The 44,599-nt window shown below is 72.0% G+C and carries 44 protein-coding genes and 5 pseudogenes; 35 read left to right on the top strand and 14 right to left on the bottom strand.

Annotated features, from left to right (window positions below; genetic code table 11):
* From acnA to fdhF, 13 genes and pseudogenes are all read left to right on the top strand, one after another.
* The coding region (gene acnA, locus ACWC9T_RS29175; RefSeq protein ID WP_449824030.1) for an aconitate hydratase AcnA at window positions 1–1,873 on the top strand (1,873 nt) is incomplete at its 5' end.
* Window positions 1,874–1,946: 73 nt separating this feature from the next.
* Window positions 1,947–2,276: a cupin domain-containing protein gene (locus ACWC9T_RS29170; RefSeq protein ID WP_449824029.1), complete on the top strand. Its 330-nt coding sequence runs from the start codon at window positions 1,947–1,949 to the stop codon at window positions 2,274–2,276.
* Window positions 2,277–2,317: 41 nt separating this feature from the next.
* The gene (locus tag ACWC9T_RS29165) at window positions 2,318–2,854 is read left to right on the top strand and encodes a DUF488 domain-containing protein (protein WP_449824028.1); all 537 of its coding nucleotides are present in this window, start codon (window positions 2,318–2,320) and stop codon (window positions 2,852–2,854) included.
* Between the two features lie 167 nt (window positions 2,855–3,021).
* Window positions 3,022–3,747, top strand: a complete 726-nt coding sequence (locus tag ACWC9T_RS29160; RefSeq protein WP_449824027.1) for a succinate dehydrogenase cytochrome b subunit — start codon at window positions 3,022–3,024, stop codon at window positions 3,745–3,747.
* Entirely contained in the window at window positions 3,744–5,702 is a 1,959-nt protein-coding gene (locus ACWC9T_RS29155; RefSeq protein ID WP_449824026.1) for a fumarate reductase/succinate dehydrogenase flavoprotein subunit, read from the top strand. Before ACWC9T_RS29160 ends, ACWC9T_RS29155 begins: the two co-directional genes overlap by 4 nt.
* A complete protein-coding gene (locus tag ACWC9T_RS29150; RefSeq protein ID WP_449824025.1) occupies window positions 5,699–6,481 on the top strand; it encodes a succinate dehydrogenase/fumarate reductase iron-sulfur subunit in 783 nt (260 codons plus the stop codon). The genes ACWC9T_RS29155 and ACWC9T_RS29150 overlap by 4 nt, the downstream gene beginning before the upstream one ends.
* 130 nt (window positions 6,482–6,611) lie before the next feature.
* Window positions 6,612–6,773 (top strand): hypothetical protein, encoded by a 162-nt coding sequence (locus ACWC9T_RS29145; protein WP_449824024.1) that lies wholly within the window; start codon window positions 6,612–6,614, stop codon window positions 6,771–6,773.
* 233 nt (window positions 6,774–7,006) lie between these two features.
* Window positions 7,007–7,627: a thiamine pyrophosphate-dependent enzyme gene (locus ACWC9T_RS29140; RefSeq protein WP_449824023.1), complete on the top strand. Its 621-nt coding sequence runs from the start codon at window positions 7,007–7,009 to the stop codon at window positions 7,625–7,627.
* Window positions 7,624–8,097: pseudogene (locus tag ACWC9T_RS29135) on the top strand (alpha-ketoacid dehydrogenase subunit beta); the annotation flags it as partial. The gene ACWC9T_RS29140 and the pseudogene ACWC9T_RS29135, both read left to right, overlap by 4 nt.
* A gap of 193 nt (window positions 8,098–8,290) precedes the next feature.
* The gene (locus ACWC9T_RS29130; RefSeq protein ID WP_449824022.1) at window positions 8,291–8,389 is read left to right on the top strand and encodes a 2-oxo acid dehydrogenase subunit E2; all 99 of its coding nucleotides are present in this window, start codon (window positions 8,291–8,293) and stop codon (window positions 8,387–8,389) included.
* Window positions 8,390–8,401: 12 nt separating this feature from the next.
* The gene (locus ACWC9T_RS29125) at window positions 8,402–8,743 is read left to right on the top strand and encodes a carboxymuconolactone decarboxylase family protein (protein ID WP_449824021.1); all 342 of its coding nucleotides are present in this window, start codon (window positions 8,402–8,404) and stop codon (window positions 8,741–8,743) included.
* Window positions 8,744–8,802: 59 nt separating this feature from the next.
* Complete coding sequence (locus tag ACWC9T_RS29120) at window positions 8,803–10,479, top strand: NAD(P)H-dependent oxidoreductase subunit E (RefSeq protein WP_449824034.1); 1,677 nt, start codon at window positions 8,803–8,805, stop codon at window positions 10,477–10,479.
* Window positions 10,476–13,199, top strand: a complete 2,724-nt coding sequence (fdhF, locus tag ACWC9T_RS29115; RefSeq protein WP_449824020.1) for a formate dehydrogenase subunit alpha — start codon at window positions 10,476–10,478, stop codon at window positions 13,197–13,199. The genes ACWC9T_RS29120 and fdhF overlap by 4 nt, the downstream gene beginning before the upstream one ends.
* 346 nt (window positions 13,200–13,545) lie before the next feature.
* On the opposite strand, the pseudogene ACWC9T_RS29110 reads toward fdhF, so the two are convergent.
* A pseudogene (locus ACWC9T_RS29110) lies at window positions 13,546–13,907 on the bottom strand (DUF488 domain-containing protein).
* 179 nt (window positions 13,908–14,086) lie between these two features.
* Here ACWC9T_RS29110 and ACWC9T_RS29105 point away from each other — a divergent pair.
* Window positions 14,087–14,860 carry a uracil-DNA glycosylase gene (locus ACWC9T_RS29105; RefSeq protein WP_449824019.1) on the top strand — a complete coding sequence of 258 codons (774 nt, stop codon included), beginning with the start codon at window positions 14,087–14,089 and terminating at the stop codon, window positions 14,858–14,860.
* A 33-nt stretch (window positions 14,861–14,893) separates the two neighbouring features.
* Here ACWC9T_RS29105 and ACWC9T_RS29100 read toward each other — a convergent pair whose 3' ends face one another.
* Window positions 14,894–15,088, bottom strand: a complete 195-nt coding sequence (locus tag ACWC9T_RS29100) for a hypothetical protein (RefSeq protein WP_449824018.1) — start codon at window positions 15,086–15,088, stop codon at window positions 14,894–14,896.
* A 36-nt stretch (window positions 15,089–15,124) separates the two neighbouring features.
* Here ACWC9T_RS29100 and folE point away from each other — a divergent pair, with 36 nt between their 5' ends.
* The 5 genes and pseudogenes from folE to ACWC9T_RS29075 form a co-directional block, all read left to right on the top strand.
* A complete protein-coding gene (gene folE / locus ACWC9T_RS29095) occupies window positions 15,125–15,691 on the top strand; it encodes a GTP cyclohydrolase I (protein ID WP_449824017.1) in 567 nt (188 codons plus the stop codon).
* A gap of 419 nt (window positions 15,692–16,110) precedes the next feature.
* Complete coding sequence (locus ACWC9T_RS29090; RefSeq protein WP_449824016.1) at window positions 16,111–16,620, top strand: beta-class carbonic anhydrase; 510 nt, start codon at window positions 16,111–16,113, stop codon at window positions 16,618–16,620.
* A gap of 29 nt (window positions 16,621–16,649) precedes the next feature.
* Window positions 16,650–16,937, top strand: coding sequence for a hypothetical protein (locus ACWC9T_RS29085; RefSeq protein ID WP_449824015.1), 288 nt, complete (start codon window positions 16,650–16,652; stop codon window positions 16,935–16,937).
* A 204-nt stretch (window positions 16,938–17,141) separates the two neighbouring features.
* Window positions 17,142–17,660, top strand: a complete 519-nt coding sequence (locus ACWC9T_RS29080) for a hypothetical protein (protein ID WP_449824014.1) — start codon at window positions 17,142–17,144, stop codon at window positions 17,658–17,660.
* Window positions 17,661–17,954: 294 nt separating this feature from the next.
* Window positions 17,955–18,077, top strand: a pseudogene (locus ACWC9T_RS29075) (Tn3 family transposase); the annotation flags it as partial.
* Between the two features lie 101 nt (window positions 18,078–18,178).
* On the opposite strand, the pseudogene ACWC9T_RS29070 reads toward ACWC9T_RS29075, so the two are convergent.
* From ACWC9T_RS29070 to ACWC9T_RS29050, 5 genes and pseudogenes are all read right to left on the bottom strand, one after another.
* Window positions 18,179–18,621, bottom strand: a pseudogene (locus ACWC9T_RS29070) (cupin domain-containing protein); the annotation flags it as partial.
* A pseudogene (locus tag ACWC9T_RS29065) lies at window positions 18,616–19,492 on the bottom strand (tyrosine-type recombinase/integrase); the annotation flags it as partial. The pseudogenes ACWC9T_RS29070 and ACWC9T_RS29065, both read right to left, overlap by 6 nt.
* Complete coding sequence (locus ACWC9T_RS29060; RefSeq protein WP_449824013.1) at window positions 19,395–19,664, bottom strand: hypothetical protein; 270 nt, start codon at window positions 19,662–19,664, stop codon at window positions 19,395–19,397. The pseudogene ACWC9T_RS29065 and the gene ACWC9T_RS29060, both read right to left, overlap by 98 nt.
* Before the next feature lie 152 nt (window positions 19,665–19,816).
* Complete coding sequence (locus tag ACWC9T_RS29055; protein ID WP_449824012.1) at window positions 19,817–20,020, bottom strand: helix-turn-helix domain-containing protein; 204 nt, start codon at window positions 20,018–20,020, stop codon at window positions 19,817–19,819.
* Between the two features lie 140 nt (window positions 20,021–20,160).
* Window positions 20,161–20,562 carry a hypothetical protein gene (locus ACWC9T_RS29050; RefSeq protein ID WP_449824011.1) on the bottom strand — a complete coding sequence of 134 codons (402 nt, stop codon included), beginning with the start codon at window positions 20,560–20,562 and terminating at the stop codon, window positions 20,161–20,163.
* 212 nt (window positions 20,563–20,774) lie between these two features.
* On the opposite strand from ACWC9T_RS29050, the gene ACWC9T_RS29045 reads away from it, so the two are divergent.
* From ACWC9T_RS29045 to ACWC9T_RS29015, 7 genes are read left to right on the top strand one after another with little or no spacing between them, the layout of a single operon-like run.
* Entirely contained in the window at window positions 20,775–20,966 is a 192-nt protein-coding gene (locus ACWC9T_RS29045; RefSeq protein WP_449824010.1) for a hypothetical protein, read from the top strand.
* Window positions 20,967–20,968: 2 nt separating this feature from the next.
* Window positions 20,969–21,325 (top strand): ArsR/SmtB family transcription factor, encoded by a 357-nt coding sequence (locus tag ACWC9T_RS29040; protein WP_449824009.1) that lies wholly within the window; start codon window positions 20,969–20,971, stop codon window positions 21,323–21,325.
* Between the two features lie 20 nt (window positions 21,326–21,345).
* Window positions 21,346–23,031 carry a SulP family inorganic anion transporter gene (locus ACWC9T_RS29035; protein WP_449824033.1) on the top strand — a complete coding sequence of 562 codons (1,686 nt, stop codon included), beginning with the start codon at window positions 21,346–21,348 and terminating at the stop codon, window positions 23,029–23,031.
* A 34-nt stretch (window positions 23,032–23,065) separates the two neighbouring features.
* Entirely contained in the window at window positions 23,066–23,554 is a 489-nt protein-coding gene (locus ACWC9T_RS29030) for an ATP-binding protein (protein ID WP_449824008.1), read from the top strand.
* A gap of 20 nt (window positions 23,555–23,574) precedes the next feature.
* Entirely contained in the window at window positions 23,575–23,754 is a 180-nt protein-coding gene (locus tag ACWC9T_RS29025) for a hypothetical protein (protein WP_449824007.1), read from the top strand.
* Window positions 23,751–23,882: a DUF6126 family protein gene (locus ACWC9T_RS29020; RefSeq protein WP_220450012.1), complete on the top strand. Its 132-nt coding sequence runs from the start codon at window positions 23,751–23,753 to the stop codon at window positions 23,880–23,882. Before ACWC9T_RS29025 ends, ACWC9T_RS29020 begins: the two co-directional genes overlap by 4 nt.
* A gap of 35 nt (window positions 23,883–23,917) precedes the next feature.
* Window positions 23,918–24,682 carry an IclR family transcriptional regulator gene (locus ACWC9T_RS29015; RefSeq protein WP_449824006.1) on the top strand — a complete coding sequence of 255 codons (765 nt, stop codon included), beginning with the start codon at window positions 23,918–23,920 and terminating at the stop codon, window positions 24,680–24,682.
* Window positions 24,683–25,252: 570 nt separating this feature from the next.
* On the opposite strand, the gene ACWC9T_RS29010 is transcribed toward ACWC9T_RS29015, so the two are convergent.
* From ACWC9T_RS29010 to ACWC9T_RS29000, 3 genes are all read right to left on the bottom strand, one after another.
* Window positions 25,253–25,951: a response regulator gene (locus ACWC9T_RS29010; RefSeq protein ID WP_449824005.1), complete on the bottom strand. Its 699-nt coding sequence runs from the start codon at window positions 25,949–25,951 to the stop codon at window positions 25,253–25,255.
* A 205-nt stretch (window positions 25,952–26,156) separates the two neighbouring features.
* On the bottom strand, window positions 26,157–26,807 hold the full coding sequence (locus tag ACWC9T_RS29005; protein WP_449824004.1) for an Rv1733c family protein: 651 nt from the start codon (window positions 26,805–26,807) through the stop codon (window positions 26,157–26,159).
* A 39-nt stretch (window positions 26,808–26,846) separates the two neighbouring features.
* Window positions 26,847–27,725 carry a universal stress protein gene (locus tag ACWC9T_RS29000; protein WP_449824003.1) on the bottom strand — a complete coding sequence of 293 codons (879 nt, stop codon included), beginning with the start codon at window positions 27,723–27,725 and terminating at the stop codon, window positions 26,847–26,849.
* A 470-nt stretch (window positions 27,726–28,195) separates the two neighbouring features.
* Here ACWC9T_RS29000 and ACWC9T_RS28995 point away from each other — a divergent pair, with 470 nt between their 5' ends.
* From ACWC9T_RS28995 to ACWC9T_RS28975, 5 genes are all read left to right on the top strand, one after another.
* Complete coding sequence (locus ACWC9T_RS28995) at window positions 28,196–29,611, top strand: amino acid permease (RefSeq protein ID WP_449824032.1); 1,416 nt, start codon at window positions 28,196–28,198, stop codon at window positions 29,609–29,611.
* A 20-nt stretch (window positions 29,612–29,631) separates the two neighbouring features.
* Complete coding sequence (locus tag ACWC9T_RS28990; protein WP_449824002.1) at window positions 29,632–30,855, top strand: arginine deiminase; 1,224 nt, start codon at window positions 29,632–29,634, stop codon at window positions 30,853–30,855.
* Window positions 30,856–30,971: 116 nt separating this feature from the next.
* Entirely contained in the window at window positions 30,972–31,955 is a 984-nt protein-coding gene (locus ACWC9T_RS28985) for a carbamate kinase (RefSeq protein WP_449824031.1), read from the top strand.
* 570 nt (window positions 31,956–32,525) lie between these two features.
* On the top strand, window positions 32,526–34,910 hold the full coding sequence (locus tag ACWC9T_RS28980) for a phosphoketolase family protein (protein ID WP_449824001.1): 2,385 nt from the start codon (window positions 32,526–32,528) through the stop codon (window positions 34,908–34,910).
* Between the two features lie 38 nt (window positions 34,911–34,948).
* A complete protein-coding gene (locus ACWC9T_RS28975; RefSeq protein WP_449824000.1) occupies window positions 34,949–35,749 on the top strand; it encodes a universal stress protein in 801 nt (266 codons plus the stop codon).
* 386 nt (window positions 35,750–36,135) lie between these two features.
* Here the strand turns inward: ACWC9T_RS28975 and ACWC9T_RS28970 are convergent, their stop codons facing one another.
* The gene (locus ACWC9T_RS28970) at window positions 36,136–36,759 is read right to left on the bottom strand and encodes a hypothetical protein (protein ID WP_449823999.1); all 624 of its coding nucleotides are present in this window, start codon (window positions 36,757–36,759) and stop codon (window positions 36,136–36,138) included.
* 129 nt (window positions 36,760–36,888) lie between these two features.
* Complete coding sequence (locus ACWC9T_RS28965; protein ID WP_449823998.1) at window positions 36,889–38,457, bottom strand: oleate hydratase; 1,569 nt, start codon at window positions 38,455–38,457, stop codon at window positions 36,889–36,891.
* A gap of 475 nt (window positions 38,458–38,932) precedes the next feature.
* Between ACWC9T_RS28965 and ACWC9T_RS28960 the strand changes: the two genes are divergently transcribed.
* On the top strand, window positions 38,933–39,379 hold the full coding sequence (locus ACWC9T_RS28960; RefSeq protein WP_449823997.1) for a universal stress protein: 447 nt from the start codon (window positions 38,933–38,935) through the stop codon (window positions 39,377–39,379).
* 65 nt (window positions 39,380–39,444) lie between these two features.
* On the top strand, window positions 39,445–40,119 hold the full coding sequence (locus tag ACWC9T_RS28955; protein WP_449823996.1) for a CBS domain-containing protein: 675 nt from the start codon (window positions 39,445–39,447) through the stop codon (window positions 40,117–40,119).
* A 165-nt stretch (window positions 40,120–40,284) separates the two neighbouring features.
* Here the strand turns inward: ACWC9T_RS28955 and ACWC9T_RS28950 are convergent, their stop codons facing one another.
* Window positions 40,285–41,436 (bottom strand): hypothetical protein, encoded by a 1,152-nt coding sequence (locus ACWC9T_RS28950; RefSeq protein WP_449823994.1) that lies wholly within the window; start codon window positions 41,434–41,436, stop codon window positions 40,285–40,287.
* A gap of 139 nt (window positions 41,437–41,575) precedes the next feature.
* On the opposite strand from ACWC9T_RS28950, the gene ACWC9T_RS28945 reads away from it, so the two are divergent.
* Window positions 41,576–41,842 carry a hypothetical protein gene (locus tag ACWC9T_RS28945; RefSeq protein ID WP_449823993.1) on the top strand — a complete coding sequence of 89 codons (267 nt, stop codon included), beginning with the start codon at window positions 41,576–41,578 and terminating at the stop codon, window positions 41,840–41,842.
* Here the strand turns inward: ACWC9T_RS28945 and ACWC9T_RS28940 are convergent.
* Window positions 41,814–43,322: an aminotransferase class I/II-fold pyridoxal phosphate-dependent enzyme gene (locus ACWC9T_RS28940; RefSeq protein WP_449823992.1), complete on the bottom strand. Its 1,509-nt coding sequence runs from the start codon at window positions 43,320–43,322 to the stop codon at window positions 41,814–41,816. The genes ACWC9T_RS28945 and ACWC9T_RS28940 overlap by 29 nt on opposite strands.
* A 114-nt stretch (window positions 43,323–43,436) precedes the next feature.
* Between ACWC9T_RS28940 and ACWC9T_RS28935 the strand changes: the two genes are divergently transcribed.
* Complete coding sequence (locus ACWC9T_RS28935) at window positions 43,437–44,357, top strand: LysR family transcriptional regulator (protein ID WP_449823991.1); 921 nt, start codon at window positions 43,437–43,439, stop codon at window positions 44,355–44,357.
* Window positions 44,358–44,599: the final 242 nt, after the last annotated feature.

Raw genomic sequence — 44,599 nt, 5'->3', positions numbered from 1 at the left:
CCCGGAGTACGGCGCCACCTGCGCGATCTTCCCGATCGACGCCGAGACGTTGTCCTACCTGCGGCTCACCGGCCGCAGCGCCGAGCGGATCGCGCTGGTCGAGGCGTACGCCAAGGAGCAGGGCCTGTGGCACGACCCCGACCACGAGCCCGCCTACTCCGAGACCCTGGAACTGGACCTGTCGACGGTCCTGCCCTCGATCGCCGGCCCCAAGCGTCCCCAGGACCGGATCGCGCTCGCGGACGCGCCCGACGCCTTCCGCTCGGTCCTGGGCGGGTACGTGACCTGCGAACCGGCCCCGGTCGGGCTCGACGAGAGCGGCGAGGAGTCGTTCCCGGCCTCCGACCCCGTCGCGGTGACCACCGGTCACCCCGGCGACCGCCCGGCGCACTTCGACATCAAAGCGGGTGCCTGCCCGGCCAGGCCGACCGCCGTGACGCTGGAGGACGGCAGCGCCGTCGAACTCGACCACGGCGCCGTGGTGATCGCCGCGATCACCTCCTGCACCAACACCTCCAACCCGGAGGTCATGGTCGGCGCCGCTCTGCTGGCCAAGAAGGCTGTGGAGCGGGGCCTTGCGGCCAAGCCCTGGGTGAAGACCTCGCTCGCGCCGGGGTCGAAGGTGGTCATGGACTACCTCCAGCGCGCCGGCCTGATCCCCTACCTCGACCGGCTCGGCTTCGACCTCGTCGGTTACGGCTGCACCACCTGCATCGGGAACTCCGGCCCCCTGATCGAACCGGTCGCCCGTGCGGTCGCCGACAACGACCTCGCGGTGGCCGCGGTCCTGTCCGGCAACCGCAACTTCGAGGGCCGCATCCACCCGCAGACCAAGCTCAACTACCTCGCCTCCCCGCCCCTGGTGGTCGCCTACGCCCTGGCCGGCTCGATGACGGTCGACCTCACCCGCGACGCGCTCGGCACCGGCAGCGACGGCCGACCCGTCCACCTGCATGACATCTGGCCCAGCCGCGAGGAGATCCAACAGACCATCACCGCCTGTGTCCTCCCGCAGATGTTCACCCACGACTACGCGGACGTCTTCACCGGCGGCCAGGAGTGGAACGCCCTGCCCGCACCCGCCGGAGACCTGTACACCTGGGACCCCGCCTCCACCTATGTGCGACGGCCCCCGTTCTTCGAGCACATCCGCCGGGAACCCGAGCCGGTGCGCGACATCGACGGCGCCCGGGTGCTGGCCGTCCTCGGCGACTCCGTCACCACCGACCACATCTCCCCGGCCGGCGCCATCAAGGCCGACTCCCCGGCGGGTGCGTACCTGCGCGCCCGCGGCGTTGAGGCGAAGGACTTCAACTCCTACGGTTCCCGGCGCGGCAACCACGAGGTCATGATCCGCGGCACCTTCGCCAACATCCGCCTGCGCAACCTGCTCGCCCCCGGCACCGAAGGCGGCTTCACCCAACACCTGCCGACCGGCGAACAGAGCACCATCTTCGACGCCGCCACGCGCTACGCCACCGAGGGCACCCCGCTGCTGGTCATCGCCGGCAAGGAGTACGGCTCCGGCTCCTCGCGCGACTGGGCGGCCAAGGGCACCGCCCTGCTCGGGGTCAAGGCCGTCCTCGCCGAGTCCTTCGAGCGCATCCACCGCTCCAACCTCATCGGTATGGGTGTCGTGCCCCTCCAGTTCACCCCCGGCGAGAACCGCGAAACGCTCGGTCTGACCGGGGAGGAGACCTACACCGTCCACGGACTGGCCGACCTGCCCCGCGAAGTCGCCGTGACCGCCGAAGGTCCCACCGGAACCGTCCGGTTCACCGCCCGCGTCCGCATCGACACCCCCACCGAGGCCGACTACTACCGACACGGCGGCATCCTGCCCTACGCGCTGCGCGCCCTCCTCCCGGCATGACCCACGGTCCGCCGTCACGACGCGCCACCGTGAGTGCCAGGACAACGCGCGGGCGCGGTGCCAGACTCACCGCATGCAGAAGTTCTCCCTGGAAGCATCCGCCCGCGAGCACCTCGACAAGGCCAGAACCGTCCCGACCGGGCGCAGCGCCGAGACCGTCTACGGCGGCCACGAGCACCACCTGCGCCAGACCCTCCTCGCGCTGACGGCCGGCACAGAGCTGGCCGAGCACGACAGCCCTGGCGAGGCAACCTTGCTGGTGCTGCACGGCAGGGTACGGCTGCGCAGCGGCGATGCCTCGTGGGACGGCATGGCCGGGGACCTGCTGGTCGTGCCGCCCGCCCGGCACGGCCTACAGGCCTTGGAGGACGCCGCCGTCCTGCTCACCGTCGCCAAGGCGTGACGCCGTCGTCGGGCAGACCGGTCGTGCCAGCTGTCCGCGCGGTGAGACTGTTGACCTTCGGTCATGGGACAGCCGAACGCGCCGAGTTGGCCGTTCTGCTGCACGGCGCGGGTGTGCGCGCGGTCGTGGACGTCAGAACCGCTCCCGGAAGCCGCCACAACCCCGACGCGAGCCGGCAGGCGCTCACCGTCTGGCTTCCCGAGGAGGGCGTGGACTACCGGTGGGAGCGGCGGCTCGGCGGCTTCCGCAAGAAGGCTCCGGACTCGCCCGACACCTTCTGGGAGAACGACTCCTTCCGCGGCTACGCGGGCCACACCCGCAGCCCGGAGTTCCTGGCGGCCATGGACGACCTGCTGCACCAGGCTGCTGCCACGCCGACCGCAGTGATGTGCGCCAAGACCCTGTGGTGGCGCTGCCACCGCCGGATCATCGCCGACTTCGCGGTCCTCATCCGGCACGCTCGCGTCGAACACCTCGGCCACGAAGGCCGGCTGACCGAACACCATCCGACCCCGGGCGCCCGGATCCGTGCGGACGGCCTACTCGTCTACGACCGCTCCGCCAGGCCCGTCATCTGAGTGGCAAATTGCACGCATTCCGCGACGGATCCTCCGTCCTGACGCGTAGGGTGGGGCGTTGGCAGACGCGGGGCGGGAGTGCTCCGGACGGGCGATTCCGGGGCGCTCGGGCCGGTACTCCGGTGTGTCCCTGCAGCTGCCGTCCGCCTGCGGCGAATCATGGCCCGGTGACCACCGACCATTCCGTGAGGACGAGGCAGCCAGCGCCCGCGCTTTCGACGGTGGCGCTCAAGGCGGCCATGGCCGTGACCGGCCTGATCATGGTGCTGTTCCTGCTGGTCCACATGTACGGCAACCTCAAGCTCTTCTACGGCCAAGCGGAGTTCGACGACTACGCGCACCACCTGCGCACGATCGGCGAGCCGTTCCTGCCGTACACCGGGGCGCTGTGGATCATCCGGGTGGTACTGCTGATCAGCGTGCTGACCCACATCGGCTCGGCCGTGCTGCTGTGGGCGCGCTCCCGCCGGGCCACCGGTGGCCGGGGCGGCTGGCGGTACGAGAGCACCCGGGCCCGGCGCGGCGTCCAGCGCAGCTACTCCTCCTTCACGATGCGCTGGGGAGGGGTGACCATCGCCCTGTTCGTCGTCTACCACCTGCTGCACCTGACCACCGACACCATCCACCCCGGCGGCGTCTCGTCCAGCCCGTACGTGCGGACGGTGAACGGCTTCGAGATCTGGTGGGTCGTGCTCAGCTACACCGCGGCGCTGATCGCGATCGGGTTCCACCTACGGCACGGGTTCTGGGCCGCCTTCGCGACGCTCGGGGCGAACACCTCGCTCCGACGCCGCCGCCGGCTGAACGCCTGGGCGGTGGCCGTGGCGCTGGTGATCACGATCGGGTTCCTGGTCCCGCCGTACGCCGTGCTGTTCGGAGGGATCGAGGAATGAGCGAGGCAGCGGCGACCCCGGATTCGGGCCTGTACACCGTGGGCGAGCCGATCGCCGACACCAAGGCCCCCGCCGGCCCGATCGCCGAACGCTGGGACGCCCGGAAGTTCGCCGCCCGGCTGGTCAACCCCGCCAACCGCCGCAGGCTCTCGATGATCGTCATCGGCAGCGGCCTGGCCGGCGGTTCCGCCGCCGCCACCCTCGGCGAGGCCGGCTACCGGGTCGAGGTGTTCTGCTACCAGGACAGCCCCCGCCGGGCGCACAGCATCGCCGCCCAGGGCGGCATCAACGCGGCGAAGAACTACCGCAACGACGGCGACAGCGTGTTCCGGCTGTTCTACGACACCGTCAAGGGCGGGGACTTCCGCGCCCGCGAGTCCAACGTGCACCGCCTCGCCCAGGTCAGCGTCGACATCATCGACCAGTGCGTGGCCCAGGGCGTGCCGTTCGCTCGCGAGTACGGCGGGCTGCTGGACAACCGCTCCTTCGGCGGTGTGCAGGTAACGCGGACCTTCTACGCCCGCGGCCAGACCGGCCAGCAGCTGCTGCTCGGCGCCTACCAGGCCCTGGAGCGGCAGGTCGCGGCTGGCACCGTGCGGGTGCACGCGCGCCACGAGATGCTCGACCTGATCGTCATCGACGGCCGCGCCCGCGGCGTGGTGGTGCGCGACCTGGTCACCGGCACCACCACCGCGCACTTCGCCGACGCCGTCGTGCTCGCCTCCGGCGGCTACGGCAACGCCTTCTACCTGTCCACCAACGCGGTCGGCTGCAACGCCACCGCGATCTGGCGCGCGCACCGCCGGGGCGCGCTGTTCGCCAACCCGTGCTTCACCCAGATCCACCCGACCTGCATCCCGGTCAGCGGCGAGCACCAGTCCAAGCTGACGCTGATGAGCGAGTCGCTGCGCAACGACGGCCGGATCTGGGTACCCAAAGCGGCGGGCGACGGCCGCAGACCGGGCGACATCCCCGAAAAGGACCGCGACTACTACCTCGAACGCCGCTACCCCGCCTTCGGCAACCTCGTCCCGCGCGACGTCGCCTCCCGCGCGGCCAAGAACGTCTGCGACGAGGGCCGCGGGGTCGGCCCCGGCGGGCTCGGCGTCTACCTGGACTTCGCCGACGCCATCGCTCGCCTGGGGCGGCCGGTCATCGAGGAACGCTACGGCAACCTGTTCGACATGTACCGCCAGATCACCAGCGAGGACCCGTACACGGTCCCGATGCGGATCTACCCGGCGGTGCACTACACGATGGGCGGCCTATGGGTCGACTACGACCTGCAGAGCACGATCCCGGGCCTGTTCGTCATCGGTGAGGCCAACTTCTCCGACCACGGCGCCAACCGCCTCGGCGCGAGCGCCCTCATGCAGGGCCTCGCGGACGGCTACTTCGTCCTGCCCAACACTCTCGCTCACTACCTCGCCGCCGGCCCCTACGAGCCCGCGGACGAGACCCACCCCGCCGCCCGCGAAGCGCTCGCGGCCGTCCACGACCGGATCAGCCAGCTGCTGGCGGTTGACGGACGCCGCACCGTCGACTCCTTCCACCGGGAACTCGGCGCCATCCTCTGGGACCACTGCGGCATGGAACGCAACCGAGAGGGTCTGGTGCACGCCATCGGGGCCGTGCGCACGCTGCGGGAGGAGTTCTGGCGCGACGTCACCGTCCCCGGCAGCGGCGAGGAGCTCAACCAGTCGCTGGAACGGGCCGGCCGGGTCGCCGACTTCCTCGAACTCGGCGAGCTGATGTGCATCGACGCACTCCACCGCGACGAGTCCTGTGGCTGCCACTTTCGCGCCGAGCACCAGAGTGCCGATGGCGAGGCGCTGCGCGACGACGACAACTACGCCTACGTCGCCGCCTGGGAGCACACCGGCGGCCCCCCGGTCCTGCACAAGGAGCAACTCGCCTTCGAACACGTCGAACTGAAAGCGCGGAGCTACAAGTGAACATCACCCTGCGCATCTGGCGGCAGCAGGGCCCCGACCGGCCCGGACGCATGGTCGCCTACGGCGTCGATGACGCCTCGCCCGACATGTCGTTCCTCGAGGTGCTGGACGTCCTCAACGAGCGGCTGACCCTGGCGGGCGAGGAACCGATCGCCTTCGACAGCGACTGCCGAGAGGGCATCTGCGGCATGTGCGGCCTGGTGATCAACGGCATCCCGCACGGGCCCCAGGCCGGCGTCACCACCTGCCAGCTCCACATGCGCACCTTCGCCGACGGCGACGTGATCGACGTCGAGCCCTGGCGCGCCGGTCCGTTCCCGGTGATCAAGGACCTCGTCGTCGACCGCGGCGCCTTCGACCGGATCATCCAGGCCGGCGGCTACATCAGCACCCCGACCGGGTCCGCCCCCGACGCCCACAGCGTCCCGGTACCGAAGGAGGACGCCGAAGCCGCGTTCGACTCCGCCACCTGCATCGGCTGCGGCGCCTGCGTAGCAGCCTGCCCCAACAGCTCCGCCGCGCTCTTTCTCGGCGCCAAGATCACCCACCTCGGACTGCTCCCGCAGGGCCAGCCCGAGCGGCACTCACGCGCGCTGAGCATGATCAGCCAGCACGACAAAGAGGGCTTCGGCGGCTGCACCCAGATCGGCGAATGCACCGCGGTCTGCCCCAAGGACATCCAACTGGACGTCATCTCCCGCTGTCACCACGACGTACTCGCCGCCCTGTACCACCGCGGCGAGCGGCACAAGGACCACCAGGAAGGGCCCACCGCCTGACGCCTCCCACCACACGGAGCCCCGGCATCAAGCCCGGTAGCACTCCGTGCCCCTGGTGCTTCGCGGACGGCGTAGACCGACCTGCCGGCGCCCCGGTTCGCTGATAGGACGGGGTAGGGGCCGGCGGAGCATGGAAGGGACGTCTGGGATGCCGAAGGTCGCCGTCAACGGGCTCGCGCACATCGGGCGCGCCGCGCTGAAGATCCCCTGGGAGCTGGAGGGCGTCGCGGACCCCACCCATCAAATGGTCCGCGAAGCCCTCTCCGTGCTGGGCGTCAGTCATGCGCTGTGATCGCGGCGCGCGCACGCGACACCACCGGCATGTGGAAACCGCCCGACAGGCGGGGCACGCCGCCGGCGGTGAGGACGACCTCGGGTTGGCGCGTGCCAGGCACGCGCGGCGAAGGGCGCGGGGGACGGGATGAAGGTCAAGGAGATCATGACCTCGCCGGTCGTCACGGTCACCGGGCCCACACCCTGGCCATCTCCTACCGCACCGCGCCGGGACCGGACAGCGAGGCGGTGATGTGCCTGCTCGGGGGCGCCACGACCAACATCGGCGCCTTCCACGAGGCGCTCAACCTCGCCGCCGTGTGGCACCTGCCCATCGTCTACGTCATCGTCAACAACCGGCTGGGCATGGGCACCCCGGTCGCGGCAGCGGCCGGGGAGCCCGAGCTGTCCCGGCGCGGCTGCTCCTACCGCATCGTCGGCACGCGCGTGGACGGAGGCGACGTGCTCGCGGTCCGCGACGCCGCGCGAGCCGCCCTGGAGCGGGCCCGCACCCAGCACCGGCCGATGCTGCTGGAGACCGTCAGCCACCGACTGCGCGGCCACTCCGTGGTCGACCCGGCCCGCTACCGGTCCGCCGAGGAGACCCAGCGACTGCGCGAGGAGGACCCGCTGCCCGCCGTCCGGGCCCACCTGATCGACGACGGCGTCCTCAGTGAGGAGCAGGCGGCCCGGATCGAGGAGGAGGCCGAGCAGCAGGTCACCGCCGCTGTGGACTTCGCCGATGCCAGCCCGCTCCCGGCCGTCGAGGCCCTCTTCGACCACGTGTACGCCACCGAGGTGGCCAACACCCCCTACGGCCTGCCCGGCGACCCGCTGGCGAGGCCACCGCAGCCGGTGGGCGGTGAGCCGTGACCGAGAACGTCACCTACCGGCAGGCGCTGCACGACACGCTCCGCGCCGAACTGCCGCGGGACGAGAACGTCCTGCTCATCGGCGAGGAGATCGGGATCTTCGAGGGCTCCTACAAGATCACCGCCGGTCTGCTGGCAGAGTTCGGCCCACGCCGGGTGCGCGACACACCGATCTGCGAGGAGGGCTTCACCGGCGCCGCGATCGGCGCCGCCATGCTCGGACTGCGCCCGGTCGTGGAGATCATGACCATCAACTTCAGCCTGCTTGCCATCGACCAGATCATCAACCACGCGGCGAAGATGCACGCCATGTTCGGCGGCCAGGTCTCGGTACCCCTGGTGATCCGCACCCCAGGAGGCGGCGGACAGCAACTGGCCGCCACCCACTCGCAGAACCTGGAGGTCTTCTACGCCCACATCCCCGGCCTGAAGGTCGTCGCCCCCTCCACCCCCGCCGACGCCAAGGGCCTGCTCGCCGCGGCCGTGCGCGACGACGACCCGGTGATCCTCCTGGAGAACCTGGCGCTGTACAACACCCGGGGCGAAGTGCCCGACGGCGACCACACGGTGCCGATCGGTACCGCCGCCGTCACCAAACCGGGCCGCGACCTGACGTGGTCGCGGGCGACGCGAAGTCGTCGCGGGCACGGTGATGGCGCTCACCTTGTCCATCGACCACCGCGTCCTCGACGGCGCCAGCGGCGCCGCCTTCCTCGCCGACCTCAAGGTCCTGCTCGAACAACCCCTGCGCATCGTCGTGTAACCGGAGGCACCCATGACCGAGAACGTCTACCACCCCGCCACGCCCGGGATCGGCGCCCGTCGCGCCCAGCTCGCCCCGGCCGTCAACGAGGCGTTCGAGAACTTCAGCCGCGCCGTGTTCGCCGAGGGCGCGCTGCAGGAGAAGACCAAGCAACTGATCGCGGTGGCCGTCGCCCATGTCACCCAGTGCCCGTACTGCATCCAGGGCCACACCCGCCTCGCGCAGCGCAAGGGCAACAGCCCGCAGGAGATCATGGAGGCGATCTGGGTCGCCGCCGAAATGCGCGCAGGCGGCGCCTACGCCCACTCCACCCTCGCCCTGCATGCCATGGGCGAGACCGAACCCCACCAGTGACCCGCGACATCGGGCGGCCCGGGGACGCGGCGGTCCACGAGCGTTTGGAGGACGGTGGCATGAATGCGGCAGCCCGCTACGACGCCTTCCGGGAACTCGCCCGGCGACGTGGACGACCCGGCGAACGGCTCCTGGAGTCCCTGGCCCAGGCCCGCAGCACCACCGGGGACAACCCGGCGGTGTGGGCGCCAGGGGTCGCCGCGCAGGCGGGACTTCCGGCCGCGTCGGGATTCGGCCCGGCCAGCTACTACGCCGACCTGGCGGCCCCGCACGGCCGACGTCACGTGCGTGTGTGCACGGCCACGGCATGCTTCGCCGCCCAGGGTGGACGCCACTTGGGCGAGGCGGAGCGCGTGCTGGGCGTGACGGCCGACCAGGTGAGCGCGGACGGGTCGGTCTCGCTGCAGGCGGTGCGGTGCCTGGGGTACTGCTACGCGGGCCCGGCAGCGCTCGACGGCGACGCGCCCTGCACCGGAGCCGGTCTGGCGGCCCAGCTCGCCGGACGGCAGGTCCACCACGACCCGCCGATGCCGGCAGCCGACACCACCGGCGATCCGGTGCTGCTCGCGGGCATCACCGCCGGCCAGGCGTCCTGGCAGGTGTGGCCGCGCGTGGTCGCCCGCGCGACGCCCGATGGGGTCCACGCCGAGGTGGCCGCCTCCGGGCTGCGGGGGCGGGGCGGCGCCGGCTTCCCGGTAGCGGCCAAGTGGGCCGCAGCCAGGCGACGCCCGGGCACGGTGGTCATCGCCAACGGCGACGAGGGCGACCCCGGATCCTTCGCCGACCGGCTGCTGATGGAGCAGGACCCCGCCCGGGTCCTGGAAGGCCTGGTGCTGGCCTGCTTCGCCTGCGGGGCGAGCGAGGGTGTGGTGCTGGTGCGGTCGGAGTACCCCCGGGCGCTGGCTCGGATGCGCGAGGCGGTGGCCCGCGCGTACGCGGACGGCCACCTCGGGGCCGGGGTGCACGGCAGCCCGATCAGCCTGGAGGTGCGGGTGCTGGCGGGCGCGGGCTCCTACATCGCCGGGGAGGAGACCGCGCTGATCGCCGGCCTGGAGGGGGACCGGGGCTGTGCGAGGGCGCGTCCGCCCTACCCGACCGACCACGGCCTGTGGCAGGCGCCGACCGTAGTCAACAACGTGGAGACGCTGGTGGCCCTCCCGTGGATCGTCGCTCGCGGCGGCGCCGCGTATGCCCGCCGCGGGGTGCCGGAGCAGGCCGGCACCAAGTTGGTCAGCCTCTCCGAACGCTTCGCCCGCCCGGGCGTCTACGAGGTCGAGTTCGGGGTGCCGCTGCGCTGGATCACCAGCGGCCTGGGCGGCGGCCTGCGGGACGGCGCCGCGCTCGCCGTGCTGCAGGTCGGCGGCCCACTCGGCGGATTCCTGGCACCCGATGCGCTGGACGTGCCGCTGACCGACCGTGAGCTGGCCGGGCGCGGGACCGCCCTGGGCCACGCTGGCCTGGTGGCGGTGGACCAGCGGGTGGAGCCGCTCGAGGTGCTGCGGCACGTGTGGGAGTTCGCCGAGGCGGAGAGCTGCGGGGCCTGCTCCCCGTGCCGCGTCGGCTCCCGGCGTGGGTTTGACCTGGCCTGCGGCCAGGAGGCGCCGGGAGCGGAGTACGGGCGGCTGCTGGACCTGATGGCCGAGGCCAGCCTGTGCGCCTTCGGCCGCCGGGTGCCGCCGTCGGTGCGCAGCCTGGCCCGCGCCTACGGCAACCGGCTCGCGGGGTGGGACCAGTGAGGTGCCTTCAGATCGACGGCCGGGACGTCACCGTCCATGACGGGGCCTCGCTGCTGGAGGCGGCGCGCTCGGCCGGCATCGACCTGCCGACGCTGTGCCACGACGACCGACTCACCCCGGTGGGATCCTGCCGGGCCTGTCTGGTCCGCGTGAACGGCACGGTCACCGCCGCCTGCGTCACCCCCGCCGCCGACGCCGACCACGTGGAGACGGCCGGCGAGGAGCTGGAACGGCTACGCCACGACGCGGTCGAGCTGATCGCCGCCGCACTGCCGCGCCGAGCGCTGGACGGCTCCGACAGCGAATTGGCGGCACTGTGTGCCCGGCTGGGCATCGGACCGGAAGCCACCCGGGGCACCGGGGGCCGCGGACGCGACGACTCCCACCCCTATGTCCACCTCGACCGCGACCTGTGCATCGCCTGCGGCCGCTGCGTCAGGATGTGCGCCGAGGTGCAGGGCACCTTCGCGCTCACCCTGGTCGGCCGCGGCGCCGAGACCGTGGTCGCCCCTGGCACCGGAGGCCGATGGGTGGACTCCGACTGCGTCGCCTGCGGCGGCTGCGTCGACACCTGCCCCACCGGCGCGATCTGGCAACCCGGCTTGGCGCCCGGCGCCGCGGCCCACCGCCCGCCGGCCGAGAGCACCCGCACCACCTGCGGTTACTGCGGCGTGGGCTGCTCACTGGAGGCCGTCACCGAAGGCGGCCGTGTGGCCGCCGTACTGCCGGACCGCACCGGGCCGGTCAACCGGGGCCACGCCTGCGTCAAGGGCCGCTTCGCGCACGGCTTCGCGCGTTCCCCCGAACGGCTCACCCAGCCCCTCGTCCGCCGGGGCGACAGCCTGGAGCCCGCCACCTGGGAGGAAGCGCTCGACCAGATCGCCCGCGGGCTGCGCGCCGCGATCGAGACCGGCGGGCCGGACGCGGTCGCGGCGATCTCCTCGGCGCGGGCCACCAACGAGGAGAACTACCTGCTCCAGAAGTTCCTGCGGACCGTCATCGGTACCAACAACATCGACAACTGTTCCCGGCTGTGCCACTCGCCCTCCGCCACCGGCCTGACGGCCTCCTTCGGCTTGGCCGGCGGCACCGACCCCCTCGACGACCTCGACCAGGCCGACTGCCTGCTGATCGTCGGCGCCAACCCCGTCGAGGCCCACCCGGTGGTCGGTGCCCGCCTGCTCGGCCTCGCCCTGCACGGCGCGAAGCTGATCGTCGCCGACCCACGCGCCGTGGGGCTCGCCCGCCACGCCGACCTCCACCTGCGCCCCCGGCCCGGCAGCAACGTCGCCCTGTTCCACGGCATCGCCCACGTCCTGCTCGCCGAACACCTGACCGACGAGGACTTCCTGCGCCGCCGCGCCACCGGACTGGCCGATCTCACCGCGCTGCTCGCCGACTACCCGCCCGAGCGGGCCGCCGCCCTCACCGGCGTCCCGGCCGGGGACATCGTCGCGGCGGCCAGGACCTTCGGCCGCGCGAAACGGCCCGGCATCATCTACGGCCTCGGCGTCACCGAGCACCTGCACGGCACGGACGGCGTGCGGGCGCTGGCCAACCTCACGATCCTGCACGGCGCCGTCGGCACCGACCACGGCTGCGGCATCATCCCGCTGCGCGGCCAGAACAACGTCCAGGGCGCCTCCGACATGGGCGCCCTGCCCGACGTCCTGCCCGGCTACGGCAAGGTCACCGACCCGCTGGCACGCGCCCGCGCCGAGCAGGTGTGGGACAGCCGGGTCCCGGCGCGCCCCGGGCTACGCATCCCGGACATGTTCGCGGCCGCCCGCGCGGGCGACCTTCGGGCACTGTGGATCGTCGGCGAGGACGTCTGCGCCACCGACCCGGACGCCACCCGCGTGGCCGAAGCCCTCGACGCCTGCCCCCTGGTGATCTGCCACGAGCTGTTCCTGTCCGCCACCGCGCGCCACGCCGACGTCGTCCTGCCCGCCGCCTCCTGGCTGGAGAAGGACGGCACCTTCGTCAACCTCGACCGCCGCTTCCAGCGCGTCCGCCCGGCCGCCCTGCCCCCGGGCGAGGCACGCAGCGACTTCTACGCCATCAACGCCATCGCCACCGCTCTCGGCGCCGACCTGCGCTGCCCCACCCCTGCCGACGCCCTGGCCGAATGCGCCCGGCTCACCCCGCACTTCGCCGGCCTCTCCCACCAGCGCCTGGACCAGGAAGGAGCCATCCCCTGGCCCTGCCCGCACCCCGACCGCCCGGGTGAGGCCAAGCTCTACACCGATCGCTTCGCCACCCCCGACGGGCGGGCCCACCTGGCCGCCGTCCCCTACCTGCCCCCGGGAGAAGAACCCGACGCGAGCTTCCCCCTCGTCCTGGTCACCGGCCGCCGCCTGATGCACTACAACTCCGGCAGCATGACCCGCCGCACCGACAACCTCCGCCTCGCCCCACTCGACCAGCTCGACATCCACCCCGACGACGCCGCCCGGCACGGCCTGCGCGACGGCGACCCGACCACCGTCGCCAGCCGCCACGGACACGCCTCGCTGATCGCCCGCGTCACCACCGAGACCGCCCCCGGCCAGCTCTTCTGCGCCTTCCACTTCCCGGACGACCAGGTCAACACCGTCACCTCGCCACACGCCGACCTGGCCACCTCCTGCCCCGAATACAAGGTCACCGCCGTACGCCTGCACCCCCACCCACAAACGGGCAGCACCGGCACTCGGGCCGAAGACGACACTCCCGGGTAACGGCCGGCACTCCGCCCAGGAGCACCGCCCACCGCGGCGACCGAACCGGACACGACCGCTCCGTGCCCATGCAGTGGCCTGCCCACCGGCCGGGGAGGCACGATCGAATGCGGAGAGCTTCCCGTGCCGGGAAGGAGGCCATTCATGTCCACCCGGCATCGCGTCAGACCGATGATGTACGACGTCTTCGCGCCGCCCCTGCGGATCACCACCACGAACGCTCCCGCTCGGCCAAAGTCCTCCACCTGGAGGGAGATGCCGGCCTCGACCAGCGCAAGAAACTGGACAACGCCTTCGCCCGGGCGATCGCCGAGCGCCCGGCCAAACTGGTTCCCGCCCGTACCGGCTACCGCTTCTGGGCCGGCCACGCGGCGAGGACGGCGGCCTGGCTGCGGTCCACGTCCCGGGTGGCGGTCAGCAGCGTGAGCTTGTCGTGCGCGGCGAGGTCACACAGATGATCGGCGGCCTGCCGATGTCCTGGATCGCGTAGCTCGGTCAGGTACCGGCGGCGGAACTCGACGAAGCGACTGGGCTCGTGACCGTACCACTTGCGCAGTTCGCTCGTGGGGCGACATCGCGCAGCCACGCGTCCAGGTGGGCGTCCTCCTTGCGCATGCCCCTCGGCCAGACGCGGTCGACGAGCACGCGCCTGCCGTCCTGAGGGGAGGTCTCTTCGTAGACTCGCCGGTAGGTGACCTGTCCGGCCATGACGGCACCCTCCCTCCAGACCAGATCGGCCGCCCCGGCCCGAAGCCAGCGGATGGCCCTGCCGCCTTGGGCGTGTCCGACGTGCCCATTTTATCGACGACCGCACCCGCGAGCCGCTCGAGCGTCCACCGGGAGCACACGACCGTCCGGACACAGCCGCCGCGAGGAGGAAGATGCGCATGCGCAGCAGTCACACGACGACGGAGGCGCACGACTTCCCCGCGGTGACGGCTCCACGGATGAGCACCGTCCGAGAGCTGGACGCTGCGGTGGCCACCTGCCGGGCCTGCCCGCGGCTGGTGGTCTGGCGGGAGGAAGCCGCCCGCACCAAGCGCAGGGCCTTCAGAGACTGGGAGTACTGGGCGCGTCCGGTGCCCGGCTTCGGACCGCCGGACGCCCCGCTGGCGATCATCGGGCTGGCCCCGGCCGCGCACGGGGGCAATCGCACCGGCCGCATCTTCACCGGTGACCCGTCCGGCGACGCCCTGTATGCCGCCCTGTACGACCTCGGACTGGCCTCCCAGCCGACCGCCACCCACCGCGACGACGGACTCGAACTGTACGGAGTGCGGATCACCGTGCCGGTGCACTGCGCACCTCCCGACAACCGACCCACCACCACCGAGCGCGACACCTGCCGCCCGTGGCTCGCCCGGGAGCTCGAACTGCTGCGCCCGACACTACGGACGATCCTGGTACTCGGCGCGTTCGCCTGGCAGTCGCTGCTGCCCGTGCTGGTCGGCGCCGGATGGCAACTTCCCAGGCCGCGCCCGGTCTTCGGACACGGCGCCGAAGCCCTGGTCGTCGATCCCCTCGGCGAGCGCGAGGTGCGCCTGATCGGTGGCTACCACCCCAGCCAGCGCAACATGTCCACCCGCACCCTCACCCCCGCCATGCTCCGCGACGTGCTGCGCCTGGGCGCCGAGGACGCCGGACTGCCGATCCGTACGTGAGTGCGCCACCGAGCATCCTCCGCCCGCCTCTCGTCATGGCCGCCCGGCGTGCAAGCCGGCCGCGAGCTTCCCGGCCAGCTCCTCCCAGCTGGCGTCGAACTTCGCCACACCCTCGTCCTCCAGCACCTGAACAACGTCCATGTAGTCGATGCCAGGGGCAGCCAGGCCCTCCAGCGTCTCGTGCGCCTCGGCGTAGGCGTCACGTGGGCTGCTGTCCGGCCCCGGCACATCAGCCCCGACCAGTGGCAGCGTTTCGAGGCCAACATGCGGGAGATCTTCACCGCGCTGGGCATGCCCGCCGACATGCCCTCCACCGTGGACACGCCGCGCCGGTTCCTGCGCGCCCTGCACGAGGCAACCAGCGGCTACGAGGGGGACGAGAAGCTGGTCACCGCATTCCCCACCGAGTGCCGGGGCGGCCCGGACTGCCGGATCGGCCAGGTGGTGGAAGGGCCGATCCCCTTCTTCTCGCTGTGCGAGCACCACAGCCTGCCGTTCTTCGGCACCGCCCGCGTCGGTTACATCGTCCACGAACACATCCTCGGTTTGTCCAAAGTCACCAGGTTGGTGCGCCTGTTCGCCCGCCGCTTCTCCGTACAAGAGCGCATCGGCCAGCAGCTCGCCGACGCCCTCGAACGCATCCTGCAGCCGCACGGCGTCGCCGTACACCTTGAGGCAGTCCACCTGCGCACGCAGATGCGCGGCGTCCGCGAGATCGAGTCCAGTACCCGCACCACCTACTGGCGCGGCAACTACGACACCGAAGACCAACTCCGCGTCGAGTTCTTCGAACTGTGCGGCCCCAGGGGCGTCGGCCGTGGCCGCGCCTGACCCCCGACCTCCTGCCGAGAGCCTGCACGCGCGGCCACTCCGGTACAGTACGAAGATCCCATACTCCCGCGCTGGACCCCGCCGCCGGTCCTGGTAGACCTCTACGGTGGCGAGGTCGGGTTTACCGGACCCTGCCGCCCGGGCGACGCCACGCCGCAGACCTCCTCAGCGCAAGACGGGACGCGTCCTCCCTGTTCCTGCGCTACCGGTTCCACCAGCCCCGCCGCGACGCACCATGCCTGGGGCCGAATGAGGCGAGCACGCATGCGGAGCCCGGTCACCTCGGCCATGGTGGACATTGGCGGAGCCAGCCGGTGGAGAGACGCTGAAAGAAACCGCGCTCACTACGACCAGACAGCAGCCCCGGCGGGGTCCCGGCTCCCGCCGCCCGTGCTGGTCGGCCAAGGGAGGAGGCACAGATGTCGGCCACTGACCGCTACCTGAAGAACAACGAGGAGTACGCCACCCGCTTCCCCGGCCTGCTTCCAGGTCCGCCGTCGGGACAGGTCGCCGTCGTCGCCTGCATGGACTCGCGGATGGACATCTACGCGATCCTCGGTCTGCGGCCGGGCGAGGCGAACGTGATCCGCAACGCGGGCGGAGTCATCACCGATGACGAGATCCGCTCCCTCGCGATCAGTCAGCGGTTCTTGGGAACGCGCGAGATCATCCTCATCCACCACACCGACTGCCCGCTGCTCGACATCAGCGACGACGTGTTCAAGAAGCAGATCCAGTCCGAGGCGGGGATCAGACCGCACTGGCCGGTGGAGAGCTTCCGGGACTTGGAGATCGATGTCCGGCGCTCGATCTGGCGGGTCAAGAGCAGCGCGTTCCTGCAGCACCGCGACGCCATCCGAGGCTTCATCTACGACGTCACCACCGGACGACTGACCGAAGTGACTCAACCCGCCTCGCCGGTGCACTGAGCTGGCTCGATCCGGGAAAGGGACAAACAGTGGCTGCGGACATCCAGGTCGAATCCCTGGGCGATCATGAGTACCTCGTGCGGTTCCCCGCGGCCGGCGAAGAGATCACCTCCCGCTTCCAGGCGACTGAAGCCATCATCGACCAGCTGCACATCCCGGGCGCCGATGAGACGCGGATCGTGCAGGAGACTGCCGTGTTTCTCGCTGAGCGGCAACCGGTGATCGACATCCCGCCGATGATCGACCTCGATGACGTCGCAGCCGCCTACGGCGACGACTATCTTCAGGAACTCAGCCGCCGCCTCAAGCCCCTGTGACGCCAGTCGGACCGTGACCAGTGGGTGAGCACGGCAGCCAGTGTGAGACCCAGCGTGGCGCTGCGAGACCGACCGCCCCAATGATTCGCCCAGACGCTCAGGCTGATGCGAACAGGGCAAGCGCGGTGACCGGACCGCCATCGCTCGGCAGCCGACATCGTGTGGCGTTGAGGTGCCGATCGTGGCGATTCGGCAGGACAGGAGATGCGACAGCCTGCAGTCTGTGCCTCCCTGGTGCTCAGCGAGTCGATCGAAGGGAAGAAACCCGTGGGCCTGCCGCTGTTCGCCGGCCATGTCCTCGTCCGGCTCCACGACGGCGCACCGGAGTTGGCGGAAGCGCTGCTGAACGCCCTTGAGGTGTCGTTCCCGACACACACCGGCCGCGGGCAGACCCACCCCTGCAACGTGTGGGAGGACCCGCCCACCATGACCCCGGAAGGCACACGCACGGCGGTCGTGTCCGGCCCAACGAGCAGCTGGGTCGCACCCGGCAATGGCCCCGCAGTGATCTTCTCCCAGGCATTCGACATCATCGGCAAACACGTCGGGCCGAACCCGGCGCCCCTCATGGGGGGCATCACCGCCGACCTCCTCGGCACCCCGAAGGATGTGGAGACGATCGCCAGCGTGTTGGCCGAGCTGTTCCAGGTCAGAGAGGAAGCCCGTCAGGTACAGGGCCCGCACATCCTGGCCCGGCTACGGCTCGAGCCTCGAACCGAGTGACAACGCCCACGGTCTCCCGCAGCAGGGACGGGCGAAGCGCAAGGACGCCGTCCACCGCAGTGGGAGTGCCATGAACTCCGCGCAGGGGTCTGTACGGTCTTCGGCTCATACAAGATTTTCGTAGGCGGTGACGTCCGGGCACCGCAGTACCGGCCCACCCTGGCGACCCCCCTACCGCGACTACCTACGCCGACGCCGGACCGAGGACCCGGCGGTGCCCGTCACCCACCTTCTGCGCGAGATCAAGGAGCTGGGCTACCCCGGCAGTGCGAACCTCCTGGTCCGCTACATCGGTACATGGACGCTGCGGCGAAGCAGCTGCGGACGGACGGTTTCGACGTCCGTGACGAGGACGTGGCTCGCCTCTCATCGTTCGTGCGGCACCACATCAACATGCTCGGCCGGTACTCCTCCAGTTCCCTGACCTGTCCGGCGGCCTGCGACCACTGCGTGATCCGGACGCCGCCGAGGCGTGAAGCCGCAGGCGCCGTCGCGGGGCCCGGACGCTGTGCTCCGCACTACCGGGCCCAGCGGTCGGGGGCTGGGGTGCGCGGTCGTAGGCGCTCTCCCTGCGGCCCGAACATGATCAGGTATTCGACCGGTCCGCCGGGTCCGGCGTTCGCGACTCCGTGGGCGGTGCGGGTGTCGAACTCGGCCACGTCCCCGGCGCTCAGGACGAGGTCCTGCTCGCCGAGCGCCAGCCACAGCCGCCCGTACAGGACGCACAGCCATTCGTACCCGTCGTGGGAGACCTGCCGCGGCCGCGCCGGCGGCGCGTCGATGGCAGGCAGGACGTGCTTGTGGCGTGCAGGCCCCCGACGTACCGGGTCAGCGGTAGCACCGTCTTGTCGTTGCCGGAACGCTGCGGCACCGGGGTGCGCGGTCCGGCCACCGCGGCGGGTGCGGTGCCGGCCAGCTCGTCCAGGGAGACGTCGTACGCCTTCGCGAGCCGGCGCAGCAGGCTGGTCACCTCAGCGATGGCCTCCGCCGACGGCTTGAAGTACCGTCGGACGTTCTCCGCCTTCTTGTGCCTCGACTTGGCCATCAGCATCAGCAGGGACGCACCCTGCTCCCCGAGGTGGGTCAGTGAAGAGTGCCGCCACTCGTGCAGGTCCCAGCCGGTGCCCGGCCCGGCCAGCGCGGTGTGCTGGTCGAGCAGCGCGCGGGCCTGGCCGTAGGACAGGCGGGCCAGGCCGGTGTCGGGGCAGACGTCCCGGGCGGAGAGCACCTTGCCGGGGCCGGGGCGGCGGTGGGTGACGAAGACCGGCCCGCGCGTGCGGCCCTTCAGCAGGCGGGGCAGGAGCCGGGCGGCGCCAGCGTCCCAGAACACCGTCTCCAGCACGAAGTCGGCGCGGGCGGCGCCGCGGCGGCGGACCTTGGGCTGGGCGCCCTTGGCCTTCACCGGGCACCAGTCGGCCGGCCAGGTCCAGGTCCTCGATGTTAACGCCCAGGATCTCCTCGGAGCGGGCGCACGTCTCGTAGAGCAGCCGCCACAGGGTCTTCTCCCGCAGGTGGACGTCGCGGCGGGCGATCAGCCGGTCGATCGCCATCTTCGAGCGCACCGGGGTGTCGGAGTCCGGCGGCGGCAGCCGCTTCGCCCAGGCCGGGACCGCCGGCCCGTCGTAGCCGCGCTCGGCGCACCAGCTCGTCCACGAGAGCACCGCGCCGCGGCGGGCGTTCCAGGTGTTCACCGCCGAGCTGCCCCACAGCTGCTCCAGCGCCTCGCCGATCTCGTCATCCGCGACGGCGGCGAGCGGTCGGCCCTCGCCGATCCGCTCGGCGGTCTTCCCGACGGCGATGCCGTAGCTCCGGACGGTGTTCGGGTTGGCGAGCGGCGTTGACCTGCGTCCGGGCCGGGCCGGCGCCGGTGCTGGTCAGCTTGATCCGCAGTGCCTCGACGAGCGCTTCGGCGCCCTGGGCCACGGCGGCGACCCGGGCTCTCGCGTCGCCCAGGATCTCGCGCGGAATGCCACCGAACGCCTGTGTAGCGATCAGCTCGCTCACTTTCCCAGGTCCTCCTGCTGTGCGGCCACGAGCGCCGATGCCCCGTGGGGCCATTACCGTCCCGCGTTTCGGCCCGGAGGTGAAGAGCCCAATGGCACTGTTTCGGCGGCCGCCGACCGGGCAGTCGCCGCCACTTGTTCTGCGGGTCCTGTTCAGCCGCGCGGGGCCGGGCCGCCGCGCGGACGGAAGGTGACGCTGGCCATGGACAGGAGGCGGTGGACGGACCCGTACGACCTTTCGTACTTCTCGGCGATCTCGCGAACGGACGCCCCGGCGTCGTACATCTGGCGCATGTCGCGGGCGAGGCTCTCACGTTCGGCGCCGTTACCCAGGCCGCCTGGGCTGAATGCTGTCATGTTCCGACCCTTCTTCTCCTGCCAGGCAGGGCGAAGCTGCCGCGCTCACCTTCCCGCTGCGGCCGCTCTTGTTGCGAGGGCCGAAGGGCCCCATTCTCGCGGCGGGTGGCGGTACTCGGAAGAGGCTCGCGGACGGGTCGCTACGCAGGGCGCCTCGTTACGGGTGTGCGCGGGTGGCCGCGATCAGCAATGAGCATTCGGACGCCGACCGTACCGCGGAGGGCCAACCAGGGTTGGCCCAGCCGGGGCGCCGTGGGCCGAGCGCACCCTGGGGTCAGGGCCGAGGCCGCCGCGTCACACCTCCAGCTCGGCCTCGATCCGGCGGGCGTGGCGGGCCATGGCCAGGTGGCCCGCGCGTGGTCCAGGACGAGGTAGAGGAACAGTCGCAGCCCCATGTCGGTGGTGCCGGCCGCCGCAAGCTCCAGGTCGTGGGCGGTGCCGAGTGACCCCAGGGCCATTCCGCTGTCGGCGTCGACGACGGAGGCGCCGAGTGCTCCGTCGATGGTCATCGCGTCCTTGGGGGCGCTGTCGATGGTCGTCATCTGTTTCTCCTCGCCGGGTCGTTGGCTTCGAAGGTTACGGATGAGGGCGGCATTGTCGGGGCGATGACCACTGTTGGTCACTATCGCCTCAAGCCGGGCAGATGACGATCTGCAATGATCGTAACTTGAAGAATTCTTCAAGTTCATAGATGATGGTGCCCTGTATCTGGCAGGAGCGTGGCCACGGGGCGATGCCCCTGGCGAGGGGGCACATGAGCGACGTCTTCGACCAGGAGCTTCGCGAGCAGCTCGCCGAGGCCCGCCGGCAGCGGGCAAGCGCTCGGGCGGCAGACGACGAGGACGGCGCGCAGGCGTACGTCGGACGCATCACGCAGCTCCTGCGGATCGCCGCCCACCACGGCATCGAGGTCGAGCGCGCCGCCGAGGAAGAGGAAGAAGACTGAGCATGGCCGTCCCGCTCTACCAGGCCAAGGCGGAGTTCTTCCGCACGCTCGGCCATCCGGCGCGCATCCGCGTACTGGAACTGCTCCGGGACGGTCCGCGCCCGGTGCGTGAGCTGCTCGCCTCGATCGAGATCGAGCCGTCCAGCCTCTCCCAGCAGCTCGGCGTCCTGCGCCGGAGCAACCTGGTCACGGCCACCCGCGAGGGCAACACCGTGGTGTACGCGCTGAGCACGCCGGATGTCGCGGAGCTGCTGCGGGCCGCGCGCCGCATTCTCACCGAGATGATCACCGAGCAGGGGACGCTGCTCGCCGAGCTTCGCGAGGTCGGCGTGCAGGGAGCATCGGAGAAGATCGCGTGAGCGCCACGCAGACCACCCTCATGGGCCGGGCCGCCGGACGAGTCCGGGCCGTCCTGCCGAACCGCGCGATCCTCGCCACCATGGGGCGCTCACCGCGCAAGGACCTGCTGGCGGGCCTGACGGTGGCGATCGTCGCCCTGCCGCTCGCGCTCGGCTTCGGCGTCGCCTCCGGCGCCGGCGCCGAGGCCGGGCTGGCCACCGCCGTGGTCGCCGGCGCCCTGGCCGCGATATTCGGCGGCTCCAATCTCCAGGTCAGCGGCCCGACTGGCGCCATGACCGTGGTCCTGGTGCCGATCGTGCACCGGTACGGCACCTCCGGCGTCCTCACCGTCGGCCTGATCGCCGGCGTGCTGCTGATCGCTCTCGCCCTCGGTGGGGCCGGCCGTTTCATGGCCTACGTGCCCGCGCCGGTCGTCGAGGGCTTCACCCTCGGCATCGCCGGAGTCATCGGGCTCCAGCAGGTGCCCGTCGCCCTTGGCGTCAAGAAGGGTGACGCCGAGAACGTCGTGGTCGTCGCCGGACAGGCCCTCGCGAACTTCGCCCGCCACCCGCACCCGGCCGCGCTCGCCGTGGCGCTCGCCGTCGCCGCGGTGATGCTCGTCGGCGCACGGCTGCGTCCCGGCATCCCGTTCTCACTGCTCGCCGTCGTCGCTGCGACCTTGGTGGCCCACTTCGCCCACCTGGACGTGGCGACCATTGGCCACCTCCCGGCCGGACTGCCGCTGCCGTCGCTGGGCTTCCTCGACCTCGGCGCGGTTCCGCACCTGCTCACCGCCGCCCTCGCGGTCGCGGCGTTGGCGGCGCTGGAGTCATTGATGTCAGCGACCGCCGCTGATGCGATGAGCGTGTCCGAACGTCACGACAGTGACCGGGAGTTGTTCGGCCAGGGCGTCGCCAACCTGGTCGCCCCGTTGTTCGGCGGCGTCGCCGCCACCGGCGCGATCGCCCGTACCGCCGTCAACGTCCGCTCCGGGGCCGCCTCCCGGCTCGCCGCCCTGGTGCACGCGGCCGTGCTCGCGGTGGTCGTCTTCGTCGCCGCGCCGCTCGTCGAGAGCATCCCGCTGGCCGCGCTCGCAGGCGTCCTGATCGCCACCGCGGTCCGGATGGTGGAGGTCGCCTCGCTGCGGGCGCTGGCCCGCAGTGGACGCGGCGAGGCCGCCGTCCTGGTGCTCACTGCTGCCGCGACCCTGGCCTTTGACCTGGTCACGGCCGTCATCGTCGGTCTGGCCGCGGCCGGCATCCTGGCCCTGCGTCAGGTCGCGCGGTCCGCGAGGCTTCAGCAGGTGCCGCTGCATGACGGTCTGGCTCCGGCCGACCATCACGAGGAGGAGCAGGCGCTGCTCGCCGAGCACATCGTCGCCTACCGGATAAACGGCCCGGTGTTCTTCGCGGCCGCACACCGCTTCCTGCTCCAGCTCGCCGAAACCACCGACGTCAAGGCCGTTATCCTGCGCCTGTCCCACGTCACCGCGATCGACTCCACCGGCGCCCTGGTGCTGGGCGACGCGATCGGCAAGCTGGAACGGCGCGGCATCCTTGTCCTGGTCTCGGGCATACAGGACGGCCACCGGCGGACCCTTGACGCCCTCGGCGTCCTGGACACCCTCCAGCAGCAGGGGCGGGTCTTCGCCCACACGCCCGACGCCATCGCCCACGCCCGTACTGAGCTGCACACCACCGGCGTCCTGGCGGACGCCACGGTATGAAATGGAGTGGACCGATGACCGCACCGTGCGAGCCTTGGCGGTGACCCGCCGCTCGGGACGCCGGAACTGGCGAGACTGGGAGCGAGTCCCGCAGGCCCGCGAGGACCCGCCCATCGACGCCGGGCGACACCTCACGCTGTCCCTCCCGACACTCGCGCCCACGATCCCGCTGGCCCGGCGCACCGCGCAGATCCGCTTCACCACGTGGGGCCTGCCGGGCGGCGCCGCCGTCCTGGACGCCGCTTTGCTCATCGTCACCGAACTGGTGACCAACTGCGTGCGCCATGCCGCCGAGCGCTCACCCCAGCTCGGGCTGACCCTGAGCCTCGGCGACAGCTACCTCGAAGTCCTGGTGGCCGATCAGCACCCCAGGGTGCCGTCGGTGCCCGCCACCGGCGGTCTGAGGGTGATCGCGGAACTCGTCCACGACTTCGGCGGGCGCCTCGTCATCACCCCCTCCACCCTGAACACGGGTAAGACGGTCCGCGTCCAGCTGCCGCTTCCCACCAAGCCCGCACCCTAGCCCGACCCGGAAGGACGTCCTTGCGCTTCGAGATCACCCCCTACGACGACCACGGCACCCCCACGACCGCCGATGTCGTCGACCTGACCGCCCTGCGCGAACGGCTCGCCGAGGCTGCCGTCACCGGCCAGCGCCTGCACATCCGTCCGAGGCCCCGCCACGACCGCCCCGCCACCCGACAGCAGGAGCACCGACCATGAGCAGCGCCACCGGCGACGAGAAGAAGCGGCGCAAGGCCATGCTCATCCGGGCCGGGATCTACATCCTCGGCACCCACCTGTTCGCCGGCTTCGTCATCCTGCTCTTCGCCCTCGGCAACCGCCACTGAGCCCGGCCGCCGAACGAACGCCGAGCAGACGTCCAGTGTCCCGCCCCATCCAGTCGCTGACCCGCGCGACCGCCATCCTGCGCCTGCTCGCCGGCGGTGAACGCCGGCTCGGCCTCGCAGACGTCGCCACCTCCCTGGGGCTGGCCAAAGCCACCGCACACGGAATCCTGCGTACCCTGCGCGAGGAAGGGCTCGTCGAACAGGACCCCGACAGCGGCAAGTACCAACTTGGCCCCGAACTCCTGCGCCTCGGACAGAGCTACCTGGACGTGCACGAGCTGCGCGCCCGCGCCCAGCTGTGGACGGACGACCTCGCCCGCGCCTCGGGCGAGACTGTTCACCTCGGCGTCCGGCACCAGGACGGGGTGCTGATCGTCCACCACGTTTTCCGCCCCGACGACAGCCGCCAGGTCCTAGAGGTGGGCACCATGCAGCCGTTGCACGCCACCGCCCTCGGCAAGGTCCTGCTGGCCCACGACCCGTCGTTGCACCGGAACCCGCCCAGCCTGACCTGCGAGGCATTTACCCCGTGCAGCCCCACGGGCGGCGCCGACGTCGCCGGCGAGGCTGAGCTGATCCGTCAGCGCGACTGGGCCGCCTCGGTGGAGGAGGCCTGGGCGGGCACCGCGTCGGTGGCCGCGCCGGTCCGCGACCGTCCGGGGAACGTGGTCGGGACATTGGGCGTCAGCGGCCCGGTGGAGCGCATCTGCGACGGCGGGACCGTACGGCCCGGCCTGGTGAGTGTTGTTCGGGACACCGCGCGTGCGATCTCCCGTGACCTGGGCGCCGGGTTGCGTTGAACCTGCGGGTGCTTGGGCCCGCTGTGCCCAGGTCGGTCCGTGCCGACGAGTGGCGCGGGAGCATGAGGGAGGGAGGACTTCGCCGGGGTCGAGCAGAAGTACGTCCGCCGGGCGTTGGGCGAGATCCCCCAGGACGAGGCGAACCGACGGTTCCCCACGAGCGACCGACCAGGGCGGCCGAACTTCCGTCAGTCGAGTGACGGCTGTGGGCGGCGATCTCGGTGCGGAACCGCTCCACGGTGATCCCGGTGAGTATCAGCACCTCGTCGGCGTGGAAGGCGACGAGTGCGCCAGCGACCGCCCGGAGGGACTCGGACCCGGCGGGGCGCGCAGGAGGACGCCACTGTCGCCATCGAGCCGGTATCGGACCGGATGGACGGCCGGAAGCGCGCCGACGGTGGAGACGACGCGCCCGATCGACGTCCTCGCCAACAGGTGCAGGCAGTACCGCTCGTCCAGCGGCGCGGTGTCAGGTGTCATGGCATTGATGCTCGTCCTGCTCCGGCGGGCAGGGCAGAGCCGTTGGTCCCCGCAGGACGGCCGGGCGGTCCGACCTGTCGGTGTCGGGTCTCAGCGGACGAGCCGTCCTGCCGTGTGGTCGTGGGCGGCCAGGGTCTGGGTGGCGATGATGGCGGCCTGGACGCGGCGTTCGACGCCGAGCTTGGCCAGCAGCCGGGAGACGTGGTTCTTGACGGTCTTCTCGGCCAGGTAGAGCCGCTCTCCGATCTGACGGTTGGTCAGGCCCTCCCCGACCAGGGCGAGGATCTCCCGCTCCCGTTCGGTGAGCTGGGGGAAGTCGGGGGCCTGCGGGGCCGCCTCGCCGCGCAGACGGGCCATCAGCCGGGTGGTGGCGCCGGGGTCCAGCATCGACTGCCCGGAGGCGACCGTGCGTACGGCCGAGACCAGGTCGGTGCCGCTGATCTGCTTCAGCACGTACCCGGCGGCGCCGGCCATGATGGCGTCCAGCAGCGCCTCCTCGTCGTCGAAGGAGGTGAGGACCAGGCAGGCCAGCTCGGGCATCCGCGAGCGCAGCTCGCGGCAGACCGTCACACCGTCGCCGTCCGGCAGGCGCATGTCCAGGATCGCGACGTCCGGGCGCAGCGCGGGGACGCGGGCCAGCGCCTGGTCGACGGTGGCGGCCTCGCCGACCACGGTGAGGTCGGGCTCGGCGTCCAGCAGGTCGTGTACGCCTCGGCGGACGACCTCGTGGTCGTCGAGCAGGAACACCTTGACCGGGGGGCTCGCCTGGGCTGCTGTCCTGTCCGCCATCGAATCTCCGTACTCCTGGACCCGCCACCGGAGTGGGCGGGCGAGACCTTGGGCAGTCTGCCGTGTGCTGCGGTGCGCGCAACAGGGCCGGACGGCCCTATTCGGGCAACGGGCGCGGGGAGTCAGGGGTCTGTCCCGTGCCCGTGTGCCGACCGGTCGCTGCCCCTGCGGGCCCGTTCGGAGCGGGCCCGCGGGCGGCGCTGGTTCAGCCGCGCCGGGAGTCGTCATTGCTGGGCTTGCGGAAGGCGCGTCCGGTCCAGACGGGTTCGAGTTCGGCCCAAGCGTGCTGCCAGGCCGCGTCGGCCTGGCGGTCCAGGCTGGTCATCCGGAGGCCGAGGCCGCAGGTGGTGAGTACGAGCAGGCAGCCGAGGACGAACAGGCCGACGCAGACCGCGTCGGAGACCAGGTTGGCGGTGCTGGGCGGGGCGGTGGCCGGCTGCCCGGTGTCGCCGACCCAGATGTCGGTGGTGGAGCCCGTCCGGGCCGGCCGGGTCAGCCCGACCGTGCCGGTGTTGTGCTGCCCAGCGGGGTAGGTCCACGCTGCGGTGGCCTGGTAGCGGTCGGCCGTGGCGCCGAAGATGCCGGCCGCCGGCCGGGCCGGGGTGAGCAGGACGGCGTCGAGGCGATGCAGGTGGGGTGCCGCCGCGGCTGCGCGGCGTTCTGCCGAGCCGAGGTGCGCCCAGGCGGACGCGGCGCCGAGCAGTGCCGCCAGGGTGACCGCGAGTGCGGCGAGGACCAGTGAGCGGCTGCGGGCACGGTCCACAGACCGGGCCAGCTCATTGCGTTCGGTGCCGAGGGCCCGGCGCAGGTGGCGGCGCCAGGGGAGGGCGGGACGGGTGCGGCGCGTACTGGGCATTGGTGGATCCTTCACAGACTGGCGGGCAGAGCGCCGGGCTCACGGGTGTGGGACCACCGCGACAGGGGCGGGGGAGTGGTGGAGCGCGGCATGGGCGACGGGACCGAGCCGCATCCCCAGGGGGTGGTGGCGGTGGTCGTGCCGGCCGACGACGACGAGGTCGGCGCCCGTGGCACAGTCCACGACGGCGCGGGCGGCCCCGCCGAGCCGGGTCTCGGCGATCACCTCGACGTCCGGGTGGGCGGCTCGTGCGGCGGCGAGGGCCCCGGCCAGCACGGCCCGCTCGGTGGCCTCCTGAGTGGCGGCGTCCACCTGGGGCGGCACCCAGCCAGCGGCCGTCCACGCGGGTACCAGGTCCCAGCCGTGGGCGGCCCGTAGCCGCACCCGCCGGCGGGCGGCCTCGGTGAACGCGAAGTCGAGGACCGCGTCGGAGGGGTGGCGGGCGTCGACCCCGACGACGATCTCGCGGTGGGCCGGTCCCTTGCCCCGGGGCGCGGTGCTCCCGTCCGCCCGGACCAGAACCAGCGGGATGCCGACGCGTGCCGCCACCGCGAGACCGACCGAGCCGACCAGCAGCCCGGCGAAGCCGCCGAGCCCGCGTGAGCCGAGGACGAGAAGCTCCTGGCCCTTGGCCGCGGCGACCAGCGCGTCGGCCGGGTCGTCGCCAACCTCGGCGGTCTCGATCGAGAGCCCGGGGTGAGCCCGGCGGATCCGTTCGGCGGTGTCGGCCAGCGCCCGCAGCGCGGCCGGGCGCAGGTCTCCGGCCAGGGAGCCCTCGGCGTACTCGGTGTTCAGCCAGGGCCAGGCGTGCAGGATACGCAGGTCGGCGCCGCGGCGGACCGCCTCCTCGGCGGCCCACCGGGCCGCAGCCTCGCTCTGTGGTGATCCGTCGAACCCGGTCAGAACACAGCGCGTCATCTCGTTCTCCTCAGTGGTGGTCAGGTGACGTACGGCCAGGACACCTCCAGGTCCTGTGTAGAGAACGCTGTCGGCGGCGACCCGGGTGGGCATAGGGGCCGAGTGGGCCGTCCGGAGGGCCGCTGGTCCCTGACCACAGCGGACCCGCACCGGACCCGCACCGGGCCGGTGCGGCGTCCTGGCCGGAGACGCCCGGTCGGCCCGCCCGCGGCCTCGGGACCATCGGGGCACGGCGACGGGACCGCCGGCGACGCAGACAGGGCCGTCGGTCCCTGGGACGGCACCCGGCCGCAACCCGAGGATCTTCACCGTGAGCGACGGGCGAACCGGTGCCTGTCCGTCTCCCTGAGCACATCGCGAAGGAGCGCCTGATGTCCGCACACGACCGCAGAGAACCACTGCAGAGAAAGCCGGATGACGGTCAGCCGGGAAACGGCGGCGGCTTCGGCCTGCCGGCCGCGACCGCGCTGGTGGTCGGCAGCATCATCGGCACAGGGGTGTTCGCGCTGCCGTCCGCGCTCGCGCCGTACGGTCCGATCGCGCTGGTGGCGTTCGTCCTGGTGACGATCGGCGCGCTGGCTCTGGCGGTCACTTTCGGGCGGCTGTCGGAGCGGGTGCCGGGCAGCGGCGGCCCGTACGTCTACGCTCGGGAGGCGTTCGGCGAGTTCGCCGGGTTCCTCACCGCGTGGTCGTACTGGATCACCGCCTGGGCCGGCAACGCCGCGATCGCGGTGGCCTGGGTCGGCTACGTCGAGGTGTTCGTCAACAAGGGCCACCACACCTGGGGTTCGATAGCCATCGCGCTGGCGGGCCTGTGGCTGCCCGCGATCGTCAACCTGGCCGGCGTGCGCGCCATCGGGGCCGTCCAGGTCGTGACCACAGTGCTGAAGTTCCTGCCGCTGGCGTTCATGGCCACGGCCGGCCTGCTCTTCGTGAAGTCCGGCAACTTCGGCGCCTTCAACGCGAGCGGAGGCTCGGCGCTCGGGGCCGTCTCGGCGGCGGGGGCGATCGGGCTGTTCAGCTACATCGGCCTGGAGACCGCCTCGGTGGCGGCCGGGCGGGTACGGGAGCCGAAGCGCAACGTGCCGCGGGCGACCGTGTACGGCACACTGGCCTGCGCCGCGATCTACCTGCTGGGCACCCTGGCCGTGTTCGGCACCGTGTCGCACGCCCAACTCGGCTCCTCCGCAGCGCCGTTCACGGAAGCCGTGAACAACATCGCGGGCGGCCACTGGGCCGGCAACCTGGTCGCCGCGGCCGCGATCATCTCCGGCATCGGCGCGCTCAACGGCTGGACCCTGATCTGCGCGGAGATGCCGATGGCCGCCGCCGCCGACGGGCTCTTCCCGGCGGCCTTCACCAAGGTCCGCGGCCGCGGCGAGGTGCCGGCCTTCGGCATCGTCTCCGCGACCGTCCTCGCCTCGCTGCTCACCGTGGTCAGCTACACCCGCTTCACCAAGGTCTTCACCGAGATCGTGCTGCTGAGCGTGCTCACCGCGGTCATTCCGTACCTGGTCTCGGCGGCCGCCCAGCTGTACTGGCTGGTGCAGCACGGCCGCGAGGAGCTCGACCGGCGCCGCTTCGCACGGGACATCGCCGTCACCGTCCTGGCGCTGGCCTTCTCGTACTGGTCGATCCAGGGCAGCGGCTACCAGACCGTCTACTACGGCCTGTTCACCATCCTGCTCGGCATCCCGGTCTACATCTGGCTGAAGCGCCCGCACGCCCGACCCGCGACGGGCGTCCTCACCGGCACCGGCACCCCGCTCGCCGACATCGGGCCGGCCCGCGGCGACGAGACGCTGCCGAAGGCGGCCCGCACCGCCCGCCCGGTCGGCCTGCCGACCATCCTCCGCCGCGCGCTGCTGCCGCGCCACCAGCACTGAGAACCAAGGAGCACACCGACATGTCCACTCTGCGTGTCGACTCGGAAGCCGGCCGGCTGCGCCAGGTGATCCTGCACCGCCCGGGCCTGGAACTGGCCCGGCTGACCCCGCGCAACGTCGACGACCTGCTCTTCGACGACATCCTGTGGGCCAAGCGCGCCCGCGAGGAGCACGACGCCTTCGCCCAAGTGCTGCGCGACCACGGCGTGCGCGTCCACCACTACGCCGACCTGCTCGCCGAGACCCTCGAACTGCCACCGGCCCGCACCTGGCTGCTCGGCCAGGTCGTCACACCGGCCACCGTCGGCCCGGCCCTGGTCGACCCGGTTCGGGAGCTGTGCGGGCAACTCGACGGCACCACGCTCGCCGAGTACCTGATCGGCGGCGTCCTCAAGGACGACCTGCCGATCAGAAACCCGCACAGCCTGCTCTGGAAAACCCTGGGCAAGCAGGACTTCGCCCTCCCGCCCCTGCCCAACCACCTCTTCCCGCGCGACAACTCCTGCTGGATCGGCCCCCGTTACAGCCTCAACCCGATGGCCAGGCCCGCCCGCCGCCGGGAGACCCTGCACACCGCCGCGATCTACCGCTTCCACCTGCTGTTCGCCGAGACCGCGCCGCCGCTGCTGGACGGCACCTCGGCAGGCCCCGGGCTGAGCCTGGAGGGCGGCGACGTCCACGTGATCGCCCCGGGCGTGGTCATGGTCGGCATGGGCGAGCGCACCACCGCCCAGGCCGTCGAGCAACTCGCCCAGAACCTCTTCCTGTTCGGCGCCGCGCACCGGCTGATCGCCGTCCGGCTGCCGGAGAGCCGGGCGTTCATGCACCTGGACACCGTCATGACGATGATCGACCGGGACACCTTCGCTGTCTACCCGGGGCTGGCCGACCGGCTGCGCTCATGGACCCTCACCCCCGCCCCCGAACGGCCCGCCGGCTTCGACGTCGTCCCGGACAGCGACCTCGCCGCCTCACTTGCCGAGGCCCTCGGCCTGGACAAGGTCCGCTTCCTCTCCGCCGAGCAGGACGCCCGGGCCGCCGAGCGCGAGCAGTGGGACGACGGCAGCAACTTCCTCGCCCTGGAGCCCGGTGTCGTCGTCGGCTACGAGCGCAACACCACCACCAACACGTACCTGCGCAAGCAGGGCGTCGAGATCGTCACCATCGCCGGCTCCGAGCTCGGCCGCGGTCGCGGCGGCCCACGCTGCATGAGCTGCCCCATCCAGCGCGACCCCGCTAACTGATCCCTCCCGAAGGGAAACCCGCCATGACCGTCAACCTGCACGGCCGGCACTACCTGCGCGAACAGGACTTCACCCCCGCCGAGGTCCAGGTCGCCCCCCCTGGGGAGGAACTGACCATGCGCATCGTCGCCGCAATCGGCGGAAACGCCCTGCTCCAGCGGGGCGAATACCCCGACGCCGACGTTCAGTTGCACCACGTTCACCAGGCCGCCCGCTCGCTCGCCGAACTCGTCGAGGCCGGGCACGAGGTGGTGATCACTCACGGCAACGGCCCGCAGGTCGGCCTGCTCGCCGCCGAGAGCGAGGCGGACCCGGCCCTGAGCGCGCCCTACCCGCTGGACGTTCTCGGCGCGCAGACCCAGGGCATGATCGGCACCCTCCTCGCCCGCGAACTGACGAGCCGGCTGCCGGGGCGCGCGGTGGCCGCCGTCGTCACCCACACCGAGGTCGACCCGCACGATCCGGCCTTCCGACAGCCGAGCAAGTTCATCGGCGGCCAACTCACCGAAGCCCAGGCCCGCCTGATGGAGAACGAACGCGGCTGGACCACCGCCCGGGATGGCGACCGCCTGCGTCGCACGGTCCCCTCTCCCCGGCCGGTGGCGATCGCCGAGGTCCCGATCGTCCGCAACCTGCTGGCCGCCGGAACGGTGGTGATCGCCGCCGGCGGCGGTGGAATCCCGGTCACCCGCGACCCCGACACCGGCCGGGTGCGCGGCGTCGAGGCGGTCGTCGACAAGGACCTCACCGCCGCCCTGCTCGCCGAACAGCTCGACGCCGACGCCCTGCTGATCCTCACCGACGTCACCCACGTGTTCACCGGCTTCGGCACCAGGCACCCCCGTCCGCTGCTCACCACCACCCCCGAGGGGCTGCGCGCACTGGACCTGCCCGAGGGCTCGATGCGGCCCAAGGCCGAAGCCGCCGCCTCCTTCGCCGAGCGCACCGGCGGGCTCGCCGCGATCGGCCCGCTCGACAACGCCCTCGGCATCCTCCTCGGCACCACCGGGACCACCGTCCTCGCCTCCGCGGAGGAGGGGAAGCAGGAGCCCAAAGGCCCCGCGCAGGGGACCATCGCCTCTCGGGCCGGCCACGCGTAACGGGCGCCCACACGGACCGGGCTGAGCTGTCATCGGAATCGGTTCCGTTTCTCGCCTGCCCAGGGAAGTCGAATCCGGGGTTGTGGGTCGATCCTCACTCCTCGGCACCGGCGGCGTGGCCGGGGAATCTCCGGCAATGCCGTCAGGACCATGTGGACGACCGACACGAACCGTCTCGTACCGGGACCGTCATCCGGACCGGCCGCCCGTCCGGAGGATGGCCCGGCGGCGGATGCCGGCTCGATCGGCATGACGCGGCCGACTGTTCCTGTCCGGTGAAGGGCAGAGGCCAGAGAGCCGGGCGGAGACGGACTCGTATGGAGGACCCGCGTGTTCGGTGGACACGAGGAGGCGGTGGACCCCACCGCCTCCGGGGCCGCAGGTCCCGCTCGGTCCGTCAGGCTGCGGCCGTCCGGGTGATGCAGGCGGCATGGTGGGTCGTACGTCCTTCCCCCGGGGCCGGGATTGTAGCCCGGTCGGCCCTGTGCCCGGCCGAATGCGCGGCGGGACGATGGGATGGTCCGCCGTCGGCGGCCGGCGAAGCCCACCGATCCCGAGGAGATCCCAGCCATGTCCGCAGTCGTCAGCCCGGCCCCCGGTGAGCTGTCCGAACAGGAGTTGCACGCGCTCGACGCTCACTGGAGGGCCGCCAACTACCTTGCGGCGGGCCAGATCTACCTGATGGCGAACCCGCTGCTGCGCGAGCCGCTGCGCCCCGAGCACATCAAACCCCGGTTGCTGGGCCACTGGGGCACCTCGCCCGGCCTCAACCTGGTGCACACCCACCTCAACCGCGTGATCAAGGACCGAGACCGCGACGCCGTCTGCGTCTGGGGCCCCGGGCACGGCGGGCCCGCCGTCCTCGCGAACTCCTGGCTCGACGGCAGCTACACCGACACCTACCCCGACATCACGCGCGACGAGGCCGGCATGGCCCGGCTGTTCCGCCAGTTCTCCTTCCCCGGTGGCGTGCCCAGCCACGTCGCTCCCGAGACGCCCGGCTCCATCCACGAAGGCGGGGAACTCGGCTACGCACTCTCGCACGCCTACGGCGCCGCCTTCGACAACCCCGGCCTGCTGGTCGCCTGCGTGATCGGCGACGGCGAGGCCGAGACCGGCCCACTGGCGGCCTCCTGGCACGGCAACAAGTTCCTCGACCCCGTCCACGACGGCGCCGTCCTGCCGATCCTCCACCTCAACGGCTACAAGATCGCCAACCCGACCGTGCTCGCCCGCCTGCCCGAGGCGGAGCTCGACGCCCTGCTCCGCGGCTACGGCCATTTCCCGCTGTACGTCGGCGGCGACGACCCGCTGACGGTCCACCGCGCCATGGCCGAGGCCATGGACACCGCCCTCGACCGGATCGCCGCCATCCAGCACGAGGCCCGCGCCGGCGGCAGCATCCGCCGACCCCACTGGCCGCTCATCGTGCTGCGCACGCCCAAGGGCTGGACCGGTCCGGCCGAGGTGGACGGGCTGCCGGTCGAGGGCACCTGGCGTGCGCACCAGGTCCCGCTCGACCAGGTCCGCGACAACCCCGCGCACCTGCGGCAGTTGGAGGACTGGCTACGTTCCTACCGGCCGGAGGAACTCTTCGACGAACACGGCCGCCCGGCGGCGCGGGTACTCGACTGCGTCCCCGAAGGCACCCGCCGCCTCGGCGCCACCCCGCACGCCAACGGCGGCCTGCTGCTGCGAGACCTGCCGATGCCGTCCCTGGAGCGCTACGCCGTCCGGGTTGACAAGCCCGGTACGACGCTGCATGAGCCGACCCGGGTCCTGGGCGACCTGCTCGCCGACCTGACGGCGGCCACCGCCGAACGCCGTGACTTCCGCCTGGTCGGTCCGGACGAGACCGCCTCCAACCGCCTGCAAGCCGTCTACCGGGCGACCGGAAAGGCCTGGCAGGCCGACACCCTGCCCGTCGACGAGCACCTGGCCCGTGACGGCCGGGTGCTGGAGATCCTCTCCGAGCACACCTGCCAGGGCTGGCTGGAGGGCTACCTGCTGACCGGCCGACACGGCCTGTTCTCCTGCTACGAGGCCTTCGTCCACATCGTCGACTCGATGGTCAACCAGCACATCAAGTGGCTGCGCACCACCCGCGCGCTGCCCTGGCGGGCGCCGATCGCCTCGCTCAACTACCTGCTCACCTCCCACGTCTGGCGCCAGGACCACAACGGCTTCTCCCACCAGGACCCGGGCTTCGTCGACCACGTCCTCAACAAGAGCCCCGAGGCCGTCCGGGTGTACTTCCCGCCGGACGCCAACACCCTGCTCGCCACCGCCGACCACGTGCTGCGCAGCCGCGACTACGTCAACGTCGTGGTCGCCGGCAAGCAGCCCTGCTTCGACTGGCTCACCCTCGACGAGGCCCGCGCCCACTGCGCCCGCGGCGCCGGCATCTGGACATGGGCCGGCACCGACGACGGCACCCGCGAGCCCGACGTCGTCCTCGTCTGCGCCGGGGACGTCCCCACCCAGGAGGTCCTGGCCGCCGCCGACCTGCTCCGCCGGCACCTGCCCGACCTCCGCGTCCGGGTGGTCAACGTGGTCGACCTGGCCCGACTGATGCCCGCCGAGGAGCACCCGCACGGCATGCCGGACGCCGAGTTCGACGCCCTGTTCACCCGGGACCGGCCGGTGATCTTCGCCTACCACGGCTATCCGTGGCTGATCCACCGCCTCGCCTACCGCCGGGCCGTCCACCCACACCTGCACGTGCGCGGCTACAAGGAGTCCGGCACCACCACCACGCCCTTCGACATGGTCGTCCGCAACGACCTCGACCGCTACCGCCTCGTCATGGACGTCATCGACCGCGTCCCCGGCCTGGCCGTACCAACCGCCGCCCTGCGCCAAGAGATGGCCGACCAGCGCACCCGCCACCACGACTGGATCCGCGAGCACGGCACCGACCTGCCCGAGGTCACCGACTGGACCTGGCAGGGCTGACCCGAAACCGGGGGAGCGACCACGAGGAGACGATCACCATGGACCTGCCCGTCGCCGTCGGAGTCGACGGCTCCGACGCCAGTCTGGCGGCCGCCGACTGGGCCGCCCGCGAGGCGCTGCTGCGGGACCGGCCGCTGCGCGTCCTGCACGCCCTGCCGCTGATGCCCCATCTGCTCCCTTCCTGGACCGCGCCCGCTCGGTCCGGCGCTGAACTCCTCCACGAGGTCCAGCACCTCCTCGCGATGCGCTACCCGCGCCTGCGGATTCGCACCGAGGAGGCCCACGACACCGTCACCGCGACACTGCTCGCCGCAGGCGAGGACGCCGACCTGCTGGTGCTCGGAGCACGCGGGAGCGACGGGTTCCCGCAGTTGCGCGTCGGCTCCACAACCCTGCACCTCGCCGCCCGTGGCGGCTGCCCCACGGTGGTGATCCCGCCGGAACCCCCGGGCCCGCAGCCGCGCGAGCAGGTGGTGGTGGGTGTGGACGCCCGCCGCCCGGCCGAGGCAGCGCTCGACTTCGCCTTCGCCGCCGCACACCGCTACCGACTGCCGCTGCGGGCCGTCCACGCCGGAGCCGCGCCGCCGACGGGCCGCGGCAGTGAGGCCGCACTGCTCGCGGGCGCCCTGGCGTTCTGGAAGGCGGCCCACCCCGGGGTCGAGGTCCTTGAGGACGTCGAGCACGCCGGACCGGGCCGGACGCTGGTCGAGGTCTCCGGCAAGGCACGGCTTCTGGTGCTGGGCCGACGGCCCGTCGGCGCGGTGGGCCTGCTCGGTCCGGTGGCCCACGCCGTCCTGCACCACGCCGCCTGCCCGGTGGCCATCGTGCCCGATTCGTGAGCAGGGTCCTGTACCCGGGACCTTCGGGACCGGATGCAGGGCTTCCCGGCCCCTGAACCGACCGCCGACCAGACGGCCGCGGCCCGGGAGGTCTTCACCACCCACGGCCTGCACGCCGTCTGACCGCACCTTCCGCGCCGCTCCCCGGCGTGTCGTCCAGTTCCCGCCACGGCGCCACGCCGAGGAGCTTCGTCCTGCCCGGAACTCGGTTACCTCCGGCGGTCGCGAGAATCCCGGCCGAACGTCGCGGGCGGACTCCGCCGGTCACGGGTTGCCCGGCGGGGCCGGGCAACGGTCCCGAGAGCGGCCTGCGGCACGCGCAACGCGCACCGGCCGGCCGCGACGATGGTGTCGCGGCCGGCCGGTGTGGTGTCGGCGGCTGGGGGTCAGCGCAGCCAGGGGCGGTCGCGCACGACCGGGAGGGCGGCCCAGCGGCGGCCCAGGCCCCAGCTGTTGCCCGCACCGGTGGCGGCCAGCGCGATGAGCAGCAGGGCGTAGACGACGTGGTAGTCGGCGACCGGATTGCTGGATCCGCTGGCCGCGCCGTTGGCCAGGTGGCGGGCGGGCGGCCATTCGGCGGCCCACATCAGGGCCAGCAGCACCGTGCCGCTTGCCGCGGCGATCCGCAGGCCGACCCCGCCGATGAGGGCGAGGCCGATGCCGAGCAGGCCGAGCATGAACAGCCAGTCGGCCCAGGCCTGTCCGGCCCAGTGGTGGAAGGTGGACTGCAGCGGGCCGGCCGAGACGTGGCCGAGGAAGCCCTTGGTCGGTGATCCGCCGTTGACCCACGAGCTGGCGCTCCTGGTGGCGTAGCCGAGGCCGAAGGTCTTGTCGAGGAACGCCCAGAGGAAGACGAAGCCGAGGCTGACCCGCGCGGCGGCCAGGGCCGTGGCCGCGGCGGCCGTAGCCGCGCCGGCGGCGGCTCGGTCGGCCGGCTGCGTGGTGCGGTGGTGGAGCCCGGCGGTGAGGCGGCGGGGCATCCGAGGTGCGTGGGCGTGGTGGACGGCCATGGTGAACTCTCCTTCACTGGAATTGGTGCCGGAGCGGTGAGTTGGTGGGCCTCGAAGGCGTGATGCGGTGGGCGTGAGGTTGCGGGCGGTTTAGGAGGTGCCGGGTTCTGCGCCCGGCCCCTGCTGCCGTCACTTGCGGTGCATGGTGTGCAGGGCCTGGGCCAGGACGTTCGGGTTGTGGTGGCCCTTGTGGACGGCCGGGGGCCGCCGGTCGAGGCCGAGGAGCCCGGCCACAGCCGTCCAGGCGGTGCGTACGGAGTACTCGACGGTGAAGACCACGTCGTCGGGGACCTCGGCGTACTGGCCGATGAAGGCGAGGTTGGTGGATCCCTCCGGCACGACCTGCGGCCGGTCGCCCTGGCTGCGGACCAGGAACTGGCTGGTGATGTACGGCATCAGGCAGGGGACGACGGTGGACGTCCCGGCGACGCGCTCGGCGGTGGCGGCGTCCACGGCCAGGTGCCGCAGGACCTCCTGGAGGATCTCCTCCCCGCTGCACTCCCGCATCGGCTTCTGGACGAAAGTCCCGGGCTCGTCGGGGAAGAGGCCGTAGCCCCACCAGACCGAGACGTCGTCAGGCTGCTGCTGGTAGACCGGCTGGCGGTTGACCACGATGGTGAGCAGCCAGGGGGAGTCGGTGAGGGTGAGCAGGCCGCCGCGGCCGGTGGCACGGCCGGTGAACTCCTCCATCCAGTCTAGGAACGCCGGGTCCTTGGCGGTGACGGTGAAGGACTCCCAGGTGGAGTCCTTGACGCTGTGGTCGAAGACAGCCGGGTGGCCGAAGTCCTCGCGGCCGCGCGCGATCCGGTGCCACAGCAGGAAGGAGTCGGGGCTGAGGGAGGTGTCCGGATCCTCTGGCGGGGCGGTGTGGGAGCCGAAGGCGGAGTCGGCCGTCATCGAGCCGTTGGTGACGAACACGAGGTCGTCCTCGGCGACCGGGATGTCGGCGTGCGCGCCGGTGAAGTGGATGCGCTCGACGCTCGTGCCCGGCCCGTGCCGGAAGGCCAGGTCCGCGACCCGGTGGCCGGTGTGGAGGTGGACGCCCTGCTCCAGGAGCCGGGCGGTGAGCGGGCGGACGATCGAGTCGTACTGGTTGTAGCGGGTCCGGTAGATCCCGGACATCGTCTGGAACTCCGGGAAGAGGTGGACGAAGCGCTTGAGGTAGCGCCGGAACTCGATCGCGCTGTGCCAGGGCTCGAACGCGAACGTGGTGCACCACATGTACCAGAAGTCCGTACGGAAGAAGCTCTCCTCGAAGCAGTCGGTGATCCGCTTGCCGTCCAGCAGCCGCTCCGGCGTGGCCAGGCACTTCACCATTTCCAGGCGGTGCCGTTCCGAGAAGCCCATGGCGTGCCCGTCCGCGATCACGCCGCCGGCGCGCACCAGGCGGGCGGCGTCGTCCCACGGGGACTCGTCGTGGGAGTCGTAGATGTCCTGGGTGACCGACTTCGCCGGGTCGTCTAGTGACGGGATGCCGGAGAGCAGGTCGTAGGTGCAGCGGAACTGTGCCTCGAACATCCGCCCGCCGCGCATCGTGTAGCCCGCTTCCGCGGTGCCGCCCGCGTCCAGGCTGCCGCCGACCTCGTCCTGCGCCTCGAAGATGTGGATGTCACGGCCGGCGAAGCCGCCGTCACGGATCAGGAACGCTGTCGCGGACAGGGCGGCGATGCCGCCACCGACCAGATACGCCTTCGCCATTGGACAACTCCTCAACTCTGCCGCGCCGAAGCCGGTGTGCGTGAGCAACCGGTCGGCCCTCGCGGCGTTCTGCCGATGGGATTGGACCCCGCGGGACGGGATGTGGATGCCAGCGTGCTCTCGGCCGCCGGGCGCGGTCTGTGGGCCATTGGTCACGACAGGCGGCACAACGGTCCCGGTGGCGTCGGCTTCGGGTCCCGGCCGCGCTCAGCGGCGATCCCGGTGACCGGACGGCCGTCAGGACGGCGAGCAGGCCAGACACACGCACCCCGTGGCCGAGCGAGCGCACCACCACCCCGGCTACGCCATGACGCGGGCTCATGGACCTCTTTCCGGAGGAACCTCCTCTCGCCCTGGTGCCGCAGCCGTGTCCGCAGGCGGGCTGAAGGTCCCGGCAGCAAGGCCCCCTCAGGCCCTCGCCGCACCGAGCCGGTCGCCCGATGGTGGAGACAACCGCAACGAGAGGGAGCACACCGTGACCGAGCAGACCGAGACGCAGCGGCGGATCGTGGTCGGCGTGGACGGCTCGCCGTCCTCCATCGACGCGCTGCGCTGGGCCGTGGACCAGGCCCGTGCGCGTGGCGCCGTCGTCGAGGCGGTGACCGCCTGGCAGTACCCGGTGGCCACCGGCTGGACCGTGCCGATCACGGCCGACGAGGACCTCGCCGACATCGCGCACAAGGTGCTCGACGACGCCATCGCCGAGGCGACCGACGCCGAGCGCCCGGGCGAGATCCAGGCCCGGGTGGTCGAGGGCGGCGCCGTGCCGTGCCTGCTCGACGCGGCGCACGGCGCCGACCTCCTGGTCGTCGGCAGCCGGGGCCACGGCGGCTTCACCGGCGCACTGCTGGGATCCGTCAGCCAGCACTGCGTCCAGCACGCGAAGTGCCCCGTGGTCATCGTCCGCCACCCCAGCGACTGAGCCCGCGAACCCCGCACCTCACCCCAGGACCCCCGCCACCGTCCACCAGAAAGGAGAAAGCCACCATGCGACACCGGATCGTGGGAGAGCTGATGACCCACGCCGTCGTGCACGTACGACCCGACACCGGCTTCAAGGAGATCGCCCGGCTGCTCGCCGAGCACGACATCACCTCCGTACCCGTCCTGGACCACGAGGACCGTCCGCTCGGACTGGTCTCCGAGGCCGACCTGCTGCTCAACGAAGCCGCCCAGGAAGACCCCGCCGGCCTGCTGCTCACCCCGGACCTGCCGCCGCGCGACCGCGCCCGCAGCCGAGCCACCACCGCCGAGGGCCTGATGACCAGCCCGGCCGTTTGCGCCCGGCCCGAGTGGACCGTGGTCGAAGCCGCCCGCCTGATGCAGGGCAAGAACCTCAAGCGGCTCCCCGTCGTCGATGAGGCAGGACGTCTGGTCGGCATCGTCAGCCGCAGCGACCTGCTGCGCGTCTTCCTGCGGCAGGACCGGGCGATCCGCGAGGAGATCCGCCGGGACGTCCTCGACCGCACGCTGGGACTGTCCCCGGACGCCATCGACATCCAGGTCCACGAAGGCCGGGTCACCCTGGCTGGCACGGTCGAGCACCGTGCCCTGGTGTCGGTGGTGGAGCGGCTGTGCCGCAGCGTGGACGGCGTCGTCGACGTCACCAGCAGCCTCGGCTTCCACACGGAAGACACCACGGCCCTGCACCCGGTCCGCTGACCCACGGTGCAAGCCGACCGGAGCCCGGTGCCCCGCCTGAGGGGGCACCGGGCTCCGGTCGTGTGCGGCGCCGACGCACTTGGCGTCGCGCAAGGGAGAAACCCTGAGTGGGTTTGTCGATTCCGCGTGTGACCGTGCCGGTCGCCCTGTCGGGTGCGGGGCGCCTCAGATCAGCCGGTCGCGGTTGCGTGCGGCGGCTGCGCGGACGAGTTGGGCGAAGCGTGCGCGGCTGTGGTGCTGGTGCGCTTCGGCCTCACGTTCCTCGTCACCGTTCTCGGTGTCGTCCTCCTCTTCGTTGTCGAGTTCGTCGTACTCGCTGTGGAGGAGCCAGCAGCCGTGGATACCGGCGAGGAGGTCTTCAAGGAGGTCGCGGGCCGGGCGTTTGGGGTCGAGCGGGGTCAGGCGCAGGGCGACGTCCTCGATGTCCGGCTCCTCGTCGTCGCCGGTGTACTCGGCGAGGGTGTCCTCGAAGTCGTCGAGTTGCTCGCGCAGGGCGGCGGGGTCGGGCAGGAGGCCGTCGGCGACGTGCATGGCGTGGCGGACGAGGGTGGTGACGGCGTCGTTGGGGGAGGCGCCGGAGTCGAGGATTTCCAGGACGAGGGTAGGCGTCTCGTGGGGGAGGGCCTCGATGTCGTCGGCTTCGAGGAGGACCGCGGTGGGGTTCTGGCCGGAGGCGTCGGCGGCGACCTCGGCCGCGGCGGCCAGCCAGTGGGCGGCTGCGACCGAGGCGGCGGTGGGGTCGATGTCGGAGAACAGCGCTTCGGGCCCGAAGGGGTCCTGTTCGAGGAGCCGGTCGGCGGCGGCGACCTGGACGGGGGAGGCGTCCTCGCGGCTGAGCAGCACGGCTTGCTGGGCGCGGCCGGTGAGGTCGCCGCGTTCGGCGCTCTCCACGGCGGCGAGTTCGGTTGTGGTCTCGGCGAGCACGGCTTTGGTGAGATGCGGGTTGTCGAGGGGGCGCAGGGCGCGGCCGACCTGATGGGCGGACTCGATGAGGGGGCTGTAGGAGACGGTCACCGAGCCGCCCTGGGGGAGGTTGGGTTGGGAGATCGCCTCGGTGATCTCGTTGAAGGCTTGGCGTTCTTGCTCGCGTCGCCAGCCCTCGCTGTTGGGCTCCAGGGAGCCGGCGGCGCTGGCGGGGTGGGTGTAGGTATGCCAGGCGGCGTCCGACAGTTGGGTCAGGGCTCGGGCCAGGCGCAGCAGCGCGGCGGTGTCCGTGCTGGTAGGGAGGGCGGCGATGCGGGTGGTGAGGTCGCCTTCGCCGGTGCCCCAGGCGGCGGTCAGCTCGTTCCGGTCGGGGTCGACGCAGTAGCGGGTCATGAAGCCCTACTTCCCGGGATGTGCTTCGAAAGGTGCTCGGCACGCAGCCTGCCCTATTCTGACGCATCGCCAGCTGCTCTGCGGGCAGCCGCTGCACGGCCCGGGTCGCGTCGACCGCCTGGTCCTGGTGGGCTGCGCGATGTTCCTGCCCGACCCGGACACCGCCGAGCAGGCGGCCCTGGACGCCCTCCTGCACGCCCTCACCCCCAGGGCCGAGGCCGCCGCCCGGGGCGACCTGGCCGGCGTCATCGACGCCTACCTGAACGTCTGGGCCACCCACGTCACCTCCGACCAGCGCGCCCGCCTGGCCGAGATCTACACCGTGGCGGTGAGTGCTACGCCCGAGTGGAGCCGGGGTGGATTGGGTGGGGAGGCATTCATCCGGCGGTCTCGCCGTCGGTGGTGAGGACGCGGAGCGTGGTCACGTGTGGGTCCACTGCGCCGCGGACGTGGCCGTGGGGGGCGGCGACCGTTTGGTGGAGGAAGTCGACGAGTTCTGTGCTGATCAGTTCGCCCGGGAGAACGTTCGGGATGCCGGGCGGGTAGGCGGCCAACGTGTCGGCGGAGACTCGCCCGGCGGCCTGCCTCGCCAGGACGACCTCGCTGGGCGCGAGGAAGGCCTGACGGGGCGCCAGCACCACGGGTCCGGGCTCGGGCAGCTGGGTCAGGGACGCGGACCGGGCGGGCGCGGCCGTCCGCGGCAGCGCGTGCAGGGCGTCGACGAAGCGGTCGGCGTCGTGGGCCGCGCCGGCGCCGACGACCGCGACGACGGCGGCGTGCGTGGCGACCTCGACCAGCACACCGTGCTCTCGCATGAGCAGCCGGCGCGCCTCGTGGCCGGAGAGACCGCCGGCCAGCACGTCGACCGCGACGCGCAGCGGATCGGCGCCGGCGATGTCTGCGAAGCGGCGGAAGCCGTCGCTGACCACGCGGAAGCGGCCACGCTCGCGGATCGCGGCGCGCATCCGCTCTGCCTGCTCGATCGAGTCGCCGATCCGCTCACCGCCGCGCGCGAGCGCACGCCGGGCCAGATCCAGGGAGCTGAGCAGCAGCGCGCTGGCGCTGGTCGACTGGGTGAGGTGGAAGGCTCGGTCGAGCAGGGGCTCCAGCTGGTCGGCGTAGGGGCCGTCGGCAAGGTGCAGCATCGCGGACTGGGTCAGGCTGCCGCCGAGCTTGTGGGTGCTGGAGACCACCAGGTCGGCGCCGTTGGCCAGGGCGCCCGCGGGCAGATCCGGGTGGAAGCCGAAGTGGGAGCCCCACGCCTCGTCCACGATCAGCGGCACGTCGTGGGCGTGCGCGGCCTGCGCGATCTCCCGCACGTCGGCGACCGCGCCGAAGTAGCTGGGCGTCACCACATAGGCCGCGATGGCGTCGGGGTGCTGCTCCAGGGCTGCGGCCACGGAGCGGGCGGTGACGCCGTGGGCAATGCCCAGCCCGGTGTCGACGGACGGCAGGACGAAGGCGGCGTTCAGGCCGGACAGGACGAGACCGTCGATGACGCTGGAGTGGACGCTGCGCTGGACCACGATCCGGCTGCCCAGCGAGGCGAGGGCCAGCGTGACGATCCGGTTCCCCTGGGAGGCGCCGTTGGTGAGGAACCAGGTCCGACGCGCACCCCAGGCCGCGGCGGCCAGGCCGAGGGCCTGGTCGAGCGGGCTGTCCGCGCCCAGGTCGACGCCGTCGAGCAGCGGAGGCAGATCCAGGCGGAGCGGCTGCTCGCCGAGCACGCCCGCCAGCTCGCCGAAGCGGTCCGCTGCGGCGCCGTGGCCGGGGACGTTCAGCCGCTGCCAGTCGCGGGTGCCGAAGGCGCGCACGGCGTCTGCGTAGGGGGCGCGGGCCTGGTCCGCGCTGAGCCGGGCGGTCGTGGGGGAGGGGGCGGTGCTCATGAGGTGGAGCGTGCCACGTCTCATCCGCCAGTAGAAGACTGCACTTCTCTGGAGATCTCCATACTCTGTCTGTAGCCGGGCTGGCACCGGACACACCACCGGGAGAGGCCCGCGATGTTCGAGATCCGTCAGTTCCAGGTCCTGCGGGCCGTCGCCCGGGAGGGCTCGCTGGCGGCGGCCGGCCGCTCACTCGGGTTCAGCCAGCCCACTATCACCCACCACCTGACGGCTCTCGAAGCGCGAGCGCGCACCCCGCTGGTCCGGCGCGGAGCCCGCGGCGCCGTGCTCACCCCTGCCGGAGCGCTGCTGCTCACCCACGCCGAAGCCGTGCTCGACCGCGTCCAACTGGCCGAGCACGAGCTGCGGACTTTCGTCGAGAGGGGCGCCGCGACCCTGCGGATCGGCACCTTCCCCACGGCCGGAGCCCTGCTTCTGCCACCCGCCGTGAAGAAGCTCCACGAGCAGGGCATCGAGGTATCCCTGTCAGAGGGAGAACTGCCATATCTAATAGACGAGTTGGCCGCCAAGCGGCTCGACGCCGCGCTCGTCTTCGCAGCACCGGGCGAGGTCCTCGATCTCGGGGAGCAGTTCGAGATCCATCCGTTGCTGGACGACCCCCTCGAACTCGTCCTGCCGGCCGACCATCCGCAGGCGCGGGAGCCCCGCGTCCGCCTGCCCTCGCTCCGCGAGGAAGGATGGATCATGGGCAACTCGGACTGGGACCCGGTCGATCAGGTCCTCGTCCGGGCCTGCGCACACACGGGCTTCGAGCCGGTCCGCGTGATGCGCACCGACGACTACGCGGTGCTCCAGGGCTTCGTCGCCGCAGGCGTTGGCATCGCACTCCTCCCCCGCCTCGGCATCACCGCCGACCGCACCGACCTGGCGATCCGCCCCCTGGACGTGTCCGACTCCACCACGGCACTCTCCCGAAGGATCAGCCTCGCCCTCCCAGCCGGAGCCACCTCCGCCGCCGGCCGGCTCCTGCAGGCGCTGCGCGCCCAATCACAACGCCTCCAGCAGACGTGGAACTGAAGCCCTCCGAACCCGACGCGACCCTGTCCGGCTGCGGGAGTGTCATGAATTCCCGGCTGTCGGCCGTAGGCGGCGCCGCGTATCACTGGGGTAGTCCACCGGGGACCTCGGACCTATCCGTTGGGCGCTGTCACGTTGGCCGACCGGGTGAGATGATCTTCTGATCGATCACGGCGGAGGGGGATCATTCGTGGAGAGCACGTCGCCGTCGTACAGGGGTCACCGGCACCCGGTCGAGGCCA

It is taken from the genome of Kitasatospora sp. NPDC001159 (assembly GCF_053598235.1).
Note: the sequence above shows the minus strand (reverse complement) of the source record. Positions and strands in the feature narration are given on the sequence as shown.

What these genes read in the sequence shown, in the direction of transcription:
- ACWC9T_RS28945 (WP_449823993.1), top strand. Translation starts at nt 41,576, where the DNA reads ATGTTCCTGCCCGACCCGGACACCGCCGAGCAGGCGGCCCTGGACGCC.
- ACWC9T_RS28990 (WP_449824002.1), top strand. Translation starts at nt 29,632, where the DNA reads ATGTCCACTCTGCGTGTCGACTCGGAAGCCGGCCGGCTGCGCCAGGTG.
- ACWC9T_RS28940 (WP_449823992.1), bottom strand. Translation starts at nt 43,322, where the DNA reads ATGAGCACCGCCCCCTCCCCCACGACCGCCCGGCTCAGCGCGGACCAG.
- ACWC9T_RS29005 (WP_449824004.1), bottom strand. Translation starts at nt 26,807, where the DNA reads ATGCCCAGTACGCGCCGCACCCGTCCCGCCCTCCCCTGGCGCCGCCAC.
- ACWC9T_RS29105 (WP_449824019.1), top strand. Translation starts at nt 14,087, where the DNA reads ATGCGCAGCAGTCACACGACGACGGAGGCGCACGACTTCCCCGCGGTG.
- ACWC9T_RS28955 (WP_449823996.1), top strand. Translation starts at nt 39,445, where the DNA reads ATGCGACACCGGATCGTGGGAGAGCTGATGACCCACGCCGTCGTGCAC.
- ACWC9T_RS29155 (WP_449824026.1), top strand. Translation starts at nt 3,744, where the DNA reads ATGAGCGAGGCAGCGGCGACCCCGGATTCGGGCCTGTACACCGTGGGC.
- ACWC9T_RS29020 (WP_220450012.1), top strand. Translation starts at nt 23,751, where the DNA reads ATGAGCAGCGCCACCGGCGACGAGAAGAAGCGGCGCAAGGCCATGCTC.
- ACWC9T_RS29145 (WP_449824024.1), top strand. Translation starts at nt 6,612, where the DNA reads ATGGAAGGGACGTCTGGGATGCCGAAGGTCGCCGTCAACGGGCTCGCG.
- ACWC9T_RS29045 (WP_449824010.1), top strand. Translation starts at nt 20,775, where the DNA reads ATGAGCGACGTCTTCGACCAGGAGCTTCGCGAGCAGCTCGCCGAGGCC.
- ACWC9T_RS28980 (WP_449824001.1), top strand. Translation starts at nt 32,526, where the DNA reads ATGTCCGCAGTCGTCAGCCCGGCCCCCGGTGAGCTGTCCGAACAGGAG.
- ACWC9T_RS28975 (WP_449824000.1), top strand. Translation starts at nt 34,949, where the DNA reads ATGGACCTGCCCGTCGCCGTCGGAGTCGACGGCTCCGACGCCAGTCTG.
- ACWC9T_RS29000 (WP_449824003.1), bottom strand. Translation starts at nt 27,725, where the DNA reads ATGACGCGCTGTGTTCTGACCGGGTTCGACGGATCACCACAGAGCGAG.
- ACWC9T_RS29120 (WP_449824034.1), top strand. Translation starts at nt 8,803, where the DNA reads ATGAATGCGGCAGCCCGCTACGACGCCTTCCGGGAACTCGCCCGGCGA.
- ACWC9T_RS29170 (WP_449824029.1), top strand. Translation starts at nt 1,947, where the DNA reads ATGCAGAAGTTCTCCCTGGAAGCATCCGCCCGCGAGCACCTCGACAAG.
- ACWC9T_RS29090 (WP_449824016.1), top strand. Translation starts at nt 16,111, where the DNA reads ATGTCGGCCACTGACCGCTACCTGAAGAACAACGAGGAGTACGCCACC.
- ACWC9T_RS29140 (WP_449824023.1), top strand. Translation starts at nt 7,007, where the DNA reads ATGTGCCTGCTCGGGGGCGCCACGACCAACATCGGCGCCTTCCACGAG.
- ACWC9T_RS28935 (WP_449823991.1), top strand. Translation starts at nt 43,437, where the DNA reads ATGTTCGAGATCCGTCAGTTCCAGGTCCTGCGGGCCGTCGCCCGGGAG.
- ACWC9T_RS29055 (WP_449824012.1), bottom strand. Translation starts at nt 20,020, where the DNA reads ATGACAGCATTCAGCCCAGGCGGCCTGGGTAACGGCGCCGAACGTGAG.
- ACWC9T_RS28950 (WP_449823994.1), bottom strand. Translation starts at nt 41,436, where the DNA reads ATGACCCGCTACTGCGTCGACCCCGACCGGAACGAGCTGACCGCCGCC.
- ACWC9T_RS28985 (WP_449824031.1), top strand. Translation starts at nt 30,972, where the DNA reads ATGCGCATCGTCGCCGCAATCGGCGGAAACGCCCTGCTCCAGCGGGGC.
- ACWC9T_RS28970 (WP_449823999.1), bottom strand. Translation starts at nt 36,759, where the DNA reads ATGGCCGTCCACCACGCCCACGCACCTCGGATGCCCCGCCGCCTCACC.
- ACWC9T_RS29040 (WP_449824009.1), top strand. Translation starts at nt 20,969, where the DNA reads ATGGCCGTCCCGCTCTACCAGGCCAAGGCGGAGTTCTTCCGCACGCTC.
- ACWC9T_RS29050 (WP_449824011.1), bottom strand. Translation starts at nt 20,562, where the DNA reads ATGACGACCATCGACAGCGCCCCCAAGGACGCGATGACCATCGACGGA.
- ACWC9T_RS28965 (WP_449823998.1), bottom strand. Translation starts at nt 38,457, where the DNA reads ATGGCGAAGGCGTATCTGGTCGGTGGCGGCATCGCCGCCCTGTCCGCG.
- ACWC9T_RS29080 (WP_449824014.1), top strand. Translation starts at nt 17,142, where the DNA reads ATGCGACAGCCTGCAGTCTGTGCCTCCCTGGTGCTCAGCGAGTCGATC.
- ACWC9T_RS29010 (WP_449824005.1), bottom strand. Translation starts at nt 25,951, where the DNA reads ATGGCGGACAGGACAGCAGCCCAGGCGAGCCCCCCGGTCAAGGTGTTC.
- ACWC9T_RS29035 (WP_449824033.1), top strand. Translation starts at nt 21,346, where the DNA reads ATGGGCCGGGCCGCCGGACGAGTCCGGGCCGTCCTGCCGAACCGCGCG.
- folE (WP_449824017.1), top strand. Translation starts at nt 15,125, where the DNA reads ATGCGGGAGATCTTCACCGCGCTGGGCATGCCCGCCGACATGCCCTCC.
- ACWC9T_RS29125 (WP_449824021.1), top strand. Translation starts at nt 8,402, where the DNA reads ATGACCGAGAACGTCTACCACCCCGCCACGCCCGGGATCGGCGCCCGT.